This window comes from Terriglobus aquaticus (assembly GCF_025685415.1).
Taxonomy (GTDB): Bacteria; Acidobacteriota; Terriglobia; order Terriglobales; family Acidobacteriaceae; genus Terriglobus; species Terriglobus aquaticus.
Map to the genome: position 1 here is coordinate 230,123 of NZ_JAGSYB010000001.1, position 57,671 is coordinate 287,793.

Annotated in this window: 48 protein-coding genes, 1 tRNA gene, 1 pseudogene and 1 riboswitch (2 of these 51 running past the window's edge); of the genes and pseudogenes, 24 read left to right on the plus strand and 26 right to left on the minus strand. The window is 61.8% G+C overall.

What is annotated here, in order from left to right; all coding sequences use genetic code 11:
* Positions 1-1,696, plus strand: the 3' portion of a protein-coding gene (locus tag OHL12_RS01060; RefSeq protein ID WP_263411989.1) for an ABC transporter ATP-binding protein. 125 nt of this gene lie to the left of the window's left edge; 1,696 of the gene's 1,821 nt are visible here — the last part of the coding sequence; its start codon lies off the left edge, out of view; the stop codon is at positions 1,694-1,696.
* A gap of 77 nt (positions 1,697-1,773) precedes the next feature.
* On the opposite strand, the gene OHL12_RS01065 is transcribed toward OHL12_RS01060, so the two are convergent.
* On the minus strand, positions 1,774-2,862 hold the full coding sequence (locus tag OHL12_RS01065; protein ID WP_263411990.1) for a hypothetical protein: 1,089 nt from the start codon (positions 2,860-2,862) through the stop codon (positions 1,774-1,776).
* A gap of 162 nt (positions 2,863-3,024) precedes the next feature.
* On the opposite strand from OHL12_RS01065, the gene OHL12_RS01070 reads away from it, so the two are divergent.
* Positions 3,025-4,233, plus strand: coding sequence for a phospholipase D-like domain-containing protein (locus OHL12_RS01070; protein WP_263411991.1), 1,209 nt, complete (start codon positions 3,025-3,027; stop codon positions 4,231-4,233).
* Positions 4,234-4,290: 57 nt separating this feature from the next.
* On the opposite strand, the gene glgX (OHL12_RS01075) is transcribed toward OHL12_RS01070, so the two are convergent.
* Positions 4,291-6,444, minus strand: coding sequence for a glycogen debranching protein GlgX (gene glgX, locus OHL12_RS01075; protein WP_263411992.1), 2,154 nt, complete (start codon positions 6,442-6,444; stop codon positions 4,291-4,293).
* A 129-nt stretch (positions 6,445-6,573) separates the two neighbouring features.
* On the opposite strand from glgX (OHL12_RS01075), the gene glgX (OHL12_RS01080) reads away from it, so the two are divergent.
* Genes glgX (OHL12_RS01080) through OHL12_RS01090 form a run of 3 tightly spaced genes read left to right on the plus strand, consistent with a single transcriptional unit; the run spans position 6,574 to position 11,245 of the window.
* Positions 6,574-8,694 carry a glycogen debranching protein GlgX gene (gene glgX / locus OHL12_RS01080; protein WP_263411993.1) on the plus strand — a complete coding sequence of 707 codons (2,121 nt, stop codon included), beginning with the start codon at positions 6,574-6,576 and terminating at the stop codon, positions 8,692-8,694.
* Positions 8,695-8,698: 4 nt separating this feature from the next.
* On the plus strand, positions 8,699-9,547 hold the full coding sequence (locus tag OHL12_RS01085; RefSeq protein WP_263411994.1) for a penicillin-binding transpeptidase domain-containing protein: 849 nt from the start codon (positions 8,699-8,701) through the stop codon (positions 9,545-9,547).
* Between the two features lie 36 nt (positions 9,548-9,583).
* Positions 9,584-11,245, plus strand: a complete 1,662-nt coding sequence (locus tag OHL12_RS01090) for a SpoIID/LytB domain-containing protein (RefSeq protein WP_263411995.1) — start codon at positions 9,584-9,586, stop codon at positions 11,243-11,245.
* Here OHL12_RS01090 and OHL12_RS01095 read toward each other — a convergent pair.
* The 11 genes from OHL12_RS01095 to OHL12_RS01145 form a co-directional block, all read right to left on the minus strand.
* The gene (locus OHL12_RS01095) at positions 11,242-12,027 is read right to left on the minus strand and encodes a hypothetical protein (protein WP_263411996.1); all 786 of its coding nucleotides are present in this window, start codon (positions 12,025-12,027) and stop codon (positions 11,242-11,244) included. The genes OHL12_RS01090 and OHL12_RS01095 overlap by 4 nt on opposite strands.
* A complete protein-coding gene (locus OHL12_RS01100; RefSeq protein WP_263411997.1) occupies positions 12,024-16,715 on the minus strand; it encodes an alpha-2-macroglobulin family protein in 4,692 nt (1,563 codons plus the stop codon). The genes OHL12_RS01095 and OHL12_RS01100 overlap by 4 nt, the downstream gene beginning before the upstream one ends.
* Positions 16,716-16,756: 41 nt before the next feature.
* Positions 16,757-17,782 (minus strand): DUF1175 family protein, encoded by a 1,026-nt coding sequence (locus OHL12_RS01105; protein ID WP_317889789.1) that lies wholly within the window; start codon positions 17,780-17,782, stop codon positions 16,757-16,759.
* 41 nt (positions 17,783-17,823) lie between these two features.
* Positions 17,824-18,453, minus strand: a complete 630-nt coding sequence (gene folE / locus OHL12_RS01110) for a GTP cyclohydrolase I FolE (RefSeq protein WP_263411999.1) — start codon at positions 18,451-18,453, stop codon at positions 17,824-17,826.
* A 23-nt stretch (positions 18,454-18,476) separates the two neighbouring features.
* The gene (locus OHL12_RS01115) at positions 18,477-18,947 is read right to left on the minus strand and encodes a 6-carboxytetrahydropterin synthase (RefSeq protein WP_263412000.1); all 471 of its coding nucleotides are present in this window, start codon (positions 18,945-18,947) and stop codon (positions 18,477-18,479) included.
* Positions 18,944-19,402, minus strand: a complete 459-nt coding sequence (locus OHL12_RS01120) for a 6-pyruvoyl trahydropterin synthase family protein (RefSeq protein WP_263412001.1) — start codon at positions 19,400-19,402, stop codon at positions 18,944-18,946. The genes OHL12_RS01115 and OHL12_RS01120 overlap by 4 nt, the downstream gene beginning before the upstream one ends.
* Before the next feature lie 65 nt (positions 19,403-19,467).
* A tRNA-Gln gene (locus OHL12_RS01125) sits at positions 19,468-19,541 on the minus strand.
* A gap of 150 nt (positions 19,542-19,691) precedes the next feature.
* On the minus strand, positions 19,692-21,272 hold the full coding sequence (locus OHL12_RS01130; protein ID WP_263412002.1) for an ABC transporter substrate-binding protein: 1,581 nt from the start codon (positions 21,270-21,272) through the stop codon (positions 19,692-19,694).
* Positions 21,269-22,510 carry an anhydro-N-acetylmuramic acid kinase gene (locus OHL12_RS01135; protein ID WP_263412003.1) on the minus strand — a complete coding sequence of 414 codons (1,242 nt, stop codon included), beginning with the start codon at positions 22,508-22,510 and terminating at the stop codon, positions 21,269-21,271. Before OHL12_RS01135 ends, OHL12_RS01130 begins: the two co-directional genes overlap by 4 nt.
* A complete protein-coding gene (mutS, locus tag OHL12_RS01140; protein WP_263412004.1) occupies positions 22,507-25,137 on the minus strand; it encodes a DNA mismatch repair protein MutS in 2,631 nt (876 codons plus the stop codon). Before mutS ends, OHL12_RS01135 begins: the two co-directional genes overlap by 4 nt.
* Before the next feature lie 156 nt (positions 25,138-25,293).
* Entirely contained in the window at positions 25,294-25,572 is a 279-nt protein-coding gene (locus OHL12_RS01145; RefSeq protein WP_263412005.1) for a hypothetical protein, read from the minus strand.
* Between the two features lie 201 nt (positions 25,573-25,773).
* On the opposite strand from OHL12_RS01145, the gene OHL12_RS01150 reads away from it, so the two are divergent.
* The 6 genes from OHL12_RS01150 (at position 25,774) to OHL12_RS01175 (ending at position 30,464) form a co-directional block, all read left to right on the plus strand.
* On the plus strand, positions 25,774-26,595 hold the full coding sequence (locus OHL12_RS01150) for a cytochrome c biogenesis protein (RefSeq protein WP_263412006.1): 822 nt from the start codon (positions 25,774-25,776) through the stop codon (positions 26,593-26,595).
* A complete protein-coding gene (hemA, locus tag OHL12_RS01155) occupies positions 26,592-27,842 on the plus strand; it encodes a glutamyl-tRNA reductase (RefSeq protein ID WP_263412007.1) in 1,251 nt (416 codons plus the stop codon). Before OHL12_RS01150 ends, hemA begins: the two co-directional genes overlap by 4 nt.
* 98 nt (positions 27,843-27,940) lie before the next feature.
* A complete protein-coding gene (locus tag OHL12_RS01160; protein ID WP_263412008.1) occupies positions 27,941-28,201 on the plus strand; it encodes a hypothetical protein in 261 nt (86 codons plus the stop codon).
* Positions 28,201-28,446 (plus strand): hypothetical protein, encoded by a 246-nt coding sequence (locus tag OHL12_RS01165; RefSeq protein ID WP_263412009.1) that lies wholly within the window; start codon positions 28,201-28,203, stop codon positions 28,444-28,446. The genes OHL12_RS01160 and OHL12_RS01165 overlap by 1 nt, the downstream gene beginning before the upstream one ends.
* A 158-nt stretch (positions 28,447-28,604) precedes the next feature.
* Complete coding sequence (gene hemC / locus OHL12_RS01170; RefSeq protein WP_263412010.1) at positions 28,605-29,702, plus strand: hydroxymethylbilane synthase; 1,098 nt, start codon at positions 28,605-28,607, stop codon at positions 29,700-29,702.
* Positions 29,703-29,732: 30 nt separating this feature from the next.
* Positions 29,733-30,464 carry a uroporphyrinogen-III synthase gene (locus OHL12_RS01175; protein ID WP_263415044.1) on the plus strand — a complete coding sequence of 244 codons (732 nt, stop codon included), beginning with the start codon at positions 29,733-29,735 and terminating at the stop codon, positions 30,462-30,464.
* Here OHL12_RS01175 and nth read toward each other — a convergent pair.
* Positions 30,461-31,243 (minus strand): endonuclease III, encoded by a 783-nt coding sequence (gene nth / locus OHL12_RS01180; RefSeq protein ID WP_263412011.1) that lies wholly within the window; start codon positions 31,241-31,243, stop codon positions 30,461-30,463. The two genes, OHL12_RS01175 and nth, sit on opposite strands and share 4 nt — an antisense overlap.
* Positions 31,243-32,061 (minus strand): chlorite dismutase family protein, encoded by an 819-nt coding sequence (locus OHL12_RS01185; RefSeq protein ID WP_263412012.1) that lies wholly within the window; start codon positions 32,059-32,061, stop codon positions 31,243-31,245. The genes nth and OHL12_RS01185 overlap by 1 nt, the downstream gene beginning before the upstream one ends.
* A 95-nt stretch (positions 32,062-32,156) precedes the next feature.
* Between OHL12_RS01185 and OHL12_RS01190 the strand changes: the two genes are divergently transcribed.
* Positions 32,157-32,798, plus strand: a complete 642-nt coding sequence (locus OHL12_RS01190) for a DedA family protein (protein ID WP_263412013.1) — start codon at positions 32,157-32,159, stop codon at positions 32,796-32,798.
* A 22-nt stretch (positions 32,799-32,820) separates the two neighbouring features.
* Here OHL12_RS01190 and OHL12_RS01195 read toward each other — a convergent pair whose 3' ends face one another.
* Genes OHL12_RS01195 through OHL12_RS01205 form a run of 3 tightly spaced genes read right to left on the minus strand, consistent with a single transcriptional unit; the run spans position 32,821 to position 34,765 of the window.
* A complete protein-coding gene (locus OHL12_RS01195; RefSeq protein ID WP_263412014.1) occupies positions 32,821-33,711 on the minus strand; it encodes a flagellar motor protein MotB in 891 nt (296 codons plus the stop codon).
* Positions 33,712-33,715: 4 nt separating this feature from the next.
* Positions 33,716-34,480: a flagellar motor protein gene (locus OHL12_RS01200; RefSeq protein ID WP_263412015.1), complete on the minus strand. Its 765-nt coding sequence runs from the start codon at positions 34,478-34,480 to the stop codon at positions 33,716-33,718.
* A 33-nt stretch (positions 34,481-34,513) separates the two neighbouring features.
* The gene (locus OHL12_RS01205) at positions 34,514-34,765 is read right to left on the minus strand and encodes a flagellar FlbD family protein (RefSeq protein WP_263412016.1); all 252 of its coding nucleotides are present in this window, start codon (positions 34,763-34,765) and stop codon (positions 34,514-34,516) included.
* Between the two features lie 180 nt (positions 34,766-34,945).
* Between OHL12_RS01205 and OHL12_RS01210 the strand changes: the two genes are divergently transcribed.
* From OHL12_RS01210 to OHL12_RS01230, 5 genes are all read left to right on the plus strand, one after another.
* Positions 34,946-36,178, plus strand: a complete 1,233-nt coding sequence (locus OHL12_RS01210) for a flagellin N-terminal helical domain-containing protein (protein WP_263412017.1) — start codon at positions 34,946-34,948, stop codon at positions 36,176-36,178.
* A gap of 144 nt (positions 36,179-36,322) precedes the next feature.
* Positions 36,323-37,684 (plus strand): flagellar filament capping protein FliD, encoded by a 1,362-nt coding sequence (gene fliD, locus OHL12_RS01215; RefSeq protein WP_263412018.1) that lies wholly within the window; start codon positions 36,323-36,325, stop codon positions 37,682-37,684.
* Positions 37,685-37,724: 40 nt separating this feature from the next.
* Positions 37,725-38,201 carry a flagellar export chaperone FliS gene (gene fliS, locus OHL12_RS01220; protein WP_263412019.1) on the plus strand — a complete coding sequence of 159 codons (477 nt, stop codon included), beginning with the start codon at positions 37,725-37,727 and terminating at the stop codon, positions 38,199-38,201.
* Positions 38,202-38,597: 396 nt separating this feature from the next.
* Entirely contained in the window at positions 38,598-39,005 is a 408-nt protein-coding gene (locus OHL12_RS01225; RefSeq protein WP_263412020.1) for a hypothetical protein, read from the plus strand.
* 170 nt (positions 39,006-39,175) lie between these two features.
* Positions 39,176-40,762 (plus strand): UbiD family decarboxylase, encoded by a 1,587-nt coding sequence (locus OHL12_RS01230; protein WP_263412021.1) that lies wholly within the window; start codon positions 39,176-39,178, stop codon positions 40,760-40,762.
* Between the two features lie 20 nt (positions 40,763-40,782).
* Here the strand turns inward: OHL12_RS01230 and OHL12_RS01235 are convergent, their stop codons facing one another.
* The gene (locus tag OHL12_RS01235; protein ID WP_263412022.1) at positions 40,783-41,322 is read right to left on the minus strand and encodes a molybdopterin-binding protein; all 540 of its coding nucleotides are present in this window, start codon (positions 41,320-41,322) and stop codon (positions 40,783-40,785) included.
* Between the two features lie 39 nt (positions 41,323-41,361).
* On the opposite strand from OHL12_RS01235, the gene nuoI reads away from it, so the two are divergent.
* Entirely contained in the window at positions 41,362-41,865 is a 504-nt protein-coding gene (nuoI, locus tag OHL12_RS01240; protein ID WP_263412023.1) for an NADH-quinone oxidoreductase subunit NuoI, read from the plus strand.
* A gap of 72 nt (positions 41,866-41,937) precedes the next feature.
* Complete coding sequence (locus tag OHL12_RS01245; protein ID WP_263412024.1) at positions 41,938-44,010, plus strand: M3 family metallopeptidase; 2,073 nt, start codon at positions 41,938-41,940, stop codon at positions 44,008-44,010.
* Here OHL12_RS01245 and metH read toward each other — a convergent pair.
* Together metH and OHL12_RS01255 are read right to left on the minus strand one after the other, a co-directional pair.
* The gene (gene metH / locus OHL12_RS01250; RefSeq protein WP_263412025.1) at positions 44,007-46,727 is read right to left on the minus strand and encodes a methionine synthase; all 2,721 of its coding nucleotides are present in this window, start codon (positions 46,725-46,727) and stop codon (positions 44,007-44,009) included. The two genes, OHL12_RS01245 and metH, sit on opposite strands and share 4 nt — an antisense overlap.
* The gene (locus OHL12_RS01255) at positions 46,724-47,842 is read right to left on the minus strand and encodes a homocysteine S-methyltransferase family protein (protein WP_263412026.1); all 1,119 of its coding nucleotides are present in this window, start codon (positions 47,840-47,842) and stop codon (positions 46,724-46,726) included. Before OHL12_RS01255 ends, metH begins: the two co-directional genes overlap by 4 nt.
* Positions 47,843-48,026: 184 nt before the next feature.
* Here OHL12_RS01255 and OHL12_RS01260 point away from each other — a divergent pair, with 184 nt between their 5' ends.
* From OHL12_RS01260 to OHL12_RS01270, 3 genes are all read left to right on the plus strand, one after another.
* Positions 48,027-48,401, plus strand: coding sequence for a hypothetical protein (locus OHL12_RS01260; protein WP_263412027.1), 375 nt, complete (start codon positions 48,027-48,029; stop codon positions 48,399-48,401).
* A 95-nt stretch (positions 48,402-48,496) separates the two neighbouring features.
* Positions 48,497-48,621: riboswitch (SAM riboswitch) on the plus strand.
* Positions 48,622-48,756: 135 nt separating this feature from the next.
* Positions 48,757-50,052, plus strand: a complete 1,296-nt coding sequence (gene thrC / locus OHL12_RS01265; RefSeq protein WP_263412028.1) for a threonine synthase — start codon at positions 48,757-48,759, stop codon at positions 50,050-50,052.
* 25 nt (positions 50,053-50,077) lie between these two features.
* Positions 50,078-50,359 (plus strand): MoaD/ThiS family protein, encoded by a 282-nt coding sequence (locus OHL12_RS01270; protein ID WP_263412029.1) that lies wholly within the window; start codon positions 50,078-50,080, stop codon positions 50,357-50,359.
* Positions 50,360-50,427: 68 nt separating this feature from the next.
* On the opposite strand, the gene OHL12_RS01275 is transcribed toward OHL12_RS01270, so the two are convergent.
* On the minus strand, positions 50,428-50,586 hold the full coding sequence (locus OHL12_RS01275) for a DUF3309 domain-containing protein (protein ID WP_263412030.1): 159 nt from the start codon (positions 50,584-50,586) through the stop codon (positions 50,428-50,430).
* A gap of 200 nt (positions 50,587-50,786) precedes the next feature.
* On the opposite strand from OHL12_RS01275, the gene OHL12_RS01280 reads away from it, so the two are divergent.
* Positions 50,787-50,930, plus strand: a complete 144-nt coding sequence (locus OHL12_RS01280) for a hypothetical protein (RefSeq protein ID WP_263412031.1) — start codon at positions 50,787-50,789, stop codon at positions 50,928-50,930.
* 99 nt (positions 50,931-51,029) lie between these two features.
* Here OHL12_RS01280 and lon read toward each other — a convergent pair whose 3' ends face one another.
* On the minus strand, positions 51,030-53,486 hold the full coding sequence (lon, locus tag OHL12_RS01285; RefSeq protein WP_263412032.1) for an endopeptidase La: 2,457 nt from the start codon (positions 53,484-53,486) through the stop codon (positions 51,030-51,032).
* A 164-nt stretch (positions 53,487-53,650) separates the two neighbouring features.
* Positions 53,651-54,928: an ATP-dependent Clp protease ATP-binding subunit ClpX gene (gene clpX, locus OHL12_RS01290; RefSeq protein ID WP_263412033.1), complete on the minus strand. Its 1,278-nt coding sequence runs from the start codon at positions 54,926-54,928 to the stop codon at positions 53,651-53,653.
* A gap of 178 nt (positions 54,929-55,106) precedes the next feature.
* Between clpX and OHL12_RS01295 the strand changes: the two genes are divergently transcribed.
* Positions 55,107-55,568 carry a nuclear transport factor 2 family protein gene (locus tag OHL12_RS01295; protein ID WP_263412034.1) on the plus strand — a complete coding sequence of 154 codons (462 nt, stop codon included), beginning with the start codon at positions 55,107-55,109 and terminating at the stop codon, positions 55,566-55,568.
* A gap of 56 nt (positions 55,569-55,624) precedes the next feature.
* On the opposite strand, the pseudogene clpP reads toward OHL12_RS01295, so the two are convergent.
* Positions 55,625-56,227: pseudogene (gene clpP / locus OHL12_RS01300) on the minus strand (ATP-dependent Clp endopeptidase proteolytic subunit ClpP); the annotation flags it as partial.
* Positions 56,228-56,250: 23 nt separating this feature from the next.
* Positions 56,251-57,671 carry the 3' portion of a trigger factor gene (gene tig, locus OHL12_RS01305; protein ID WP_263412035.1) on the minus strand. The gene runs 13 nt beyond the window's last position, so the window shows 1,421 of its 1,434 coding nt (coding positions 14-1,434); its start codon lies off the right edge, out of view — the gene reads right to left on this strand; its stop codon occupies positions 56,251-56,253.

A 57,671-nucleotide genomic window follows, 5' to 3' on the forward strand; every position in this document is an offset into this window, starting at 1 on the left:
GTGGCCTTTGAAGATTGTGATCGACAACGTGATCGGTCACAAGCAGTCGCACGGCTGGTTGTTCAAGCTGATTCGGCACACTGTCGGTCTGGATGCTCACCACATTCTCTTGTTCGCTTGCGCCGCGGTGGGGGTGATCGCAATCCTGGACGCGCTCTGCTCGTATGGCGACAAATACCTGACCACCAGCGTGGGGCAGTGGGTCACGCATGACCTGCGCCGCAGCCTGTACGCGCATGTACAGCGGCTGAGCATGAGCTACCACGATCACAGCAAGACAGGAGACTTGATCAGCCGGGTCACGAGCGATATCGACTCGGTGCAGACCTTCATCGTGCAGGGCTTGCTCGGCATTCTGGTCAACATCCTTACTCTGATCTTCATGATCGCCGTGATGTTTCACATGAACTGGCGATTCACCCTGGTTGCACTATCGGTGGTTCCGGTGCTGTTTGGGATCGTCTTCACCTACACTCGCCGCGCAAAGAAGCTGTCTCGCGAGGTGCGTCAGCACGAAGGCAAGATGCTTTCCGTAGTGCAGGAGGTGCTGGGGTCGATGCGTGTGGTGAAGGCGTTCGCCCGAGAGGACTACGAGGTGCATCGGCTGGAAGGCGAATCACTGGAGACGGTGGAGGCTTCGTTGCGGGCTCGGGCGATGAAAGCCAGACTCGTTCCCATGGTCGACATTGTGGTGGCCGCGGGCACGTGCGCGGTCCTGTATTTCGGCGCCAGCTTTGCGCTGGAGGGTGGCCTCTCGGCTGGGTCCATGGTGGTCTTTCTGACCTACATCGGCAAAATGTACAAGCCGATGCAGGAGCTCTCAAAGACGATGGACACCTACACCAAGGCGGACATCGGGTATGAGCGCATCCAGGAGGTGATCGGCTCTGTTGAGGATATGCGTGACGCTCCGAACGCGAAGAACGCGCCCCCGCTGAAGGGTTTCATCGACGTGGAACATGTTTCGTTCTCCTACAACGAGGACAGGCCCGTGCTTCACGACGTGACGATGCACGTGGAGCCCGGCCACACGGTTGCCCTGGTCGGGCCCACGGGTTCGGGTAAAACGACACTGGTCAACCTGATCGCTCGGTTCTACGACCCGACTTCGGGTGTAGTGAAGATCGATGGGCGCGATGTGCGCGAGTGGAAGCAAAGATCGCTCCGGAGCCAGATCAGCTTTGTCCTGCAGGACACGGTGCTGTTTAGCGGGACCATATGGGAAAACATCGCGTACGGCCGACCAGAGGCGACGAAGGAAGAGATCATCGCGGCGGCGGAAGCTGCCAATGCGGCCGAGTTCATCGACAAGCTGCCGCAGAAATACGCCACTACCGTGGGTGAGCGCGGCGTGATGCTCTCTGGCGGACAGCGCCAGCGCATTGCCATCGCCCGAGCCATCGTACGCAACAGCCCGATCCTGATCCTGGACGAGCCCACGGCAGCCCTCGATTCGCAGTCGGAACACCTGGTGTTTGAGGCGCTTGACCGGCTGATGCAGAAGAAGACGGCCATTGTGATCGCTCACCGGCTTTCGACGGTACGTAATGCGAACTGCATTTACGTGCTCAAGGATGGGCACATCCTCGAGAGCGGGTCGCACGACGACCTGATGGAGCGGGAGCACGGAGTGTACCGGCAGCTGTACGACATACAGTTCCATTCAAGCGAGGCAGAACCGGCTCTATTGGCGTAGGTGGGAGCGAGCCTTCGAGGTCGCACAGCAAGATGCTGTGGAAGCGGCAGCACCTAGTGGCGCTGCCGCTTTCATCTCTAAAGGCCTTTGAGTTCCTGGATGCGGCTCTCTACCACTTGAACGTACTCGTCGATCGCCTCGATAGGGAAGTTGCCGGCGCGGAACGCATCGACTAGCTGCTGGTGCGAAATCTGGCTGAGTTGGCTGCCCATCCAGCGAGCGTCAGCCACGGGAATGTCCCGCCCAATCCACTCCAGCGCCTTGCGCTTGCCGTAGTAGATCGCATTGGTTCCAGCGCTCAACAGCAGCACCGAGGTGGGCGCCTTGGGCGTGCCGAAATCGACCGTATCGCCGTTAACCCGCGTGATGAACTTGGAGTCCTTGAAGTTGCCAACGTTGCCCTTCGCATGAGCCTTGGAGAAGACGAGGCCATTGGAGCCAAACGTCGCCCCGACGTCGTTCACCAGAAAGATCTGCTGCCCCGTCTTCTTGTCCTGGTAAACGGAGTTGTTCTCATCCTTCAGGTCCCAATTGTTCATCACGGCCATCATCACGCGTAGACCGTTGAACTCGCGGGAGCCATAGAACGGGTTCTTCTTCCACTCCCATGTGCCGATCTTTTTCTGACCGCCAGGCTTGCGGGCGAAGCGAACATCCTCGACGCGTCCGTCTTTGACCAGGTTGCCGCCGCGCTTTAGATGGATGTTGCCGATGCTGGCTTCCGGCAGCAGGTAGTCGTCATTCACGTAGTAGCCGACTGCCCAGAGTAGGCGTGAGGCCACCACCTCTGGCCGCGCCTCATCACCGAGCTTGCAGCGCCAGTGAGTGCCATTCGTGTCGGTGACGTCGAACTTGGGATTGGTGCCGTTCTTGCCTTCGGACTCAAAGGTGAAGGGCGGCGCCGGGGCGTGCTTCTGGCCGCCCTGTCCCCAGAGGAGATCGAGGCTCGAGATGTTGTTTCGCTGCTGCCAAAGAACAGGATGCTTCAGGGCGCTGCTGGTAACGGGAGAGTCGTTGTCTTTATCTTTCTTGCTGCCGTCCGCATCTGCCTTCGCGTCTTGCTGTTTGGCGTGGGACCCCGGGGCTGCGAAAGCCGTGGCGCCGCTGGCGGCCAGTGGCGCCAGAACACATGCAAGGACAAGACGGGGCAGGAAAATACGATTCATGGTTTCTCCCAAAGCTCTTCTGTTGTCGTTCAGATGTGTGTTCCCGGCTTCCGGCTTCTCGCGGTGGAAACATCCTGCGAAGAAGCCGACGCATCTTTCCCTGTGATCCCATCGCACGCTCTGTGCTGCGATGCGGCACCCTTGCGCTTAGGCGGACACCACGTGAAATTGTTGATACAACCCGAGAGCGGCATCGAGCCGTTGCTCGAAGGCCTGCGAAGCGCGAAGACGAGCATCCATATCCTGATTTTCCGATTTGACCGCAGCGAGGTGGAACGAGCGCTGGTCGAGGCCGTGCAGCGCGGCGTGCACGTTCAGGCGCTGATTGCCTTCACGAATCGGGGCGAGGAGAAGAATCTGCGCAAGCTGGAGGGCCGGCTGCTGGAGCGTGGTATTACGGTGACCCGGACGGCGGATGACCTGGTGCGGTATCACGGCAAGATGTTCATCATCGACCGCAAGGAGCTGTGGCTGCTCGCGTTCAATTACACGCACATGGACATCACGCTGAGCCGCTCGTTTGCCCTGGTTGTGCGCACGCCGGAAGTGGTTGCGGAAGCCGTGAAGTTGTTTGAAGCCGATGCCAACCGGCAGCCGTACCGCCCCGGGTGCGACGATCTTGTCGTGAGCCCGGCGAATGCCAGGACGCAACTGATGGAGTTCATCCGCGGCGCGAAGAAACAGCTGCTGCTGTACGAGATGAAGATCAGCGATCACGATTTCGTTCAGTTGCTGTCGGAAAAGAGCTCGCAGGGCGTCGACGTTCGCGTCATCGGTCGCTCCAGCGTGAAGGGAAGCGTGTTGAACGTGCGTACGCTGCCGTTTCGCTTGCATGCACGGGCGATCCTGCGTGACGGCAAAGAGGCGTTCCTGGGTAGCCAGAGCCTGCGCAAGCTGGAGTTGGAGGCGCGGCGTGAGATCGGCGTGATCGTGCACGACAGCCGGACCGTACACGAAATGGTGCAGGTGTTTGAGCGGGACTGGCAACAATCTGCACCCGCGATGCACGGAGGGATTGACACCGTTCTGGATGTTCCCGCGCGCCGCGTCGCGAAGGAACTCGCCAAGCACATCCATGTCGCGCCCGTCGTCGAACAGGTGCTGGAACGCGTGATGGACCGCAGCTCCGACGTTCCATTCGAGCCAGCGGAAGTCGCGATGACGGTGCGCGATGCCTTTCGGGAAGAGGTGCACGACGCTGTGATGAACGCCTTGCGCGAGATGGCGAGCGAGGTGGTAGGCGCGCCTCATCCCGCAGGGAACGTGGAGGAGAAGGGGCCGGAGAAGGCGCGGGAGGACGAGGGCGCATCGCGTCACCGGGGCGAGAAGCGGGGCCACAAGTCCGCCAAGAAACACGCCGGGAAACATTAGGCGCTTACCCTTGCTCAGCGCGTGGTGAGCAAGGGTAAGGCGTGCCGGACGGCCGTATCAGGCCTCGCTCTGCTGCAACACAAACACCTGGATCGAACGTGCGCCGATTGTGCGCAGTGACTCGCTCTGCTGTGTTTCTGCTGCTTCGTTCTCTCCTGGCGGCATTTCGCGAGCCGTGTCCAGTACGAGAGTCCAGGTGTCGCCGCCCGAACTGGTCGGGATGCGAAAGTTGCACGCCTCGTAGTGGTCGTTGAAGAGGATAAGAATCGTCGCTTCGTGGCCGCGCTGGCGAATCCCGGTAAACTGTGCGCGGCCGTCCAGCAACATGCCAAAGCAGCGTGTGCGCGAGTCCTTCCAGGCATCCGCATCCATTTCGGAGCCATTCGCGTTCACCCAGGTGAGATCACGGACATCCAGTTCCTCGTCGGTGCGCGAGGTGAGGAAGAGATTCCGGCGCAGAATGGGATACCGCTTGCGCAGCGCGATCAGGTGACGGGTGAAGTCGTGCAGCGGAGCGTTCGCCTCCAGCAGCGACCAGTCCACCCAGCTCAGGGTGTTGTCCTGACAGTACGCATTATTGTTGCCAAGCTGGGTGCGGCCAAACTCGTCGCCGGCCAGTAACATTGGCGTTCCCTGCGCCAGCAGCAGCGTCGCCAGCAGGTTGCGACGCTGCCGGCAGCGCAGAGCGTTGATGGTTTCGTCCGTGGTTGGACCTTCGACGCCGCAGTTCCAACTGTGATTGTGCGCGGAGCCGTCGCGATTGCCTTCCCCGTTTTCCAGGTTGTGCTTCTCGTCATAACTGACTAAATCGTTCAGAGTGAAACCGTCGTGGGCAGTGACGAAGTTGATGGAGGCCCATGGGCGCCGGCCCTGATGATCGAACAGATCGGGCGATGCCATGAGTCGCGTAGAAAGTTCACGCGCGGTGCCTCCGCCTTTCCAGAACTCACGCACCGTATCCCGGAACTTGTCGTTCCATTCGGTCCAGCCCGGCGGGAATCCACCCACCTGGTAGCCGCCCGGACCGATGTCCCATGGCTCCGCAATCAGCTTGGTCATGCTGAGTACGGGGTCCTGGCAGACCGCCTTTAGGAAGCCACTCTTGTTGTCGAAGCCGTTGGGCTCGCGAGCAAGGATAGTCCCAAGGTCGAAGCGGAAGCCGTCGACGTGGGTCTGCTCTACCCAGTAGCGCAGGCTATCGCAAACCATCTGCAGCACACGCGGATGGCTCACGTTGACGGTGTTACCCGTGCCCGTGTCGTTGATGTAATAGCGTGGATTGCTGGGCAGCAGGCGGTAGTAGCTGGGATTGTCGATGCCCTTGAACGAGAGCGTAGGACCGAGCTCATTGCCCTCGGCGGTGTGGTTGTAGACCACGTCCAGGATCACTTCGATGCCCGCGTCGTGGTAGCGCGCGACCATCTCTTTGAATTCCTGCAGAGCGCGTCGCGGTGTGGCGGCGTAACGAGGATCCGGCGCAAAGAAGCCGATGCTGTTGTAACCCCAATAGTTCGTCAGCTTCAGGGCGTGCAGGTGACTATCGGTCACAAAGGTATGGATTGGCAGCAGCTCGATGGAGGTGACGCCAAGCGAACGGACGTAGTCCACGATCTCCGGCCGGCCCAGCCCCTCGTAGGTTCCGCGCAGGTTGTCCGGCAGCGCCGGGTGAGTGCGGGTGAAGCCCTTCACGTGCAGCTCGTAGAGCACCGTCTCATCCCAGCCCACACGCAGACGGTTCAAGTGGCCGGGCTGGCCGCTCCAGTCGAACGCAGGGTCGACCACGAGGCACTTGGGAACAAACTGCGCGCTGTCTCTGGTATCGAAGGTGGTGTCGTCGCCGGTTTCGAGGGTGTAGCCGAAGATTGGTGGCTCCCACTTCAGCCTTCCCAGGTGTGCGGTCGCATAGGGGTCCAGCAACAGCTTGTTGGCATTGAAGCGCAGGCCATTGCGCGGATCGTAAGGTCCGTGCACACGAAAGCCGTACGGCGTTCCGGGCATCACGCCTTCGATATAACCGTGCCAGATTTGATTAGTGTATTCGGGCAATGCGATGCGCTCGATCTCCCGCTTGCCGGTGCTGTCAAACAGGCAGAGTTCAACGCGGGTCGCGTGTTCGGAAAAGAGGGCGAAGTTGGTTCCGCGCCCGTCCCACGCCGCGCCACGGGGCACGGGTATGCCTTCGCAAACCTTGTAGCTGCTTTTGGACGTCACACCGTTTTCGATGCGAAAAGTTGACCGAGTCGCCGCTTGGCGCGAAAGCGCGCCGCGTTTCAGGTGCAGGTGACAGTCCTACCGCGCGGAGCATCTCTCTATCCGAACCCAGATTGAAACGGAGATCCAATGAACCGCACGACCCTCCCCGGAAGACCTTACCCGCTTGGCGCCACGCCACAGCGGCTTGGCACAAACTTTGCTCTCTTTTCCGAAACTGCAACGGCCGTGCGCGTGTGCTTTTTTGACGAAAACGGGGTAGAAACCGATTGCGTTCCCCTGAAGGAGCGTACCGCTTTTGTGTGGCACGGCCTGGTGCGCGACATCAAACCCGGACAGCGGTACGGCTACCGCGTGGAAGGTCCGTGGGATCCGGCAAACGGAATGCGTTTCAACAGCAACAAGCTATTGGTAGACCCGTACGCCAAGGCCATCGAGGGCCAGGTGGACTGGAAGAAGCCAATCTTTGCCTACGACGTGGCAAGTGGCGACGAGATGAAGTTTGACCCGCAGAACTCGGCGGACGGTGTGCCGAAGAGCGTGGTTGTCGATCCCAAGTTTGACTGGAGCGGCGATTGTCCTCCCGATACGCCTCTGGCTGACTCGATCATTTATGAAGTTCACGTTGGCGGGTTCACCAAGCAGAACGAACTTGTTCCCGAGAAGCTGCGCGGAACCTACGCCGGCCTGGCGTCGGACGCGAGCATCGCTTACCTGAAAAAACTTGGCGTGACGGCGGTGGAACTTCTGCCGGTGCACCACTTCATCGACGAAGGCCAGTTGGTCGATAAGGGTCTCCGCGATTACTGGGGTTACAACACGCTCGGCTACTTCGCACCGATGTCTCGCTATAGCTCGTGTGGCGACGACGGCTGCCAGGTGAACGAGTTCAAGCAGATGGTGAAGAAGCTCCACTCCGAGGGCATTGAGGTGATCCTCGACGTGGTCTACAACCACACCTGTGAAGGCAACGGCCTGGGACCGCTGCTGAGCATGAAGGGCATCGACAATGTGAACTACTACCGCCGTGTGCCCGGCAAGCCGCAGTACTACATGGATTTCACCGGGACGGGCAACACGCTGAACCTGGTGCATCCGCAGGTGCTGAAGCTGGTGATGGATTCACTGCGCTACTGGGTCACCGAGATGCATGTGGACGGCTTCCGCTTCGATCTCGCATCGACGCTGGCGCGCGAAGAGTCGGCCGTTTCCAAGCTGTCGGGCTTCTTCGACGTCATCCACCAGGACCCGATTCTGCAGAACGTGAAACTGATTGCAGAGCCGTGGGACGTGGGCGACGGTGGGTACCAGGTGGGCAATTTCCCGGTGTTGTGGGCAGAGTGGAACGGCAAGTACCGCGATACGGTTCGTCGATTCTGGAAGGGCGACGAAGGTCTGCTTTCAGACTTTGCATACCGCTTCACAGGATCGTCTGATCTGTACCAGGGCGATGGCAGAAAGCCGAGTGCGTCGATCAATTTCATCACGGCCCACGATGGATTCACGCTTACCGATCTGGTCAGCTACAACGAGAAGCACAACGAGGCCAATGGCGACGACAACAAGGACGGCGCCGACAACAACGACTCTTGGAACATGGGTGCCGAGGGCCCAACAGACGACCAGGCCATCAACGAACTGCGCGAGCGCCAGGTGCGCAACTTCCTGACCACGCTTGTGCTTTCGCAGGGTGTTCCCATGATCTGCGGCGGCGACGAACTGGGCCGGTCGCAGCGGGGCAACAACAACGGCTATTGCCAGGACAACGAGCTGACCTGGTATGACTGGAAGCTGGATGTTCCGCGGCAGCGGCTGATGGAGTTTGCCTCCAAGCTGATCCACCTGCGGCGCGATCACCCGAACCTACGTCGCCGCAAGTTCTTCCAGGACCGCAAGATTCGCGGGTCAGTGGTGCGCGATATTGCATGGTACGGCGCGGACGGCAATGAGTTCTCGGATGCGAACTGGAATGAAACCTGGGCGAAGTCCATTGCGATTCTGCTGAACGGACAGACGCTGGGCGTGACCGATGAGGACGGCAAGGAAGTGAAGGATGATAGCTTCCTGTTCCTGATCAACGCCGCTCCCGAGGGAGTCGAGTTCAAGCTGCCGGAGTCGCCTTCCAAGTCGCAATGGAGGCAGGTGCTGGATACGCAGAACCTTGACGACCCCTTTGAGTCATGCGAGTTTACCGAGAAGGTGATTTTGGGTGGCCGGTCCATTCGCGTGTTCCGCGACGGAGCTAAATAGGGCGGTGGCAGAACCAGGGCCGGTGCGGCAACTGTCGCGCCGGCCCTTTCTGCTGTTCATGGGTGCAGCCGCGATTGGGCTTGCATCGCCGTCACGCTTTGCGCTGGCCAGTACTCTTCGTCAGCCTACGATGGTCGACATCGATCTTGAAAGTGGAGCGGACCATGTCGTCGGAACAGACGGAAATGTCGCATCGGTCCCGGGATCGGCGCTGAAGCCCATGGTTCTGCTGATTGCGTTGCGGCTCGGTGTAATCACACCGCAGACACGAATCGCATGCACCGGAAGCCTGCGCATAGCGGGCCGCAACCTCGCCTGTTCGCATCCCGTCGGCCTTGGTGTGCTCGATGCGGAAGAGGCGCTGGCGTACTCGTGCAACACTTACTTCGCGCGGGTGGCGCAGCAATTGCCGTCAGCGGCGCTGCATGCGGGCCTGCAGAGGTATGGAGTCTTCGTCGCGGCATCGCTTGGCAGGCCAGAAGACCGTGCCTTGGTTGCGCTCGGCCTGGAAGGCGTGTCGGTCACGCCGCTTCAGCTTGCACGTGCTTACACGCAACTGGCTCGTGACCTGGAGATCGCTTCCACAGAGGACGACACCGTACGGCGTGGGTTGCTCGGTTCTGTCGAATATGGGATGGCCCACGCCGCCAAGACGCCCGGCATGGTGCTGGGCGGAAAGACCGGCACTGCTCACGACCCCGCGCCGTTGCTGCAGCACGGATGGTTTGCCGGCATGACCTTCGCTCCGGGAACGCCGATACGTCCGATGCGTGTGGTTGCCGTCTATGTTCCAGGCGGTACGGGGAATGATGCAGCGGGAGCGGCGCACCGATACCTGGAACGGAAGCGCTAGAGCTCGATGCGAATACTGCGCGGGAGATTGCGTTGTGTGCTTCTGCTGCTGCATGGGATGCTGCTGCGGGTGGCGATTGCCGCTCCACGTGCGGAGAATGTAACGGTCCTGCTGTTCCAAACAGAGCAGGTGGAGCAACTGCACTTGCGATTCTCCGGCGCGACCCTGCGAACCTGCCCCACCTGTACGCAGCAAAGCGGAGCCGTTTCGTTGGATCTGAGACGGCAAGGAAACCTGATGCTGGATGCATCGAACCGTCCTCTCCGCTTCGTGGAGCTACATGGGAAGGTGGCGGTTGACACGAGCGGTCATCATCATGCCGAGGCTGCAGGACGTTGGCGAATCGATGTCGTCCATGATCGGTTGCGCGTGCGGTTAGACGTCTCGAGCGAGCGGTATGTCGAGGCGGTGCTGACCGCCGAGGCGGATCCGCAGGAGCCTGTCGAGTCGCTGAAAGCGCTGGCCGTTGTGACGCGATCGTTCGCCGCGACCGCCTCGGGCAGGCACGAGGGTGATGCGTTATGTGACACGACACATTGCCAGACACTTCGTTTCGAACCCGTGCGGCAGAGCATACGCGATGCTGTGTGGGCGACCAGCGGAGAGACGCTCTGGTACGGCGCGCGGCAGGTGCCGGCGTACTTCTCGCAACACTGCGGTGGCTTCACGGAAGATGCGGCCGCTGCGTGGGGCGGGCAAGTGAGACCGTGGCTCTCCGCCCATGCGGACCCATGGTGCATGCGCGTCCCTGCACAATGGCACGCTTCCTTGCCGGAGGCGGATATCCGACGAGCGGTCCAGTCAGAAGGCATCACCATCCCAGGCGCAATTCAGCAGATTGCACCTCTGTCTCAGGATGCGAGTGGAAGGATCCAGCAGCTTCGTCTTCGATTTGCGGGAGGCACACAAACGGTGCGGGCAGCCACCTTCCGCTTTGCGGTTGACCGCAACCTGGGTTGGAACCAGATTCGAAGCGATCGATACCAGGTGCAGCGCGCGGGCGAGAAGTTCGTTTTCGACGGGTCGGGGTTCGGGCACGGCGTAGGGCTGTGCCAAACCGGCGCAGCAGCGATGGCTCGGGCAGGGAAGAGCTACCGCGACATCCTGCGGACGTATTTTCCCGGGACAGTCGTTCGAATCAGCAGGAGTGATGCCGGATGGGTTGACGTACCGGCGAACGGCTTCACGCTGCGCGTAACTCAGCGTGACGGCGCGTTGGCTGAGGACGCGACCGGCGCGTTTGCCGAGGCCCGAATGCGCTGGGAGCAGCCGGTGACGGTACACCCCACGCTGACCGTGTTCCCAACCACGAAGGCCTTTCGCGAAGCGACAGGCGAGCCGGGCTGGGCGCTGGCCGCAACAACGGGGGACCGCATTGCGACGCAACCGGCGGACGTTCTACGGACGCATGGCGGCGCGCGATCGCTGTTCCGGCACGAGTTCCTCCACAGCTTTGTCGAGACGGAGGCGTCGCACACAGCGCCGCTATGGTTGCGTGAGGGCTTGGTGGCCGCTCTCAATGGCGAGTCTTGCCGGGATGCACCCGCGTGGACAGGCGAGCAGGTGAGCACAGCACTCCGCTCCCCGGGCCCCCAGGAGACATCGCAGCGAGCCCATCGTGCGGCATGCGCGCTGGCATTGCGATACTTGCGGGAGCATGGCTTAGCGGCGACACACAGCTTGCTGCAGCAGCGCTAGAGCGCGCTGCCGGTGCCCTCGCGAGTTGGTTGTGCGCTCGCATGGATTCGGTGGAGCAACTCTGCGTCGACACACAGCAGCGCAATGGCGCTCACCACTATGAGCAGGGCAGCCAGGACCAGCCGGAGCAACGCGCTAATCGTTTCGCCCGTTACGGAGTGAGCGGGGTGCCAGGCAAGGACTCGCGGAACGAGTGGGGCAATGACGCCCAGCGTTACAACTGCGACAGCCCAATGTTGCCATTGGGCAAGGCCGCGGAGACCACGCCGCATTGCACCGCTTCGCAGGCCGAAGGTGCTTGACTCCATGGCGATCGGAAGCAGCACAGCCGGCACGAGCACGCCTTGAATGGTGGAGAGCGTGAACTGCTGTAACTGTATAAGCCGCGCGTAGGTGAAGGCGTGCCTAAGCGCGCTGGACATTTGGGAATTCCAATACCCTGCCCGGGTCTCAACACTCGCATAGGCGAGGTCCACTCCGTACCAAAGCGAGGCTGCAATCAGGAGGAACGCACCGAGCAGCAACGCTCCGTGCCAAAGCGGGATGGTCGGCGCACTTGTCCGCAAGCGTCGCACGGCCAGGGCGTTCCAGAGAAGCAGGGCGGACACCACCCCCAGCGCCAGCGCGAGCGACAGCAGCACCTGCCACGTGTGGGAGTCGGGGATCAGCAATCCCAGCATGGCGCAAAGCAGAAGTAGCGCATTGCCGCCCAGCAAGGGCAGCAGCACCGGCCCGCGAACGCGCTGCATGGCTGCGGTCAGAAGATTCCTGCCTGACGTCATCGCACCACCTCCGGCACATCCAGGTGCAGCGTGTCTGTGGTGGCCTGCACTCCGGGCTGGTACATGGGCATCACGCGCGCGGGGCTGATCTGGAAGCTGCCTGCGTTCACGACTTGGACGAGGTAGAACAAGTCTTGCCGGTGCGCAAAGTTGGTGCTGAAGAAGGCAGCACGATCGTCATGGAACTCCTGTCGCGTGTACCAGTCGGTCCACGAGTCAGGAGCGCCCTCGATGTTGTAGCTGCTGCGGTTGCGAACAAATTCGGTTCCCGCGGCGATCGGGTCTTCAATCAGCAAATACTTCTGTGGCGATCCGCTCACGCCCAGGTGGACCGCAAGGATTTCGCCTTTCTGGGCGGTTCCGCTCAGAGGTTGCAACGTGTACACCATGTGGTCGCCGGTTTGTTTAGGAACCAGCCTGTAGTAATCACGTGCGATGTTCAGTTGCATGGTGCCGGCCTGGTATGCGGCTTTTGCGGTGGAGTAGAACTCACCTTGGGCTGACCAGTACGCACGTCCGTTTCCGCGGGTCGCGATCTCCACCTGGTTTGTCTCGGGGTTCAGCCGCGTGGCGTCCAGGGTCACTTCCAGCGTGGCGCCATGCAGAGCATCGGCACGGTTGAAGTGGCGATGCGCGATGTTGGTGTTGTTCACGCGAATGTCTACATCGAGGTCTGCATTCAGCTCCTGTGTCGCGGCGACATACTCCGTGAGGCCGTAGAGGACGAAGGCGCTGTCGTAAGTCGATCCCCACCATGCGCCTTCATCGCGATGCAGAATGAGCCATTGCGCAGCCTTTGGCAGCAGCGGAGATGCCGGTCGTTCCCCGATCAGAAACTTGAGTGCAAACGCCGTGGCGGCGGCGCTCTCATCGCTGTCTACGTCCAGCAGGTTGTTGCGGTCAGCGGCCCAGCTTGCCAGTTCGCCCTGTACCTTCGCCTTTGACTCCAGCAGGGTCGCGATTTCGCTGCTGCGACCGTCTCCGCTTTGCCGCATCGCCAGGCCGGTGTAGGCGAGAGCTTGTGCTGACAGGTCTGCGCGGCGACGGTACAGCAGGTCCAGATCGACCGCCACGTTCCGTTTGTGCAGCGCGAGGGCATACACCACAAAGGCGCGAAGCTCCGGCAGCATGCGCGGATGTTGCGCAAGCTGCTTCACGAGGTAGTCCGCTCCCGAATCGATGTTAGAGTTCGCCTCGGGATATCCTGCGTCGACCGCCTGCTGCAGACCGCTGACGACGTATGCCGTCATAAACACCTGGCTGTCGTCCTCCTGCCACCAGCCCCATCCGCCATTGCTGTGGTGCGTGTCGTTCAACTTCTGAATGCCCGCGGTCACCTGCGCGTGTAGCCTGGCCGAACTTTCCCTGAGCGGCACTCCCAACCTGCTCAGAGCCTTGGACACGAGCAGGTCCGGCAGAAAGCTCGACATGGTTTGCTCCGTGCAGCCGTACGGAAAGCTGGTCAGGTAATCCAGTGCGCCAAACAGGGTGCCAGCGATCGACGGCGAAGCGTTGAGGCGTAGCCGGTGTGCTGCAGGATCGGTTCCGGCCGGGAATTTGAGAACGGCATTCTGAGAGGTGGTATTCACCGCAATGCCGGCATTCGCAACGTTCTGCTTTACGCCGTCGGGCTCAACCGGGAAGCTGAGTTGCAGGGCGTCGCCCTCGGTGGCGCCGGTTGCCTTTGCGGTGAGGGTGGCTGTGCCGATTGCAGAAGCGCGCAGGCGGAAGTTTGTCGTGTTGTCTGCGCGAGGGAGCAGCGCAACCGCTGTTGGCGGGCTCTGCGGCAGTTCAAGGCCGGTTGCGCCCAACGAAAGCTGAACCTGTTGCGCGGAAGGCAAGTAGTTGTGTGCGATCACGGGCACAGTTACGCTGTCGCCCTTGCGCAGGAATCGGGGTTGTCCCATCCGCACGATGATGTTCTTGCGCACGATCACGCGGTTGACGGCACTGCCCGCCTGGGAGCTTGCAGTGATTGCTCGAACGGAGGTCCGCCAGGTGGTCAACGAATCGGGATAGCTGAAGCTAACGCGCGCGTGCCCGTTCGCGTCCGTTCGCACGGCGGGCTGCCAGAACGCTGTATCGGGGAAGTCCTTGCGAATCCGCGGACCCTTTGCGTCCAGGCCGGGCTTTACCTGGGCCAAATGCGGGCCATACCGCGTGTGCCGCATCGCCAACTGCGGGGAACGCGTGCCCGCCTCGCCGGTGAAGTAGTAGGTAAGCGAACTATCGTATTCCGGATAGATCGCACGATCTGGGTACAACTGCTTCACCATGTCGCCGCTGCTGTCCGGGTAAAGCGAATAGATTGCCTCGTCGACCACATCGAAGCTGAGTTCCGCAGCGGTCGGCCGGCCGGCAGCATCGGTCGTCGTAACGTCGTATGCTGCGGTTTGGCCGGGTTGAAAGACCTGCGACACCGGCGCGATGGCGATCTGCAGCCGTTGCTGAACGGGTGGAACAGAAACGCTGCGACGACCCTGGTATAGCTTGTCGTTCTTGACGAGCACGGCATCCAGGGTCAGGTTGGGTTGCGCCTCTTTGCCCAGCGGCAGATCGACGTTCAGAGTGTTGCCGCGTCCTGCGAGCACCTTGCGCAGGATGGGCGCGTTTGCGGTTGCGGTAAACAGCACATGAACGTCTGCGACAGGACTGACCAGCGTCACGTGTGCGGTGTCGCCGGGTGCGTAGGTCTTCTTGTCGGTGAGGATGCGGATCTTCTGCCCATCTGTATCTTCGTCCTCTTCTGATGCCGTGCCGCTGACCCACACGTAATCGGAGTCTTCCACGGTGCGATGCTCCGGAGTTTCCGCGGTGGCGACCACACGCAGCGATCCGTTCGCGGAGGAGCGCACCGCGAGGCTGGCCGTCGCACTGCCGTTGGCTGCGGTATTCACGTCGGTCTCGGCGAGCGTCTTCGCCGAATCCGAGCTGTCGGCGCCGTTGGCAGGCGGTTGCACAAGCCGAACATGGATGCGCGTTTGCACAGGTCGGTCCTTGTAATCCACCGCGCTCACCTGGACGCTGGCGGTGCCGCCGGAAGCAACGGTGTAGCTTTGCGTTTGCGCATGAATGCGGAAGCTGCCATGCGTGGCGGTGAATCGGTACCGCGCAGTGATCTCTCGCCCTGCCTCGTCCGTCACGCCTGCTTCGACCACGTAGTCCGTGTCGTAGCGCTGGTCGTCGCTGAAGTGGGTTGGGATAGGAACCGTCAGCTTGCCGTCAGCGTCCAGTTGACTTGTATGCTCGCTCTGCTGGTCGCCCTCTTCCACGTCCTGTGAAGAGTCGGAAGCATCGTCTGCACTGCTCTGTTCGCCCGCGGCATCATCATCGGCGTCGGTCGGGTCGCCCCACCAATAATGGCGGCTTCGATACACGCGGTACTTGACCCTGCCGTTGCTGACCGGCTCACCGAAGAAGTACCTTGCCTGGACGGTCGCGCTGTTGCTTTCTCCCTGCAGCAGCATGGGCTTGGCTACCGTGACCTGAACCTGGTACTCCGGCTTGCGATACTCCTCCACACGGAATGCCGTGCCTCCGAGCGAAGTGTCGTTGTCACCGCGCGTCAGCGTGAGGCGGGCAAAGCCAAGCCCGACGTCCGCCGGCAGAGGGATGTCGCCCTGAATGGTGCCCATCGCGGACAGCGGCAGATCTTCCTCAAGCAGCGTCTTGTCCGCATCATCGACGGCCTTTACATGAATCGCCCCTGCCTTTGGAACGGCAAGAGTGTTGCCCGAACGGTCGCGCAGGATGGCCTTGAAGTGCACCGTGTTCCCAGGCCGGTAGACCGGTCGATCGGTGTACACATAGGCGACGGATGTGTCCTGGACCGTTTGCGTGAAGCTGTAGGAGAAAGGTGAGCTCAGCGCGACATCGCTTCCGCTGCGCGCCATAAACCAGAGCTTCTGCGCGGCCTCGCTGTCTGCGGTATCGGCGTCGCCAGCACTTGCGGCGTGTTCAAAGACCGCGGTGCCGTCGGCGGCTGAAGCTTTGCGCACGATGGGCCCGCTGCCCAGTTGCATGCTGACCGAAGCATGCGGTACGGAGGCGCCCGTCGTCCGGTCTGCAACGAAGGTGACCACCTCTCCGCTCACAAGCCGCGTCACCAACGCCGTTTGGCTTACCAGCAGAACGGTGTACGCCTTCAGATGGCCGTCGGTCGCCTCCACCAGGTACATGCCGCGATCCAGGCCGCTGATGGGCAGGATCTGGTTGTCGGACACAAAAGTTGCGGGTACACGCAGGCGCCATCGAGCTACGAGCTGCCTGTCGTTCAGCAAAGGTATCTGGGCAAACTGAGCGGCGTTGACGATGACGCTGCGGCGCGCCAGGCTGGACTGCTTCGTTTTGAAAGCGTCGCGAGTCGCTCGGGAAAACTGGGTTCGAAAGAACTCCTTGATCGCGTGCCAGAGGCTGCTCTTCCAGTCATGGAACCGTTCAATCCACGTTTTCTCGTCGATCTGCTCGGGCACGCTCCACGCATGCGACGGATCGCCGAAGCTATGCATCTCCTGCAGCTTCGCGGCGAACGCTTCGGGATCTTCGACGCGGTACACGCGGAACTCCAGCGCGTCCACATCGTGCGTGTACAGGTGCAGTTTCGGTTGAGTTCCGGGTGCAAAGCTCCTGTTTGTACTGAGGGTGAAGTACGGGTTCGCAGCATAGGAGCGAAGGGGCAGCAGGCACACGCAAACCAGCAGCAGCCACAAACGAACGCTTGTTGGAAAGGCTAATCTTCCCTGAGCAGGTTCCAGCGAAAGACGCCCAGAAAGTTCGGATTGCCGGGAGTGGGCCGCCAACGAAAATCCGGATGTTGCAACAGATCCGTGATGCGCGCGCGTCGCATCTCGCCGTGGCTGTGTACCGCTCCTGATCCATCCGGACCCGTGTGATACACGACCCATTCCGCGCCGTCTCCCGTAACAATCATCGAATGATACTGCTGCTCCGGGCCAAGCTGATGAAAGAACAGCAGGTCGCCCGGTTTTGCGGCGCGAATGTCGCGACTGACGCGGAAGCTGTTCCGACTGTATAGCGTCTTGGCATCGGCGTACTCGGCAAAATCGCTCGCCTGAGGGATGGCTGCGTGAACAGGTACGACGCGGAAGAGACCGGCGCCCAACGGCGTGTTCGGATAGTTCCATTGCGTCACGCTCGGCAGCACAGGCATGGACCCAGGCTGAAACTGCTTGTACCAGCGGTCGCCGTGGTTCATCAGGGCAATGCGATAGCTATAGCGGAGCAGGGCACTGCAATCGGTGATCTCGCGGGGCAGGTCGGCGTCCGGCATCGCAGCAGCGCGATCCGCCACGGTGGTGAACCAATGCCGGAAGCGCAGACGATCGTCGGCATCATGCAGTCGCAGAGCATCGGGCAAACCGTCGCCCACGTGATCGCTCCAGGTTCGTGTGCTGTGCAGCGGCAAAAGCCAGGATTGGCTCGAGGACTTGATCTGCAGCAACGTGGCGCCTCCGCCTACGGGTGCTCGATACAAGATCGCAGTCGCGCCATCCGGTTCCGCCAGAAAGGAAACGCGACCAGCGTTGGTGCCAGTCGCAGTCAGTCCTTCTGGCGAGGGCGCTGCGCCGATGATTCGCCTGAGAAGTCCCACGCGATGCGCCCGGCCGTCAGCGATCACGATGCGTGTCGTCGGTTCGCAGGAGACGGCGCGCATCCTTCTGAACTGGACCGCGCCTAGCCCCAGCACACAAAGGAACGCTGCAACCGCAAACACACGACGCGTACGAAACCGCATGCACTCAGGGTAATGCTGCTACATCTCGCAGGCCGCTGTGATTACAGCGCCTGCGGCCTGCGAATGAGCGATAGGAACTCGTTACGAGTCTGCGGGCTGTTCCGGAACGCTCCCAGCATGGCGGATGTGGTGGTGATCGACTGTTGCTTTTCCACGCCGCGCATCATCATGCACAGGTGCTGTGCCTCCAGGATGACCGCAACGCCCTGAGGATCGATCGCGTCGACGATGGAGTCCGCGATCTGCCGCGTCATCCGCTCCTGCACCTGCAAGCGACGGGCGAACACGTCGACCAGCCGAGCGACCTTGCTCAACCCGATCACCTTTCCCTTGGGGATATACGCCACGTGCGCTTTGCCAAAGAAGGGAAGCATGTGGTGCTCGCAGAGGGAGTAGAACTCGATGTCGCGCACGATGACCATCTCGTCATACTCGACATCAAACAGCGCGCCGCGCAGGATCTCCGTGGCGCTCTGCTTGTATCCGCGGGTCAGAAAAGCCAGTGACTTCTGCATCCGCTCGGGAGTCTTCAACAGGCCGTCGCGGGTGGGGTCTTCGCCGATCCGACGCAGGAGTTCGCCGTAAATCTGTTCGATCGTCGCGTTGCTTAGGCTCGTAGTATCCGGGAGCGATCCATTGTTCTGCGAGGATCCAGCTTGGACAGTCTGCATTGTGCTCTCGTCAGGGGTGGGGCTCAACGTGATGCCTCTCTGTGCATTGACTCAAGATCCGCGCCGGAAAGGTCGAAGGAGTTGTTCCGGGTTTCCTCAATGCGCAGGTTCACCAGGCGAAGATCTTCGTGCGAAGTAAGCCCGGGAATGTCGCGTCGCAGAATCCGCTCCACCTCAAGGGCTAGATTCTCAGTCGAGGGAACGAAGTCGCCCGAGAACGTTGGGTCCTGATTCAGGTGGGTATGGTCGAACCGGTTCAGGACGTCCGCCTGTACCAGAGCGTCCAGCTTTGGCAGGTCCACGACAAAGCCGGTTTGAGGATCGATCGGTCCAGCAACGGTGACCTCAAGCCAGTAGTTGTGCCCGTGCCCGTGTGGGTTGTTGCACTTTCCGTAGGTCTCGCGGTTCTGCTCATCGGACAGAGCAGGAGCATGCAGGCGATGCGAAGCGGAGAAACGGTAGCGGCGTGAGAAGTGCGCGATGGGCTTGCTCACGCGGACAGCCCCATGCTGCTCGCCGACTGGTTGGAGTTCCCTGGCGCTTCTTCGCCGTAGAAGTCCGCAAACAGGTCGTCCATCTCATACACGCGCACGCGGTGCAGCCTGGCGTTAGGAACCTTGCCATCGAGTCGTCGCCAGATCGCCACGGCGATGTTTTCAGTGGTCGGGTTTACGTCCTTAAACTCGGGCACTTCGTGGTTCAGGTGGCGATGGTCATAGACGCTGACCACCTCCGCTTCCAGGATGTCCTTCAGCAGTTTCAGGTCGACAACGAACCCGGTTACCGGATCGACTTCGCCGGCTACAGTGACTTCAAGCGTGTAGTTGTGCCCATGACCGTGCGGGTTGGCGCACTTGCCGAAGGCGGCAGCGTTCTGCTCGTCCGTCCAGTTCGGGTTGCGATAGAAGTGGGACGACGAAAAATCGGCTTTGCGGGTCAGGAAGATCATCGCGATTCAGCTTATTGGATGAGCAAGATGCCGCAACGTTGCGCCGGAGTCGCCGCACAAAGCGATGGTTGCCTCCCAGGGATTCGAACCCCGATTGATCGGTTCAGAGCCGACTGTCCTACCATTGAACGAGGAGGCAACATACTGCGGGCTGCCGCACTGACGTGGCGCCCGGCGAGTAGGATTCCCGCGCTGCAGCAACTCTCGCTACGCCGGAACCAACTCCATGAGTGTACGAAAACGCCTGCCTTCAGTCAACGCGCAGCGCTTCCGTTCGGACCGTGCCGCGCTAGCGCGGGTCTGCCGTCGCGGTGCGCAGCCATTCAAAAGTGCCTGAACCCGTAGCGTTCACGCCGTGCAGCCTGCTGGAGTGCACCACAACATTGTCCAGAGACCACAGCACCACCGTAGGCGCTGCGGTGTGCAGGCGTTGCTGCAACTCCACATAGGTCGGGCGACGCTCCGCCTCTGACGTTTCTGCAGCACCGCGCGCAATCAGCGCGTCGACCGTCGGATCGCTGAAGTGGCCGCGGTTGCCACCTTTCGGCGGCATGCGATCGCTGGCGTAGGCGTAGCGGAAGATCTCAGGATCTTCGTTGGAGCCGACCCACCGCAGAACGTACATCTGGAAGGCTCCCTTGGTCACGTCCGAGTAGAAGGTGCCGAACTCGTTCTGGCGCAGCGTCAACTCGATGCCGGCTTCGCGCACCTGCTGCTGCACGATAGCGGCAAGCAGCCGCATGGTATCGTCCGTGGAACTCTTGAGCGTGAGCCGGATGCGAACTCCGTGCGCGTCCGGCTTGTAACCAGCCGCATCCAGCAGAGCGCGCGCCTTTGGGAGGTCTCGCGTGTACGGCACCACCTCATTGCTGCGCAGCGCCGCCCAGTGCTGCGGTGGCAACAGCGTTTCCGAGATGCGGGCATGATCCCGCCAAAGCGCATGCACCATCGCCGGCCGATCCAGGCTCCATTCAAAGGCCTGCCGCACCCGCTCGTCGGCAAGCAGCGGGTCGCGAACGTTGAAGGTGATGTAGTTCACGATGGAGCCGGGCTGGCTTTCCGTAACCACGCTGGGGTCGTTGCGCAGCGAGTACACGGTGTCCGTCGTCAGGGCGTTGCTCGTCACATCCGCGGACCCTTTGCGCAATTCCAGGGCGCGGGTAATCGCATCCGGAACGATATCGAAGCGGAGCTTGCGAAGATGCGGAGCGCCCGCCCAGTATGCGTCATTGGCGCGCAGCAGAACTTCCTTGTCCTGCACCTGCGACACAAACACGAACGGCCCCGAGCCCATGGGGTGGTCGCCCAGTTCTTTGCCGGCTCCGCGCTCCACCACGGCGAACAGGCCATCGCTCATGTTGAACAGCAGACCACCGTCGTGCTGCTTCAGGTGAACGACGCAGGTGCGATCGTCCGGTGCCTCGGCCCGATCGACGTTGGCAAAGGCGCCAGCCTTGCTGGTCACGATGCTGCCGTTGTGCATGCTGTCAATGGACCAGGCGACGTCGGCCGCGGTGAGAGGTTTTTCGTCGTGAAAGTGCACGCCAGGACGGATGTGCAGGACCAGCGTGCGCGGGTCCGTCCACTCCCAGCGTTCCGCCAGCCACGGCTGCAGCAGTCCGTGCTCGTCCTTTTGCACCACAGCGTCAAATAGAAGAGCCCCGATATGCTCAGCCTGCGCGTCGGATCCGATCCGGATGTCGAGGTTGGTCGGCGAGTTTTCGATATCGATGACGACGGTATCGCGGTCGTGCGGCACCGAGGTGCACGCGATGAGACCGAGTGCGGCAACGCTGAGGACCAGGGCAAGAGCAGCAGAGCCAGCCTGCCGAGCCCAAGGTGCGCGATTGCGGAAAGCTGATCGTGTCAAAGCGTGATCCTGCCCAGCAGCACGGGACCTTTCGCTCCCGTTGCCGACGGAACATTGCCGGGCAGCCCATGCCACCGCAGCCACGCCAGCAGAGCGAACGCGACTGCCTCCTTCGCCTCTGCGGGTATGCCCGTGTCATCACTCGTAGAGACCTCGATGCCGAGCGGCTCCAAACCCTCCCGGAGCATCCGCATGAGGCTTGCATTTCGTGATCCGCCGCCCGCCACGATGTACTCCGCTGCGTCAGCCAGGGGAGCGTGTTGTCCGAGGAACGGCCAGACGAATCTTCGGTACGCCTCCAGGATCGACTCGGCTGTGAGTGCCGTTGCCGTTGCAATCACGTCCGCATCCGCTCCTTCGGCAGTGCGGCACTGCGCGATGAACCGATCTACAAAGGTCCCGCCAAACTCTTCCCGTCCGCAACTCTTTGGCGCGGGCTCAGCGAAGTACAGATGTCGCAGGCTGTCGGCGAGCACAGCTTGCAGGATCTGTCCTTTGGCCGCTGTTCGTCCGTCCCGATCCAGGCGTTTGTTGTAGAGCCGCTGCATCGCTCCATCGATTACTACGTTGGCCGGGCCGGAATCGAAAGCTAGCACCTCGGTCGAACCCGCCGGCAGTGCCGCCATATTCGCAATGCCGCCCAGATTTTGCAGGATGCGGTTGCGCGTGGGGTGCGCGTACAGCACGCGATCCAGCATCGGTACCAGAGGCGCGCCCTGGCCACCCGCTGCCATGTCCGCCGGACGGAAATCACTGACCACCGGCAGGCCGGTACGGGCAGCGATCTCTGCCGCCTCGCCAAGCTGCCACGTACACCGCAGCGTTGTGCCCAGGTATTTCGCAGGTGCGCCTTGGTGGTACACCGTCTGTCCGTGAACGCCGGCCAGCTTGGCTCGTGTGCCAAGCTGTGCTTCCGCTGCCAGAATCGCTTCGGCGTACACCTCACCCAAGCGCCAGTGAAGCCGAGCTAGTTCGGCGGTGGAGATGCTCCGCGCGTCCATGGCTGCCAGCACGGCGGCACGCAGTCTTGACGGGTATGCGGAGTGTGTGTGCCCCAAGAGCTTGATCCGCGGCGTACCGTCAGACCGGCCGGGGCTGATGCGCACCAGCGCAACGTCGACCCCGTCGGCAGACGTTCCACTCATCACACCGGCTACCACTAGGGGCCCCGGCGGAGGATACGGCAGGCTTGCCCTCTGCTGCCGGCGCTTGGCCTCTACTCGGTCAGTGCTGCTCATTGTTCGATCTCCTGCTTCAACTCGGCCAGCAATTGCAGAGCTTCCATGGGCGTCATCCGGTCTACGTCCGTCGAGCGCACACGGTCGACCACACGCTGCGACAGGGGCGTAAACATGGTCATCTGCAGTGCCGGTTCCGCTGCCTGTACGACGGCTGCACCCGCGGCGACGCCGGCGCTTTCCGCCTTCTCATGCAGCTTCAGCACCGCTCGTGCGCGCTCGATCACGACACGCGGAACACCGGCCAGCTTTGCCACTTCGATGCCGTAGCTGCGATCGGCCGCGCCGCTTTCCACCTGGTGCAGGAACACGATGCCCGCGCCGCCTTCGCGGCAGGCCACGCGCAGATTCTTGAGCCGATCGAGCTTGGATTCGAGAAGTGTGAGCTCGTGGTAATGCGTGGCAAACAGCGTGCGGGCACCGATGCGATCGTGCAGATGCTCCACGGTCGCCCACGCCAGCGAAAGGCCGTCGTAGGTCGCCGTTCCCCGGCCCATCTCGTCCAGCAGAACGAGCGAGCGCGACGTTGCCGTGTTCAGGATGGCAGCAGTTTCGGTCATCTCCACCATGAAGGTGGAGCGGCCGCGGCTCACGTTGTCACTCGCGCCGATGCGGGTGAAGATGCGGTCGACCAGGCCAAGCCGCATGTGCGCCGCAGGCACAAAGGAGCCTGCCTGCGCCAGGATCACCAGAAGCGCCGCCATGCGCAGGTAAGTCGATTTGCCGCCCATGTTCGGTCCCGTGATAAGCGCCAGCGAAGGACCGTTCTCTGCGTCCAAGTAACCGCCGTTGGGGACGAAACGGCCGGATCCACTCTCTTCCAACCGCAGTTCGACGACCGGATGTCTCCCCTCCGCGAACTCCAGAACGCCGCCCTCGCCTGCGATCTCTGGCCGGGTCCAGTTGCGCAGCACGGCCAGGTGCGCGAAGTTCAGCAGTACATCGACTTCGGCCACCCTGCGCGCGGTTTCGCGCATGCGCGTGGCGTCGTTCAGTACCAGCCGCCTCAGTTCGCCGAAGATGCGGCGCTCCAGTTCTGCAATGCGCTCCTGTGCAGTGAGCACCTTGTGCTCGTAGTCCTTCAGCTCCGGCGTGGTGAAGCGCTCCGCATTGACCAGCGTTTGCTTGCGTTCGTAGTCGGCGGGCACGTTGGCCAGATTGCTGCGGGTGATTTCCAGGTAGTAGCCGAACACATTGTTGAAGCGCACCTTCAACGAGGCGATGCCGGTGCGGGCACGTTCGCGTTCCTCAATGGCGGCGATTGCCTCGCGACCGCTGCGTGACAGGCCGCGCAAATCGTCCAGTTCGACGTCCACGCCATCCGCGATGGCGTCCCCGTCGCCAAGCTTCAACGGCGGCTCCGGGGATAGAACGCGGGCGATTTGCCCAGCGGTATCCGTGAGCGCGTCGAAGCCATCCCGCAACGAATGCCATCGCCTCGCCGAAAGCTCGGCGAGCCCAGAGGCGATCTCCGGCAGCGCATCCAGGGTCCGGCCCAGTGCCAGCACATCTCGCGGACCGGCCGAGTCCAGCGCAAGGCGACCCAGAAGCCTCTCCAGATCCAGCACGCCCTCGAGCGCGCGCCGCAGCCGTTCGCGCCGGGCCAGCGATGCCGCTGCCTCCGCTACCGCTTCGTGCCGGGCTACGATCTCGTCGGGCTGCAGAGATGGCCGTTGCAGCCATAGCCGCAGCAGGCGTTTGCCCATCGGCGTCCGGCACTGGTCCAGTGCGTAGCAGAGGGTGGTCTGTTGCGACTCGCCGCTGAAGAGAGGCTCCGTGATCTCCAGGTTGCGCAGGCTGACCGCATCCAGTTCTAGCGCGGTCGCACGTTCATAACAGCGAGGCGTGTCCAGGTGTTCCAGATGCTCGTGCCGCGTCGATCGCAGATAATGCAGCACGGCCCCTGCCGCGGTGGCTGCCGCCGCGCGCCCGGCCATGCCGAAGCCGTCCAGCGATGGGATGCGGTAGTGCCCCTGAAGCAATGGGATCGCGTATTCCGAGGTGAACACCCAATCTTCCATCGGCGTCCGCGTGCGCACGCTGCGGAACATCTCGGTCGCGGCATCCTCTTCTTCGCCGTCCAGCGATGTCTGTACCGAGCCCAGGCGCAAGCCCTGCGGAAGCAGCAACTCGCGAGGATGCGTTCGGCTCAGTTCCTCGCAGGCGTCCTGCACGGCAGTCTTGCCGCGGAACTCGGTTGCGCGGAACTCACCCGTGGACAGGTCGAGCAGAGCCACGCCGGCGCGGTCTGCCTTGCTTTCCACCGCGAGCGCCGCCAGGTAGTTGCTCTCGGAAGGTCCGAGCGAAGAGTCCAGCGCCGTTCCCGGCGTGAGAACGCGGGTGACTTCCCGGCGCACCAGCGTTTTGGTGAGCTTGGGGTCTTCCACCTGCTCGCAGATCGCGACGCGAAACCCCCGCCGCAGCAGTTTCTGAAGGTAGCCCTCGGCAGCGTGATAGGGGACGCCGCACATGGGAACGCTGCGTTCCTTGTCGCGCGCTGTCAACGTCAGTTGCAGCTCGCGGGCAGCGACTACGGCGTCTTCATAGAAGAGTTCGTAGAAGTCGCCCATCCGGAAAAAGATGAGCGCATCCGGATGCGCAGCCTTGGCGGCGGCATGCTGCCGCATGGCCGGCGTAACTCCGTCGCCTGCTTTTTTCTCCCGAACTGCCGTTTCCGAGGCCACTGATCCGACTTCAGCATAGCGGTTTCAGTGTGGGCCCGGCACAAACAAGCGAGCCCTGCCAGGGTGGCAGGGCTCGCGCACTTGCAGTGGATCGGGATACTAGCGAGTCTGAACGTTTGCGTCGCTGCCGTGCAGCTTCACTTGTTTGTTGTAGATGCCGAGAATCAGGAACGGCGCCACCCACTGTCCGACGAACAGGGCGGCGTGATCCTTCTTTGCGATCTTGAAGCTGACCGACGCTGCGATCGAAGCAATCGCGGCGGCCAGATAAAAGCCGCTTGGAACTTTGGATGTGTAGCTCTCGATGTAGGCCGTGATCTTGCCTTCTTCTGCCTCGCCTGGCTTCACGCGCGTGTCGCCTTCTAGGTTCCAATCCATAGGTGTCTCCCTGTCCCGGGCGTCTGCCCGTTCTCACTGCGTGGGATGCAGATTTTCGGTCTGGGTTTAGTCTCGTGGCGGCACATTGCGCTGATGAACAGCAGCAAGGGGTTGTTGCCGCGCCACCGAAACCGGCCGGGCAAGGGAATGTCAGACCTATACTGGTTGATGGGGGCGGCCAGTGCTTCTCCCGCCTGGCACATGTCCCTGTTTTGGCTCAGACTCGCGGTGGTGTTGTACGGTGTGGCAGCGCTGGCGGTATTGCCGGCGGCCCTGTACGACCGTCCGCGATGGCGGCTGGTTGCAGTTCCGGCCACAGTAGCCGCTCTGCTGTTCCACTTTGTTTCGCTTGCAGAGGTGCTTGCGGCGGCGCACCGCTGGGTACCCGTGAATGCCAGCGAAGTGCAAGCAGTGCTGGCACTTCTGCTGGCCGCAGCCTTCTTACTGGTCGTGGCGGTGTACGGCAGCCTGACGATCGGTGTGGTTCTGTTGCCGGTGGTCTTCCTGCTGGGGCTGTTGCCGGCGTTTTCACCCGGGTCGCACGAACTTGCGGCACCGCTGCTGCGGTCTGGCTGGATCACGCTGCACATTCTGTTGCTGCTGGCGGCCTACGCGGCGCTGATCGTTTGCATGTTTTCCAGCGTTCTCTATTTGTTGCAGGAGAAGCGGTTGAAGGCGCGCCGCCCCGCCACAGGGCTGCTGGCGCGCATTCCGCCGTTGCAGGACCTGGATCAGATTTCGTTGCGTTCGCTTCTAATCGGCCTGCCCTGCATGACCGGTGGCTTGCTCATCGGTTCGGCACTGGCTGCCAGCGAGTATGGCGCGGTGTACTTTCGCGATCCTAAGGTGCTCCTGAGCTTTGCCATGTGGCTGGCGTATGTGGGCATGATTGCCATTCGCCGATCGGCCGGACTGCGTGGCCGGCGCGCCGTGTGGCTGTCGTCCTTCGTCTTTGTGGTCATGCTCGCGGTGTGGTCGGCGAACCAGGTGTCGACCGTACACCGCTTTGCGGGGCGCCCATGAGCCTGACCCTGCTGGGTGTCAACCACCTGAGCGCGCCGCTTGACGTTCGCGAGCGGCTGGCGATCCCTGCCGGCCGGCTGGCGGATGCGATCCGCTCGCTGGCGCATCGGCCAGGTGTGCGCGAGGCGGTCATCTTGTCCACGTGTAATCGGGTGGAACTGCTGACCGAGCAGGAGCAGGCCGCCGATCTGCGCAGCTTTCTGGGCGAGTACTTCAGCATCGCGCCCCATGAACTCGATCCCCACCTGTATGAGTTTCGCGAACGCGAGGCTGTGCGGCACCTGTTCCGCGTGGCCAGTTCGCTGGACAGCATGGTGGTGGGCGAGCCGCAGATCCTGGGCCAGGTTAAGGACAGCTACGCTGTGGCCCGCGAGGTGGGAGCGGTCTCCAGTTCACTGGAGCGCCTGCTGCAGTCGGCCTTTGCGGTTGCGAAGAAGGTACGCACCGAAACTGAGATTGGCTCGACCTCTGTTTCCATCGCGTCGGTTGCTGTGGACCTGGCAAAGCGCATCTTCGGATCGTTGCAGAGTTCGCAGGTGCTGCTGGTGGGGGCAGGAAAGATGAGCGAACTCGCGGCGCGCCATCTCATCTCCCAAGGCGCTTCTCAGATCCTGGTTGCCAACCGCACACCCGAACGTGCCCAGCGCCTGGCGGCGGAATTCCACGGACTGGCCGTACCTTTTGCCGATCTGCAGGTCCACGCTCCCAAAGCCGACATCATCATCACGTCGACCGGTGCGGGTCGCAACTTGTTCAGCGTTCCGGAGGCGCAGGCGATCCTCCACAAGCGACGGGGCAAACCGGTCTTCTTCATCGATATCGCGGTACCCCGGGACGTGGACCCGGCCGTCAACGGTGTCGATGGAGCGTTTGTGTACTCCATCGATGATCTGCAGGAAGTAGCCGCGCAGAACCTGACGGAACGATCGCGCGAAGCCGCGGCTGCAGAGCAAATCGTTGCGGACGAGGTAGACCGGTATCAGCAGCGGCTCCAGTCGCTGGATGCCGTTCCTGGTATCCGCGCCCTGCAGCAGCAGGCGGAACAACTGCGCCTCGCAGAGCTGGATCGCAACCGGGCACGACTGGCCGATCTTTCGCCGGAGCAGCAGGCCGCCGTGGAGGCGCTGACGCGCTCCCTGACGAACAAGTTCCTGCACGCACCCATGACTGCCATGCGCGAAGCTGCCAACGCCGGGGACGCCGGTTCGCTTTCCGAACTGCACCGCATTTATAAGCTGAAGCGCTAGCCTTTCGTCACCCGGCTCAAGGAACAGAATGGCGCGGTCGCCCGCAAGCCACTCGCCTCGCGCCCCCGTCATCACACTGTTTCGAGTGAGGTGAGCCCATGGCGGAAACAAGCGCGCACGAACCACGCGGATTGGGAGAACATGCCCGCGGGATCGCGAGTGAAAATGCACACCAACAGGGTTGGGGATTGAACGAGGAGCAACGCGCCCGCAGCTCTGCCGACGCCACCAACGCTGTTGGCGGAGACGACTACGACTACGGTGCCCGCGACTTTGGCGACGAGCCGATCAACATGGGCGGCAGCAAGCCGGAAGACGTAGACAAGGCGCGCGAAATGCTGCAGAAGGAGAGCGAGTAATGGCAGAAGGACACGACAGCAAGCAGGCCCGTGAAGCCTTTGAGGCAGCAGAACGAAACAGGAACGAACCCATTCCCGAAGCCGAGCGGGGCGGACACGACAAATCCCACGCCGCGCACCTGCAGACGGAGGGCAAGGCTCACACCATGCCGGAAGGAAACCACCGCCAGGGCAGTGAACCTGGGGCATTGCGCGAGCCGCCGCAAGACCCGGGCAGAATCGGAAAGACGTTCCGACGGCAATAATGCGCTCGAAATCGTCTACTCCGTTTGGAGCTTAGACAGGCCTGACGGAACCAAGTCGAAGGGCATCTCGGTAGAGAATAAGCCGCCAGGCAATAAGGCTGGCAGCTTATCTCTGCACGGCTTTCCCGCCGTCCTGCCGCTGCTTTACCATCAGCCCTATGCACCTCCGTCTCGGAAGCCGCGGATCGAAGCTTGCGCTCTGGCAGAGTCACCACGTTGCCGCTCTGCTGGAAGCGCACGGCCACAGTACGGAAATCCTCCTGATCCGCACCACGGGCGATCGCATGCAAGACCCGGCGTATGCCGCGGCGCACCCGGTCACGCCGGAACTGGATGGCAAAGGGATCTTCATCAAGGAGATCGAAGAAGCGCTTCTGGCCGGCACCATCGACCTGGCCGTGCACTCGCTTAAGGATCTTCCGACCCAGCTCGACGAACGTTTCACGCTCGCTGCCATCCCTGAGCGTGCCGATCCGCGGGATGCCCTGTTGTGCCCCGAGTGGTTGCAGTTGCACACCCTGCCACAAGGTGCCCGTGTCGGGACAACATCTCCGCGGCGGGTTGCGCAACTGCTGGCGCATCGGCCAGACCTGGAATTCATCGGCATCCGTGGCAACATTGATACCCGGATCCGCAAGCTGGCAGCCGGCGAGTGCGACGCACTGGTGTTGGCCTGCGCTGGAATCGATCGCCTCGGCGGCGGCCTTCTCCGGCCGGTGGAACTCGATCCGCAGCATCCGGAGTTCGGGCGCGCGCCGCACATTGAGTGCATCACTCATCCGGACAGCAATCATCTTGCCCACGCCGAGCACGGCGACGATTGGCCGGGCCAGGCAGATTGGATCAGGGAACGGTTCGATCCGGCGGTGCTGTGCCCGGCACCGGGGCAGGGCGCGCTCGCCATTGAAACGCTGGCCCGCGAGGCAGAGGTGATCGCCGCCACGGCAGTGTTGGACGATGCGAGCACGCGCTTCGCAGTGGAAGCGGAGCGTTGGCTGCTTCATGGCCTGGGTGGAGGCTGCAGTTTGCCCGTTGGCGCTCTGTGTACGCTACGTGGTGGGGCCGCTACGCTGCAGGCGAACGTGACTGCGCCGGACGGGGAACGCATGATTACCCTGACCGAGCAGGCCGCCAGCGAGGAATCGGCGGAGGTCTTCGGCACGCGCATCGCGGCACACCTGGTGACTTTGGGCGCAAACGCGCTGCTGAACGGCGAAGACGTGCTCGACGCTGAATTCGCAGACTCACTGCGGTAGCCGGTGCCAGCTCCGGGAAAGCGCGTCTTGGTGACACGGGCGGCGCACCAGGCCTCCTCACTGGGGGACGCACTCGCTGCCCGTGGGCTCACCGTTGTCGCCATTCCAGCAATTGCTTTGGAGCAACCTACGGACGAGTACGGTGCGCTGCACAGCGCGCTGGAGCGCCTGGACGAGTTCGACTGGCTGCTCTTCACCTCCGCCAATGCGGTAGAGGTGTTTGCGCGCGAATGTGACGAGCTCGGCATCGACGATGTGCCACGCCGCATCGGCAGCATTGGCGCGGCGACCTCACGCGCTTTACAGCAGGCCGGTCTGCGCGTGAGCCTGCAGCCTTCTACAGCCGTGAGTGAAACGTTCGCGGCGGAGCTGAAGCCGCATGTGCGTCATCAGCAGGTGCTGCTGGTGCAGGCTGAGTCGGCACGCGATGTTCTTCCGCGCGAACTCCGCTCGGCTGGCGCTGAGGTGCTGGTGGTGCCGGCGTACCGGACTGTCGTTCCGGTGGAGTCGGCCGATGCGCTCCGCCGCGAACTCCCTCGGCTCGATGCGGCCACCTTCACCAGCTCGTCTAGTGTGCGCAACCTGCTGGAATTGTGCGATGCCGCTGGACTGACACTTCCGCGCAACATCGTGCTCGCCAGCATCGGGCCCATCACCTCGCAAACGCTGCGGGCGTGTGGGTACGAGCCACAGGTCGAGGCGCCGGTTGCGGACGTCGAGGTGCTGGCGAGTTTGCTGGCGAAACACCTGAGCCGAACCTAGTGTGAACTCCAGGTTTTGTCGGCGGAGTTACAGCTCGTTTCGAGAGAGCAGTCTGCGCACTTGGGCTTGCGGGCCTCGCAGATCTGTCGGCCGTGATGGATCAGTTGATGGGAGAAGTCGATCCACTTGTCCTGCGGCAGGATCGCCATCAGGTCGCGCTCGACCTTGACTGGGTCGTCGTTGACAGTCAGCTCAAGCCGGCGTGACAGACGCAGCACATGCGTGTCGACCACCACGCCGCTCGCGATGCCGTACCACGACCCCAGCACCACGTTGCTGGTCTTGCGCGCCGCGCCGGGTATGCGCAGCATCTCGTCCATGGTCTGCGGCACCTCGCCGCCGAACTCATTGACCACGACCTTGGCAGCGCCCACCAGCGACTTCGACTTCTGGCGGAAGAAACTAAGAGACTTGATGATCTCCTGAATCGCCTCGGGCTGGGCGTGCGCCATGGCCTGGGGTGTGGGGTAGGCATGGAACAGGGCAGGGGTGACCATGTTGACGCGCGCGTCAGTACACTGCGCGCTCAGGATGGTCGCCACCGTCAGCTCCCATGCGTTCGTGTGGTTGAGCGCACACACCGCATCGGGGTAGGTCTTCTGCAACGCGTCGACAATGGCGGCGACCCGCTCTGGCGCCAACGGCTTCTTTGTCTTGCCGGGCCGCCGCTTTGGCGCTACCGGTTCGGTCGCTGCAATCTGCCGGGCACGCACACCCTTTGCAACGGCAGCCGTCTTGGTTGCCGATCGCCTCGCAGGAACCGCTTTCTTCGCGACCATTAGCCGAGCTGATCCAGCATCTGCAGCGCTGTCATCCGCACGCAGGAGAAGATCGGATAGTCCTTGAGCGTATACATGCTGATCTCTGTTTCGCGCAACTGCTGGACCAGGTCGACGAAGTCTTCTGGGAAGTTCGTCTCAAACGCGACAACGAATTCCTGGTCGTCGATGCCGAAGCTATAGGTCGTATTCAGCTTTACGCGCGGGTAAGCCAGGCCGATGCGGATGTGCTCATCCATGAGGCGGCGGCGTTCTTCAAGCGACAGCAGGTACCACGGACGCGTCTTCCAAAACGGGTAGATGAAGATGTACTTGTGTCCGCCGGGACGGATGGCTCCTCGGCCTTCGCCTTCGCTCTCATCTTCGCGATCGATCTGGTACTGCGACCGCTTGGTCATGGAGAGAAAGTGATGCGGAATGGTGAGATAGCCGCCCAGCGGAGTTGCAAGTAGCTCCGCGCGCATCGTGTTCATCTCGGCAACGGAATAGCAGATGGACCATACGCAGAAGTCGGCGTCACCACGGGTGCCGATGGTGGAGTAAGTGAGCGAAAGGAACTCGCCCGGCCGGTTCCACCGTTGCAGAACGCCCGCGAACGCGGCTTTGTGCTCGGCCTTCACGTGCTCAGGCAGGCGCTTCCATTCCGGCATGATCTTGTAGAACGAGAATGCTACGATCTGGCGCTTTACGGGCGCGCCGCCCCCATGCTGCGGCCGTGCGCCGTATCCCGTTGCAGGCGCCTGCTGCGGGGTGATGGTGTGCGCAGAGGAGGTTGCTGCGGGAGCCTCGGCGGCGGGATGGGTCGCGGTTTCTGCCATTCCTCAAGGATACGAGCCCGGCACAACGGCAGCAAGCGTTCCCCTGCGCCACCGCGCCAACCCATGCGGATCGCTATACTTCAGAAGACCTCCACATGACTGAAAAGATCATTACCTTTCTTTTGCCCTACATCACGGGCATTATCGTCGCGATCGGCTATCCAGGCGTCGCCCTTCTCATGGCGATCGAGTCGGCCTGCATCCCGCTGCCCAGCGAGATCATCATGCCGTTCGCCGGGTACGTGGTGTGGCAGGGCAAGATGAACCTTTTGGCGGCAGCGACGGCGGGCGCCATCGGTTGCAACCTGGGCTCGGTGGTTGCGTACTGGATCGGAGCCTACGGAGGTCGCCCGCTGGTCGAAAGGTATGGGCGATACGTTCTGATGAGCCGCCGCGACCTGGATCGCGTGGACCACTATTTCCAGAAGTACGGCGGAATCACCGTTCTGATCGGTCGCCTGCTTCCCGTCGTCCGCACCTTTATCGCGCTGCCTGCGGGCATCGCGCGCATGCCGCAGCTTCGGTTTCACCTGTACACGTTGATTGGTTCGTGGCCGTGGTGCTTTGCGCTTGCCTACATGGGCATGAAGGCGGGCGCAAGCTGGAACGATCCGAACTCCAAACTGAAGCATGTGCTGCACAAGGCGGATGCGGCCGTGATCGTGCTGGTGCTGGTGGCAGTGGTTTGGTTCGTCTGGTCTCACCTGAAGCACCGGGACGATCTGCAGACCGCTTAGAAGACTTAGCGGGGGTGGCCTGTCACCGGGCCGCTGCGCGGTCGGCTGCGGGCGCCAGTTGCTCGGCAAGTGTGCTGCCGGTTGCGGCGTGCGGCGAAGGCGCGGCGGCTACCGGCACCATCGTGGTGTGTGGCCCGCGAGCATCAGCGCTGGCCGATCGCGGCGTTCCAACGTCTCCCGTTACGACGATGTCCACACGCCGATTCTTCGCACGCCCTTCGACTGTGGAGTTCGAGGCGGCCGGGTGGAACTCACCATAGCCGGCAAGGGTGAAGCGGGAGGGCGCGATTCGGCTCGCCTGCATCAAGGCTTCCGCGACCGCCGCTGCGCGCGCCGTGGACAGCTCAAAGTTGGATCGGAACCGTTCTGAGTGGATGGGCTGATCGTCCGTGTGTCCCTCCACCCGCAGCTCGCGATCGGGCAGTGTTGCAGCGATCTTGCGCAACAGAAGTTTCGCCGCGGGACTCAGGTCGGCCGAGCCCGACGCAAACAGGCCCGCATCGCTCAGTGAAACCGTGGTTCCGCTGCCATCGGAGCGCACGGACGCGGAACCCTGCAGAGCATCTCCGGCAACGGCCTTCTGCACCGCGGCTTCCACCGCCTTCGGAGAAGCGTGCGCTCCACCAACGCCGCTGTCGGGCGCATTTGGCAAAGGCATCATTAGCGGCGCCGGCGCTCCCTGGCTATTACCTGCCCCGGGCTCCAGGGGCGGAGTCTTGGCGTGTGCGTCAAAAGCACCGTTGTCGCTGAACGCGCTCTGCATTGCGGCAGCCATCGCCGCTGTTTTCTTCTTGTCGCTGACGCTGGACGCGAAGAGAACGACGAAAAAGGCGAACAGCAGTGTGAGCAGATCGGCGTAGCTGACCAGCCATCGTTCGTGGTTTACGTGTTCCGCGTGCTTCTTCTTTGCCATGCGACTAGGCCTTTGCTTCCGCGGCGCCGTGCGCCAGGAAGGTGCGCAGCTTCGTCTCGATCATGCGCGGGTTCAGCCCTTCCAGGATGCCGACAACCCCCTCCAGCATCATCTCTTTCACCATCAACTCTTCTTTGTGGCGGATCTTCAGCTTGCCAGCGGCAGGCAGGCAAAACAGGTTGGACAGGGCTACCCCGTAGATCGTGGCGACAAAGGCCACGGCGATGCCCTTGCCAACTTCGTCGATGTTGTCCAGGTGCTGCATGACCTGGATCAACCCCAGCACCGCACCGATGATGCCGACCGTCGGAGCAAAGCCGCCAGCGGACTCGAACACCTGCGGAATCTTCTCTTCAATCTCGCTCTTGTTGTCGATCTCGTGCTGCATGATCTTGCGCACTTCGGCGGGCTCGGTGCCGTCCACCGCAAGCATCAGGCCCTTCTTCAGAAACGGATCGTCGACCTTGCCCAGATCACCATCCAGCGAGACGATGCCGCTCTTGCGAGCCTTGTTCGCGAACTCCACCAACTGTGTGACGAGCTTCTCGCTGTCGGTGCCCTTGTGCAGAAACACGCCCATCACACCTTTGAGCGCGGCGAGAAAGACGTTCAGTGGGAACTGCACCAGCACTGCTCCTGCCGTGCCGCCGACCACGATCATGGCTGCGGTCAACTGAGTCACCTGACCCAGGTTCCCGCCTTCCATCATCATGGCGCCCAGAATGGCGACCAGCGCCAGAACAATGCCGCCGATGCTTGCGATATCCATATATTTCGTTGCGCTCCTGCGTAGAAGAGTGAGTTAGTCCTGCGCTGCCGCGGCTTGGAATGCCGTGTGGGCCAGCAGAGCCGAATCGGCTGTGGGCCAGGCTCCACGCAGCAGCGAGGCTCGCCAGGCGAGGGTGCGTGCCAGCACCTCGCCACACGTTTCCAGCACCACCAGCTTTTCGCCAGTAATCAACGTCAGTGTGGTGTCTGGTATGGCTTCTACGTGTTTGATCAAATCGGCATTCACTAAGAGAGCGTGGCCGTTGAGCCGGGTCATTTCGACCATAGTTGTTGACCTCGTGATCTCTATCGGCACGTCCGAGCAGAGCGTGATGCCGAGTGCCCGCCTCGACAAAGTCGCGCTGTAACTCATGTTTGCCGCCGGCGCTCCGATAAGTGCTGTGAGCGCCAACGGTATCGGCGCAGAACACACATCTCGCCGTAACCAACTCAGGAGCAGAACACAATGTCATTGGGTGTACTCAACAACATCTCCGCGATTTACGCGCAGAACAATCTAAACAGCACGCAGTCCAGCCTCTCCAAGACGCTGCAGCAGTTGTCTTCGGGATCGCGCATCAACTCCGGCGCGGACGACGCCGCTGGCCTCGCCGTTGCGGACGGTCTTGCCGCAAACTCCACGGCGCTGGCACAGTCCTCGCGCAACGCCAGCGATGCCATCGGCTTGCTGCAGACTGCAGACGGCGCCTTGTCCCAGGTAACCACCCTGCTAAACCGCGCCGTTACGCTGGCCACCGAAGCCGGTAACGGGACGCTTAGCACGTCCCAGCTCTCGTCTGCGAACCAGGAGTATCAGGACATCCTGACGCAGGTGAACAACATTGGCAGCACGACCAACTTCAACAACACCTCAGTGTTCTCCAACACGGCCCGAAACTTCTTCGTATCGGACGGCACCTCGAGCGGTTCCACCACGTACACCGATACGATCGGTACGCTGACCACGGCCAGTGTGGGTACGACTGCGGGGACGGCGGCAGCCACCACCTCGCCAACAGTCACCAACGGCACGGCTGCGGCGTACGCCAGCAGCACGGGAACCGCAGGTACCGTGACCATCGCCCTGAACTCGACTCACGCGACCGATACGTTCGGCGGCGCTTTGACTGTCTCCTACGGCGGCAACAACGTCAGCATGAACATCGCAGCGGGAACCACCGGAGCGAACCTGGTTGCGGCGCTGAACGCCAGCGGCGGCGCTTTCGCCACCGCGGGCATTACGGCATCGCTCTCCGGCAGCACGCTGACGCTGACCGGTGCAACTCCCACCGGTTCGGGTTCGGTTGCCTCCAATGCCCTGGTTGCGGCTAGCTCTGGCAATACCTTTGCGGAAACTGTGCCTGCCGGCCCCGCCGGATCAGGTCAGGATCTGTCGGCGATCGCGCTCGACACCTCCGACCACGCGAAGACCGTGCTGACCAATCTGACCACGGCCATCGCGGACGTCGCCTACCAGCGCGGTTCGATCGGCGCCAACATCAACCAGCTCTCCTCTGCGCAGTCGGTTACCTCGGCCGAGCAGACGAACCTGACCAGCGCAGAGAACAACATCACCGCCACGGACTATGGCCAGGCCGCTTCAGACCTGTCGAAATACCAGGTGCTCTCGCAGACAGGCATCAGTGCTCTGGCGCAGGCCAACTCGGTTCAGCAGGAGGTACTCAAGCTGCTGCAATAGTTCTGAGGAGAAGCGGGCCGGCGCGGGAACACCGTGGTCGGCCTTTCTCGTCCGTGTCGGCGTGCCGTTGCTTAGAAGGTTCTTACGGCGCCGCGGATCGGTGGCAGCGTACGTGCAGAGTGCAGGGCAGGAGAGGAGAGCCTGGTGGGATCAGTCGGCATCAACTTTGGATCAGCAACCAGCGGCGCGGGCTTCGACGTGGCGTCTACCGTCAGCAGCATCATGGCGCTGGAACGCACGCCGGAAACGGCCTGGGCGAATCAGACGACTGCTCTGCAGGCGCAGGACACCGCCCTGACCGCACTGGGGTCGAACGCCTCGGCCCTCAGCACCGCGCTCTCTTCGCTGACTAGCTTTGACGGTGTGTTTTCGAAGATGCAGGGCGCCAGCTCTGACCTGTCCGCGGTCGCGCTGACCTCGGTCGGCTCTACGGCGCAGAGCGGTACTCACACCCTTGCGGTGGCCCAACTAGCGACCACAGCGCAGCAGTACTCCAGCCAAATAGCGACGTCGGCCAGGCTTTCGGGGTCACTCTCGCTGCATACTTCGGGCGCAAGCGCAGCGACCACTATCTCCATCGCGCCCGGATCTTCGCTGGGCGACGTAGCGGCGCAGATCAACAGCAGTGGAGCGGGTGTGCAAGCGGCCGTGCTTTCGGACAGCAGCGGGCAATACCTCTCGTTGACCAGCAAACAAAGTGGAGCCGCGGGTGACCTGACCGTCACATCCAGCATGCAGGATGCTGGGGGCAACGCCGTCAGCTTCAGCGTGGCGCAGACCGGCATCGACGCGAAGTACAAGCTGGACGGAGTGAACCTGACCAGCAGCAGCAACACCGTGACGGGTGCGCTGCCAGGTGTGTCCTTCCAACTGACGGGGCTCTCCAGTAACGTCACGGTTCAGGTGGCACCGGACGAGTCCGGCATCGAATCTGCCCTGCAGACATTCATTTCGGCGTACAACACACTGAGCAAGTCGTTGACCGCGCAAGAGGGCAAAGATTCCAGCGGGAACGCGGAACCGTTGTACGGCAGCACGGTCGTCTCGCAGATCCAATCGACATTGAGCTCTGCGTTTGCTACGCAGCCCAGTGGAACCAACGCCGGGCTCTCCTTGACTTCGCTCGGCTTGTCACTGGGCGTCGACGGCACGCTCTCGCTCGACACCGGCGTGCTCGGAGCGGCGCTAGCCAGCAACTTCAGCGGCGTGGCTGACAGCTTCATGGTGGTAGGCGGATTTGGCCAGACATTCAGCGCGGCGCTGAACAGCATCGGCTCGTCGACAACCGGCACCATCTCTATGGCGCTGGCCAATAACAGCAGCGCCGAAGCCACCCTGGCCGACAACAAGACAACGCTTGAGGCGCGGCTGACCGCCTACAGCGCGAACCTGACGACCGAACTGAACACGGCCAACCAAGTGCTGCAGGCGATCCCGCAGCAACTGAATGAGGTCGACCAGATGTTCTACAGCATCAGCGGCTACCAGAGCGGTTCGAGCCACTAACGGTAAGTCGACCCAGAGATTGCAACCAGCAAGGAGATTTATGCGCTATCAGGAACAAGCCTTGGCAGGAGCCACGGGAGTCGATCTGATTGTGAGCCTGTACGACGGTTGGCTCCGCTTTCTGTATCGCGCCGCAAAGGCGGTCGAAGAGGACGACGTGATCGACCGGCGGTACGCAGTCAAGCGCGCTCTCGACATCCTCATGTACCTGCAGGCCCGCCTGCGCATGGATTGCGGAGCACCGGCCGTCGCCCTGAACGACTTCTACGCGGCCATGTTTACGATGACGCTGGAAGCTTCGAGGGCAAACTCCGCCGCGCAGATGCAGGAAGTGATCTCCTGCGTCCGTAACGTTCGCGAGGCCTGGGTTGTGGTTGCACGGGATCCCGAAGCCAACCGGATGCTGCCACGGGAGCTCCGAATCGCTGGCGAACGCTCGCAGCGAGTGCTGCCTGCCGGCGTACATGCACACCGGACCGAGGTGCAGGCCGGACAACCGCTTCGGCTGGCGGTATAGCGTAGGACGGTCCGCGAGCTTCGCGAACGGTCGAGACGAAGGTACGCTGGCCCGCTCCGACTCTCGTGGCGGACCTGATTAAGGTAAGTTCTTCTCCGTACGCGGAGGACCACTTACTCAAACCTTCTGTACAAAATCTACACAGAACAGGGCGGTACCGGCTCATGAGCCACCTGTTTTGCGGGAGAGTGAAAAAATCCTCTGACAAAGACATGCACCGGGAGTGTAGCGACGTTTCCGCGACGGCTTTGGGCAGGGCGGCAAACTTTGTGACGCATCATGCCGTCTCAATAAGTATGGCTCGTTACCCCCAAACTTGCCGGCCGTTCCTCTCAGTCGCGCTTGTCGGCGCACCTGGAAACCCTGTGTTGCCGCATTCGTCTTTTGGAGGACATCGTGAATAAGATGCTAAGTTCCTGGAAAGAAATCGCGCACTTCTTCGGTAAAGGTGTGCGAACTGTACAGCGATGGGAGAAGACGCTGGATCTTCCGATCCGCCGTCCGCCCGGCGCTCCCAGCAATGTTGTTCTTGCCCGCACCAGCGACCTGGAAGAGTGGATGCACCGCTCTGCTGCGGCTCGCGAGGCGGTGTCACAGCAGGATCCGCAGGTCGACGCTCTGCAGTCTGCGATCTCCGAGCTGGAGATCGAAGTGCGTGGGCTGAGCGGCGTAGGACCGCAGCCGGTCGAGGCCTCGGCAGAGAAGTCGACCGCGCAACCTGTAGAGCGCATTCAGCAAATCATCGCAATGGTGCGTGAACTCAAGCAGGATGGCGACCACGGCTCGCTCAAGCGCGTCGCTTAACTCAGCTTCAACCATTCCGCACCAAACATGAGGCGCCGCAAACGCGGCGCCTTTTCATTTCGCAACACCGGAATCGGTCCACTCGCCGACGTCGCATGGAGCCCTGCGTCAAGCCTCGGCCGCTACCATGAAGAGGTGGCGTTCACCGACGCCGCAGGGAGCAGGGAACCGTGGCATATCGGGATTTGCGAGAGTGGATCAAGGCGCTGGACAAGGCGGGCGAGCTGAAGAGAGTACGCGCCGAGGTCGACCCCGTCCTGGAGATGGCGGAGATTGCCGATCGTGCTGCGAAGTCTGGCAAAGGCACGCCGCAGGCAGGCGGACCGGCTCTGCTCTTCGAGAACGTGAAAGGCCATCCGGGCGCTCGCGTTCTGATGAATCAGTTTGGAAGCATGCGGCGCATGCAGCTGGCCATGCAGGTGGACTCGCTGGACGAGATCGCCACGCGGATCGAGTCTCTGCTACAACCGCAAATGCCTTCCAGCCTGGTGGACAAACTGAAGATGCTTCCCATGCTGGCCGACTTGGGCAAGGTTTTCCCCAAGGTGATCAACCGCAACGACGCGCCCTGCAAAGAGGTGATCCGTAAGGGCGCGGACGTAGACCTGACCAAGCTGCCCATTCTGCAGACGTGGCCTGGCGATGGTGGCCGTTTCATCACGCTGCCCTTGGTGATGACGCGCGACAGTAAATCCGGCAAGCGCAACGTGGGCATGTACCGCATGCAGGTCTATGACGAGCGCACAACAGGCATGCATTGGCAGCGGCAGAAAAATGCGGCGGACCACCTGCGTGAGCGCATGCGCGCCGCGGTGGCCAACGGAGCCGACCGCGTAAGCCTGATGGCGGAGACCGCTGGCGGTACCGCCGTAGCAACCACGGTGAACGGCCTGCCCGCTACTGCGCTGCAGAAGATCCGCGGCGAGCGTATGCACGTCGCGGTCGCCATCGGCACCGATCCCGCCACCACCTTCTCCGCGATCGTGCCAGCTCCGCCAGAGATTGAGGAGTTCCTAATCTCCGGGTTCCTTCGCCGCTCGCCTGTGGAACTGGTGAAAGCCGAGACCGTCGACCTGGAGGTACCCGCGCATGCCGAGTACATCCTGGAGGGCTACGTGGACATTGGCGAACTGCGGGTGGAAGGGCCCTTTGGCGACCACACCGGCTTCTACACCATGCCCGAAGAGTATCCCGTTTTTCACCTGACGGCGATCACGCATCGCAAGAACCCGATCTACGCTGCCACCATCGTCGGCAAGCCGCCCATGGAAGATGCCTATCTTGCGAAGGCGGTGGAGCGCATCTTTCTGCCGCTCATGCGGCTCACACTGCCGGAGATCGTCGACGTGAACCTGCCGCCGGAAGGTGTGGCGCACAACCTGATGATTGTCAGCATCCGCAAGAGCTACGCCGGCCACGCGCGCAAGGTGATGAACGGCATCTGGGCACTCGGCCAGGCGATGTTCACCAAGTGCATCGTCGTGGTCGACGAGGACTGCGACGTGCAGGACGTGGGCGAAGTGGCGCTGCGCACCTTCAACAACATCGACCCGGAGCGGGACATTCAGTTCACGCTAGGACCTGTGGACTCGCTCGACCATGCGTCGCGCCTGCCAAACTTTGGCAGCAAGATGGGCGTGGATGCAACGAGGAAGTGGCCTGCCGAGGGCTTCAACCGTCCGTGGCCTCAGATGCTCGAGATGCCCGGCGACGTGAAAGCCCGGGTCGACAAGCTCTGCCAGTCGCTCGGGTTTTAGCGAAGTCGAGGTCGGCGCAGCTACATCGCGCCGACGTTCTTCTCCGTCAACGAGTCCAGGTTGCGCGTCCAACGGCCCGGCATCTTGTCTTCGGTCAAAATCAGCTTGAAGGCTCCATCCGCCGTGAGCGGTTTCCCATCTTCCGCGTCCGCAACGATCGCTTGTCCGCTGCGGCAACCCGGATCGGTGTCGCACATCGTCAGTACCACCTGAAAGTGGTCGGTCGCACCCGCAATCACGACGGTCGTCCGAGGTGACACGTGCGGTCCTGCGCCGGGCTTGCTGGCGACCAATGCCAGCAGGTCCTTCACGGGCACGCCGCTGTATGTCTCCTGCTGATGGGTGTGTCCGTTGGTGACGGCCACGGAAACGTGCGGCAACGCCTTCAGGTCGTCCGCGGAAAGCGTCCGGGTTGAACCGTCCAGCCCGGTCAGCGCCAGCGTCTTCGAGGGCACGCCGGCCTCGTGCTTCATGCCCTCATGGGCCATTTGCGCCGGCAATAAAGTCACGCAAACAGCGGGAAGCAGGGCAGCCGACAGGGCGAACAGAAGTCTTTTCATGCTGAAAAGCCTACGTCGGCCCCGGCGTATACTCAACCTATGTCGATCCTCAAGAATGCCGCCGGCATTGCCAAAGGCATGAGCATCACCTTCAAGGAAATGCTGCAGCCGGCCGAGGTGGAGAACTACCCGGATGGCCCGGGTCCCATGCGCGGTGCGATCTTCCAGGATCGCTTTCGCGGAAAGCACCAGTTGCAGCGTGACGAAAACGGCCTAGAAAAGTGCGTGGCCTGCTTCCTCTGCGCCGCGGCCTGCCCGTCCAACTGCATCTACATCGAAGCGGCTGAGAACACCGAGGAGCAGCGCATCAGCTCGGCCGAGCGCTACGCCAAGGTCTATAACATCGACTACAACCGCTGCATTTTCTGCGGCTACTGCGTCGAAGCTTGCCCGACGGACGCCATCACGCACGGCCATGGATTTGAACTGGCTAGCCTGAACGCGACCACCCTGGTCATGCGCAAGGAAGACCTGCTGGTGCCGGGCTCGCCCAGCCCTCTGGTGGGCGGCAGTAAGGCCGACAAGGTTGAGGTGCTCTCGTAGCTCGATCGCACAGAGACAACCCAGGCGCGGTGCCATTCAGGCAGCGCGCCTTTCTACTTGCAAGGAGAACTGATGTCGATCGCTGAAAACCCTCTGCTGCAGCCAAGCACCCTTCCCTTCGGTGCACCGCACTTCGATCGCATTCAGGACGAGCACTATCCGGAGGCTTTCACCGCCGCCATGGCGGAACAGCGCGCCGAGGTGGAGGCGATCGCGAACGCCCCAGAGCCCGCAACTTTCGAGAACACGCTGGCAGCACTGGAGCGTACGGGCGCGGCCCTCAGCCGCGTCGCGTCGGCGTTCTTCTGTGTCGCTGGCGCGCATACCAACGATCGGCTACAGCAGATTCAGCAGGAGGTTGCGCCACAGCTCTCCGCGCACAGCGACGCGATCTACCTGGACGCAGCCCTGTTTGCGCGTGTTCACTCCGTTTATGAACAACGGCATGCCCTGCAGCTCGACTCCGAGTCGCTGCGGCTGCTGGAAGAAACGCACCAGCATTTTCTGCGGGCCGGAGCTCTGCTGGACGACGAGCAAAAAGAGCGTCTGAAAGCGCTGAATGCAGAGACGGCAACGCTGCAGGCCGCATTCGTCACCAAGGTGCTCACCGCGGCTCGCGAAGCGGCGCTGCATGTCATCGAAGTATCCGAACTGGAGGGGCTTTCCGGGGCGCAGATAGAGGCCGCCGCTGCTGCTGCGGCGTCGCGCGGCCTGGACGGCTACCTGCTGGTCCTGCAAAACACGACTCAGCAGCCGCTGTTGGAAGCGCTGGCAGTGCGGGAAACCCGTCGCAAGCTTTGGGAGAAGTCGCTTACGCGGAACATGCAGGGCGATGCGAACGATACTCGCAACGGCATCGCACGATTGGCGCAACTGCGGGCCGAGCGCGCTGCCTTGCTGGGCCATCCGAATTACGCAACGTGGAAGCTTGCCAACCAGATGGCCCAGACTCCCGCGAACGCCATCGCCTTCCTGGACCGCCTGGTACCTGCTGCGCGCACAGGCGTTACTCGCGAAGCGCAGGGGCTACGCGAGTACATAGCAGAGCAGGGCGCGGAGCATGAGTTGGCGCCCTATGACTGGGCTTTCTATGCGGAACAGGTACGCAAGGCCAAGTACGACTTGAACGAAGACGAGCTGAAGCCTTACTTCGAGCTCAACAATGTCTTCGAGCGTGGAGTTCTCTTTGCTGCTTCCGAGCTCTACGGTCTCCGTTTCGAACCTCGCACCGATCTTCCCGTGTACCACCCTGACGTGAGAACCTACACCGTCTTCGACGCGGACGGTTCCGAACTCGCGCTGCTCTACACCGATTTCTACAAGCGCGATTCCAAGCGTGGTGGCGCGTGGATGAGCACGCTTGTGGACCAGTCGCGGCTGCTTGGCCAGCGGCCAATCATCACCAATACGTGCAATTACACGAAGCCAGCGGAAGGTCAGCCCTGCCTGCTCACCTCCGACGAAGTGGACACGCTCTTCCATGAGTTCGGCCACGCTCTGCACGGCCTGTTGTCTGACGTGACGTATGCCTCGCTCTCCGGCACGTCTGTCGCGCGGGACTTTGTCGAGTTCCCATCACAGTTCAATGAGCACTGGGCTAGTTACCCGACGGTGTTTGCGAATTTTGCGCGTCACCATGCGACGGGCGAGCCGATGCCGGCCGAGCTGGAAGCGAAGCTGCGCAAGGCGAAGCACTTCAACGGCGGCCACGCGCTTGCCGAAGTCCTGGCTGCAGCCGAACTCGATCTGCAGTGGCACACGCTGTCTGCCGAGGCGCCAGTGCAGGATCCTGACGAGTTCGAGCGCAAGGCGCTGGTGACGAAGCAGGTGGATTTCGACGCTGTGCCTCCGCGCTACTCCTCCACGTATTTCTCCCACATCTTCGGTGGTGGCTACTCGGCGGGTTACTACGCCTACCTGTGGGCAGAGATGCTGGACGCCGACGCGTATGCCTGGTTTGAGGAGTACGGTGGCCTGACTCGCGAGAATGGCGACCGGCTGCGGCGCATGGTTCTGTCGCGCGGCAACAGCGCGGATCCGGCGGAGCTGTACCGGGCTTGGCGCGGCGGCGATCCTCAGATCGGGCCCATGCTCGCTGGAAGGGGAATCGAGCTTGAGGTGCACGCAGACACCGCTGCCGTTTAGTTCGTCTCGTCCGGATCGTAGCCCAGGTTGGGGCCGAGCCAGCGCTCGGCCTCAGCCAGCGACATAGCTTTACGCTCGGCGTAATCCTGCACCTGGTCACGACCGATCTTGCCCAACGAGAAGAAGCGCGACTCCGGGTGCGCGAAATAGATGCCGCTCACGCTGGATCCCGGCCACATCGCGAAGGACTCCGTGATCTCCATGCCAGTATTCTGCTGCACGTCCAGCAGGTGCCAGATGGTGCCCTTCTCAGTGTGATCTGGGCAAGCCGGGTAGCCGGGCGCGGGGCGGATGCCGCGATACTCCTCCCGAATCATCTGCTCGTTGGTCAGGTTCTCCGTGCGCCCATAGCCCCACTCATCGCGCACCTGTTTGTGCAGCGCTTCCGCGAACGCCTCAGCAAGTCGATCGGCAATCGCCTCCGCGAGGATGGCGGAGTAGTCGTCGTGCTCGAGTTTGAAGCGGTCGGTGAGCTCCTTCAGCCCGAGACCGCTCGTCACGGCAAATGCGCCGATACTGTCGTGCAGGCCCGTGTCCTTGGGAGCGATGAAGTCGACCAGCGAGCGGCACGGCTCTTTGCCCTCCCGATTCGCCTGCTGCCGCAGAAAGTGGAACCGCGAGCGAACACACGATCGCGTCTCATCGCAATACAGCTCAACGTCGTCGCCGACCGCGCTGGCCGGGAAAAAGCCGTATACACCGCGCGCCGTCAACGAGTTGTTTTCGATGATCTGATCCAGCATTCTCTGCGCGTCGTCGTACAGCTTCCGTGCTTCCGTTCCCTGGCGCTCGTCATCGAGGATGCGCGGATACAAGCCACGCAGACCCCAGGTGTGAAAGAACGGCGACCAGTCGATGAACTTGCGCAGGGTGCTCAGGGGAAAGTCGTGGATCACGCGAACACCGAAGAACTCCGGGGTTGCGACGTCCTCTTGGCGCCACTTTATTGGCGTGCGGCGTGCACGCGCTTCCACGATCGGAGTCAGCGCCTGTTTCGGCGCAAGGTGTGCTTTGCGCAGCGCCTCGTATTCTGCCTGGTGCGTCGCGATGAACTGCGCGCGGTTGTCCTCGCTCAACAGACTCGTTGTTACGGGCACGGCGCGGCTGGCATCGGTAACGTGAACCACGGGCTCGGCGTAGTATGGCGCGATCTTAATGGCGGTGTGTGCGCGGCTCGTCGTTGCGCCGCCGATGAGCAGGGGAATGGAGAACTTCAGTCGCTGCATCTCGCGCGCGACGTGAACCATCTCGTCCAGCGATGGCGTGATCAGGCCGCTCAGACCGATGATGTCGGCGTTCTCTGCTTTAGCGCGCTCCAGGATCTTCTCTGCGGGCACCATCACGCCCATGTCGATCACTTCGTAGTTGTTGCAGGCCAGCACCACGCCGACGATGTTCTTGCCGATGTCGTGGACGTCGCCCTTCACGGTGGCGAGAACGATCTTGCCTTGGGTGCGCACGACCTCTCCGCGCGCGGCCAACTCGGCTTTCTCCGCTTCCATGTACGGCGTCAAGTAGGCGACCGCTTTCTTCATCACGCGCGCGGACTTGACCACCTGCGGTAGGAACATCTTGCCCGCGCCGAACAGGTCGCCCACCACGCTCATGCCCGCCATGAGCGGACCCTCGATCACCAGCAGCGGACGACCGAGCTTTGCGCGCGCCTCTTCGGTGTCCTGGTCGATGTATGTGTCGATGCCCTTGACCAGCGCGTGAGACAACCTCTCCTCCACGGTGCCGTTGCGCCACTCTTCTACGCGCTGTTCGATCACTTTGGCGTTGCCGCTGCCGGCGGCCTTCAACTGCTCACCGAAGTCGACCAGCCGCTCTGTCGCGTCCGGTCGGCGGTTCAGCAGAACATCTTCGACAAGCACCTTCAGCTCGGGATCGATCTCTTCGTACACCTCGAGCATGCCGGCATTGACGATGCCCATGTCCATGCCGGCCGCGATCGCGTGAAAGAGGAACGCCGAATGCATCGCTTCGCGAACCTTGTTGTTGCCGCGAAAGCTGAACGAGATGTTCGACACACCGCCAGAGACCTTGGCATGAGGCAGGTTCTGCTTGATCCAGCGCGTCGCGTTGATGAAGTCGAGAGCGTAATTGTTGTGCTCTTCCATGCCCGTGGCGACGGTCAGGATGTTGGGATCGAAGATGATGTCTTCCGGCGGGAACTGAACGCGGTCCACTAGCAGGCGGTACGCACGTTCGCAGATGCGGATCTTGTCTTCGAAACTCGCGGCTTGGCCTTCCTCGTCGAAGGCCATGACGACCGCGGCTGCACCGTAGCGCCGAACTGTCCGCGCATTCTGCAGGAATTTCTCCTCGCCTTCCTTCAGCGAGATGGAGTTCACGATGCCTTTGCCCTGCAGGCACTTCAAGCCGGCCTCGATGACCTCCCACTTCGAGGAGTCAACCATGAAGGGCACCTTGGCGACCTCGGGCTCGCTGGCCAGCAACTGCAGAAAGCGTGTCATCGCGGCCACGCCGTCGATCATGCCTTCGTCCATGCAGATGTCGATCACGTTGGCGCCGTTCTCTACCTGCTGGCGCGCGATGCTGACGGCGTCTTCGTACTTGCCCTCGACGATCAGGCGAGCGAACTTGGGCGAACCGGCGACGTTGGTGCGTTCGCCGATCATCAGAAAGGTTCCGGGCTGCTGTGTAAACGGCTGCGACCCGGAAAGGCGCAGCGGCTTTATCGTGGGTACGCTCACGCGGCGGCCGTTTCGGCTTCCAGCGCGCGTGGCTCCGCGTGCTCCAGCCGCTTGGCGATCGCGGAAATATGCTCCGGCGTGTTCCCACAGCAGCCGCCCGCGATATTCAGCAAACTTCCCTGCGCAAACTCGCCCAGGTATCGCGCCATGTCCTCGGGCTCCAGGTCGAACCCGGTGGGCGACAGAGGATTCGGTAGACCGGCGTTGGGGTACGCGGATACGGCAACCGTAGCGCGTGACGCAAGGTCGGCCAGAAATGGATACATCAGATCTGGCCCTAACGAGCAGTTCAGCCCCACGCTCAAGGGCCGTACATGCTCGACCGCGGTCCAGAAGGCTTCCACCGTCTGCGCGCTGATCATGGTTTCTCCACCTCGGCCAACGGCGGCGCTGATCATCACGGGGACTTCCGGTAGATTGGGCGCACGCTCGTCCAGAACTTCCCGAATTGCCACCAGCGCGGCTTTCGCATTCAATGAATCGAAGATCGTCTCGACCAGCAGCAGGTCGACTCCACCCGCCAGCAGCGCTCGCACCTGCTGCACATACGCCGCTTTTACCTGGTCGAAGGTGATGACCCGAAAGCCGGGATCGTCCGGGTCGGGAGAGTTCGACAGGGACACCGTCAATGGACCGATCGCCCCGGCCACAAAGCGTTGGCGCCCCGTGTCACTGCCCACCTGGTCGGCCAAGGTGCGGCACTGCTGCGCGCTTGTCTGGTTGATCTCCCACGCGAGGGCTTCCAGTTCCGGATCGCCGACGATGCTCGAGTAGAACTCCGGGTCTTTGCGGCCGCCGTGTTCTCGCGGATCATCGCGGAAGAACTCGCTTTGCGCGATGCTCGTCGCGCCAAAGGTGTTCGTCTCGAGGATGTCGGCACCAGCTTCCAGAAATCGACGGTGAATATCCAGGATCATCGCGGGCTGCGTCAGACTGAACAGGTCGCCGTTATTCAGGAGGTCTTTGGGGGCATTGCGGAAGCGTTCTCCGCGCATGTCTGCCTCCGTCATCCCATATGTCCGGATGGTGGTTCCCATGGCGCCATCCAAAATGGCAATGCGCTGCCGCAGTACATCACGGAGCGGGTGAGACGGAATGGAGGCACGGCCGGACATCGCTTCTATTCGATGATACGGGTCGAGCCGTAGTAGCAGTTTGCTGATCCGGTGGCTTGCATAGACCACGGGTTGCAAACCGGCGTCCTCACCCGTACACTAAGCGCGCCATCAACAACATACAGGACACCGGCCGCCGTTCGATGCGCTGCCTGAACCTGCAGATTGCGATTAAAGAAGGTCGATGTCTACGCTGCTACAGGACCCCGAACAGAAAGTCATTCTCCACATCTGCACGCGCGAAACTTTGCGGCCCCTTCGCGATCAGATTTTGCGTCTCTCCGGCTTCCAGGTAGATTCCACCCTGGATTGGAAAGAAGGTATGGAGATGTTCTGGAGCCGTCACTATGATCTGGTTCTCATTGACGTTGAAGGGGAACAGCAGGTTCCGAACGCCGAGCACCTCTGCTCGGAAATCAAGACAGCGAACCCTGAGCAATTGGTAGCCTTCGTGTGCAACTGGCGCGTCGCCGTCATGACCGACTGCCCGGATGAGATCCTCCGTACGGAGTTCGACCCACGGCGGTTCGTGAGCGGCGTGAAGAAGATGGTGGAGTAGGCGCGCGACCGCCTGCGCCTTGCACCGGCGCACATCGCGTGATACAAACGATAGCAATCAAGCCTGCGACGGTGTAGCGATCGGCGCGGGTCTGAGTTTCATGAAGAGTGGCTGAGGGACGAGCCCTGCGACGCCACGACAACCGGACGAGCCTTGTACCGGTGTCAACTCTCTCCTGGAGTGCCTCGCAATCCATCGCAGGCGACGGGGAACATGAGATTCGGCAACAAGCACCACGCACGTTTGTGGCATAGCGGTTTGTCCGTCTAATCAGGCTTCCTTCAGCAAACTTCTCTTTGCTGGTCCATCCGAGAGGCGTCGCGTCTTGTACCTTCTTCCACTCGGAAGAGGTTTCATGCAGCCTGCGTGTCGCGCTCCGTTTGAGCTCTATTCCAAAGAGTCAGGGAAGAGCTATGGGAATCAACCCCTCTCGATTTGTGACGAGTCCTTCACGCCCCTCGAGGTCCGGTACGACCTGGACGCAGTCAAGGGACAGGTGACGCGCGCCTCGATCGAAGCAGGTCCCGCAAACATGTGGAGGTACACCTCGCTGCTGCCTATTCCTGAGGGTTTTGAGCCTGACCTGCCGGTCGGTTTCACGCCGCTGGTGAAGGCTAAGAACCTGGGAAAGCGCGTTGGCTCCAACAATCTGTATGTGAAGAACGATGCGGTCTGCTTCCCGACGCTTTCCTTCAAGGATCGCGTCGTTGCTGTCGCGCTCGCGAATGCTCGTCACTTCGGCTTCGAAGTCGTTGGCTGCTCTTCCACCGGCAACCTGGCCAACTCGGTGGCTGCGCAGGCGGCGCGGTTGGGGCTGAAGGCGTGCATCCTGGTTCCGGCCGACCTCGAGCCGGCGAAGATCCTGAATACGCAGGTGTATGGTGCTCGCCTTGTTCGCATTGACGGCAACTACGACCATGTGAACCGCCTGTGCTCGCTGATTGCGGATCAGTACAACTGGGGCTTCGTTAACGTGAACCTGCGCCCCTACTATGCGGAGGGTTCGAAGTCCGTCGGCTTTGAGATTGCTGAACAGCTTGGCTGGCGCCTACCGGACAACGTGGTTGTGCCCATGGCAGGCGGCTCGTTGATTCGCAAGATCAAGAAGGCTTTCGACGAGCTCCTTTACCTGGGCCTGGTTGAAGCCAAGCCGGTCCGCTTTTTTGGCGCGCAAGCCACGGGATGCTCACCCATCTCTACTGCGGTGAAACAAGACACTGAAACGATCACCCCGCAGCGGCCGAACACGATTGCGCGGTCTCTTGCCATTGGCAATCCGGCCGACGGACCCTACGCATCGCGCATGATCCGCGAAGTAGGCGGGTATGCCGAAGACGTGTCCGACGTGGAAGTCGTCGCTGGCATCCAGGAACTCGCGGAGACAGAAGGCATCTTCACGGAGACCGCAGGTGGTGTCACCACTGCCGTAACGGCGCGCCTTTTGGCACAGGGACGCATCGGAACGGATGAACTTACGGTATCCGTCATCACCGGCAACGGCCTGAAGACCACTGACGCGCTTGCTGGTCGCTATGAACTCGGCCGCGCCGTCCGGCCGCGCCTCGGTGATTTCGAGGAGTATCTCGCGGAACTCGATGGTCCCACCGCGGTTGCCCCCGAACTCGAACCGGAACTCATTCCGGCTGACTAACCCGAACCCTGTAAGGAGTTGTACTGTGTCAATCCGTGTCATGCTTCCAGCCGCCTTCGCCCGCCACACTGACGGGACAAAGCAGGTGGACTCGCAAGCGGCTACGCTGCCCGCCCTGGTTGAGGATCTGGGAACGAAGTTCCCGCAACTGGGCTCGCACATCAAGGACGAAGATGGACGTCTTCGCAAGTTCATCAACGTGTACGTCAATGACGAAGACATCCGCTTCCTGGGCGGAGACACTTACCAGTTCCAGGACCGTGATGAAGTGATGTTCATCCCCAGCATCGCCGGTGGCCTGCGCTAGATCCTACCCGCAGTCGGTGGCAAAAGAGCATAAGGGCGGCGGTCGCAATGGCCGCCGCCCAATCACCTTTAGAAGTGCAAACCGCCGTTCAGCAGCAGGATCACCAGAACAATGACCGCGATCAGTCCAAGTCCACCGCTGGGATAGTATCCCCATCCACGGCTGTAGGGAAGGATAGGCGACGTGCCGAACGCAAGCAGCACCAGGATAATCAGGAGAATAAGCACGGGATAGACCTCGCGGACTTTGATAGGCGCACGCTAGCGCCACTGCCGCACTAGATGCCTTCAGGCACGTCTGCCGTTGCTGCCGGCGACGGAGGTGTCCTCGCATGCACATACAACGCTGCACCCCTTGCTACTCTCCAATGAGCAACGCAACCGTTCGCCGCAGTTCGCGCCGGTGCTATGCCGTAAGGAGGCAACGTATGTTTCTTGTGATCGCTGGCGTGCTGTTTCTGGTCTGGATCCTGGGTGAGGTCTTCACTCATGGTGCCAGCCTGCTCATCCACATTCTCGCCATTGTCTGGGTGATCTCGCTGATCGGCGGCCTGTTTACCCGCAAGAGCTGAGAGCAGCAGGTTATGAGCGTCGCTTTTGCAGAGTGACGCACTGCGGCACAACGGCGAACGGCCCGGAGATCCTCCGGGCCGTTCGCCGTTTGGCCTTAGCTACTGGTGCGGCTGGGCCGGTGTGCTCGTGGCGGAGGCCGGCGGAGGCATGCCGGGCAGCTTCGATGCGTCCAACGCCGCAGGCTGCTCTTCCGCAAGCTCCGGGAGCTTGCCGTCCAGCGCAATCTGCAGAACCTCGTCCATCTGTTCCACGAAGTGGAGCTTCATGCTTTCCTTGATCAGTTGAGGAAGATCGGCGTAGTCCTTACGGTTTTCTGCTGGGAGCACCGCTTCAAAGATGCCGGCGCGGTGTGCTGCTAGAAGCTTTTCCTTCAGGCCGCCAATCGGCAACACCTTGCCCCGCAGGGTGATCTCGCCTGTCATCGCGATGTCGCGGCGCACCGGGATCTTCGTCAAGGCGCTGGTCAATGCGGTGGCAAGAGTAATGCCTGCCGAGGGCCCGTCCTTCGGAATCGCACCTTCCGGAACGTGAACGTGAATGTCAAGCTTGGAGTAGAACTCCTTCGGCAGACCAAGGTGCTGCGCCCGCGAACGCACGTAGCTCAATGCCGCCTGCGCAGATTCCTGCATTACGTCGCCTAACTGACCGGTGGTGGTCAGCTTGCCTTTCCCGTCCAGCACCTGAACTTCGGTCTGCAAAATGCTGCCGCCGACTTCCGTCCAGGCCAGGCCGGTGACCAGGCCGATCTCGCTCTTTTCCTGCACCGCCGAGTCACGGAACTTCATGACGCCCAGGAAGTCCGGAACGTTCTCCGCCGTCAGCGTCTCCTTGCCATGCACCTCGGGCTTCTTCTTGTTCGTCGCCTTCACCACGCGGCGCACGACCTTGCGACACACGTTGCCGATCTCGCGCTCCAGGTTGCGCACGCCCGCTTCGCGCGTCCAGCCGCGAATGATCGCCTGCAGGCCCTCGTCGCTAAACTCAAGGTTCTCGGCCGTCAGGCCGGTGCCTTCCAACTGCTTCTTGATCAGGTACTGCTTAGCGATTTCGAGCTTCTCCACCTCGGTATACCCGTGTAGCCGCAGGATTTCCATGCGGTCCTGCAGCGGTCCCGGTATGGTGTGCAGCACGTTGGCGGTGGCGACGAAGAGCACCTGGCTCAGGTCGTACTCCACGTCGAGGTAATGGTCGGTGAAGGTGGCATTCTGCTCCGGGTCGAGCACCTCCAGCAGCGCCGCTGCCGGGTCGCCGCGGAAGTCCGCCGCCATCTTATCGATCTCGTCGAGCATGATCACCGGGTTCTTGGTACCAGCCTTCTTCATCGACTGGATGATCTGGCCTGGCAGGGAACCTATGTAGGTGCGGCGATGGCCGCGAATCTCGGCCTCATCGCGCACACCACCCAGGCTCATCCGCACAAACTTGCGGCCGGTCGCCTTCGCGATGCTCATACCCAAGGACGTTTTGCCGACTCCCGGAGGTCCGACGAAGCAGAGGATCGATCCCTTGGGGTTCTTCACCAATTGCCGTACGGCGAGGAATTCAAGAATGCGGTCCTTGATCTTCTCCAGGCCGTAGTGATCTTCGTTCAGGATGCGCTCGGCATGCTCAATCGAGCGGATATCCTTGGACTTCTTCTTCCACGGCACGGCGAGGAGCCAATCGAGGTAGTTGCGGCTGACTGTCGACTCCGCGGACATCGGCGGCATCGCTTCCAGCTTCTTCAGCTCCTGCTGTGCCTTCTCCAGAACGTCCTTCGGCATACCAGCCGCGTCGATCTTCTTCTTCAGATCGTCCCACTCGCTCTTCTCGCCGCGGCCCAACTCCTTCTGGATGGCCTTGATCTTTTCATTCAGGTAGTACTCTTTTTGCGCGCGCTCCATCTGCCGCTTCACGCGCGACTGGACCGTGCGGTCCACGTTCAGTTTCTCGATCGCAATGTCGAGTACGTCAGCCACCTTGTTCAGGCGGGCCACTGGATCGAAGATGTTCAGCAGTTCCTGCTTCTCTTCGATGGAAAGCTGCAGATTGGCGGCGATGGTGTCGGCCAGCTTGGTCGGATCGTCCGTGCGGGCGGAAGCCACGGCGGTCTCGTAGTTCAAGCTTTGCTGCAGCTTAAGGTGCTGCTCAAACAAGCCCTGCACGCGCTGCATCAACTGCTCTACCTGCGGCGTCATGGTCAGGCTGTTGCGGCCTACTTTCACTGTGGCAACGAAGAAGCCGTCGTCGTCGTTCAGTTCCAGCGTCTTGGCGCGTTCCACGCCTTCCACCAGAACCTTCACGTTCCCGTCCGGCATGCGCACGTTCTGGACGATGTTGCCGATCACGCCGACTTCAAAGATGTCGTCTGCGCTCGGTTCGTCCACGCTGGCGTCGTGCTGGGTGGCGAGGAAGATCTTGCGATCGCCGGTCAGCGCCTCCTCAAGTGCACGCACGCTGGATTCGCGGCCAACCACGAACGGCGTCATCATATGAGGAAAGATCACCATCTCGCGGATGGGCATCATGGGGAGCTTGTAGACTTCGCCGTTCGGCTGCTCGGTAGGCTTGGGCATATCTCCTCATTTAGACGCTCGGATCACCGCGAAGATGCGGTTAGTCGGACGCCATCCGTCGTGATTGTAAACCCGTTGTAACCCTTGCACGTTGGCAACGAACAGCAAAAAAGACCCGCTTAGAAGCGGGCCTTTTTGCTGTTATGCACAGAACGTTCAGGCGGTTAGCTTGCTTTTTCCAGCATCACCTGGGGAATGGTGATGTTCCGCTTCCGCACCATTTCCGCTGTTACTTCGAGTTCTTTGATCTTCTTGTTGGTCGGAATGGTGTACATCAGGTCCAGCATCAGCTCTTCCAGGATCATCCGAAGCCCGCGAGCGCCCACTTTGCGCTGCAATGCCTCATGCGCTACCGCCTGAGCTGCCTCTGGCGTGAAGGTGACGCGAACACCCTCGAACTCGAACAGCTTTGCGTACTGCTTCAGGATGGCGTTCCGGGGGCGGGTCAGGATATCGATCAGCGCCGCTTCATCCAGTTCGTCCAGGATTCCCAGAACGGGAAGACGGCCCACAAATTCAGGGATCAAGCCGTACTTCAGAAGATCCTGGGGTTCTGCCTGGCGCAGCAGCTCCGTGTCGCGTTGCGGCCGGATGGGGGTGACTTCTGGTTCGCCCATCCCTGAGGTCTTGAAACCAAGAGCTTTCTTGCCCACGCGCCGGCCGATCACGCGTTCCAAACCTACAAAGGCTCCACCGCAGATGAACAGAATGTTCGTCGTGTCCACCATGGTGAGTTCCTGGTGCGGGTGCTTGCGGCCGCCCTGCGGCGGAACGTTGGCGACGGTGCCTTCCAGGAGCTTGAGCAGTGCCTGCTGAACGCCTTCACCGCTTACATCGCGGGTGATGGAGGGGTTCTCGTCCTTGCGGCCAATCTTGTCGATTTCATCGATGTAGATAATGCCGGTCTGGGCACGCGCCACATCTCCCTCGGCGGCCTGCAACAGCTTCAGCAGAATGTTTTCGACGTCCTCGCCCACGTACCCGGCTTCGGTCAGCGTGGTGGCGTCTACGATGGCGAACGGGACATCCAGCATCTTCGCCAGGGTCTGGGCCATCAGCGTCTTGCCGCTGCCGGTCGGGCCGACCAGCAGAATGTTGGACTTGGCAAGTTCCACGTCGTTGCCGCGCTGGCGGTTCATCTGAATGCGCTTGTAGTGGTTGTAAACCGCAACCGCCAGCTTCTTCTTCGTCGTCTCCTGGCCGATTACGTATTCGTCCAGAAACGCCTTTACTTCGTGCGGCTTGGGCAGGTGTGCCGGCGCGGCGCCGGGGCTCGTCTCACTCCGGTCGTCCTCGAGGATGCTGTTGCACACAGCAACGCACTCGTCGCAGATGTAAGCGCGGGGGTAGTCCGAAGGCGAGGAGATCAGTTTAGCGACGGCCTCCTGCGTCTTATGGCAGAACGAGCAACGCAGCGAGTCGTCAGAACCTTTGGTCTTCATAAAGGAAGAGGCAGCTCCACAAAGCGGGCCAGAGGCGATGCGACCGCTCGCACAAGTCTACAACGGCCGGCAGGGGACTTGGCGCTCGGAAGTAGTCTGACGCGTCTCTGCGTACCCGAGTTTCCACATGTGATCCGAAGCACACCTGCAATACTGCGTGCGGAGGAGTCGATTCATCATGCGAGTTGGTATAGCGGCGTTACTGCTAGTCGCCGCGAGCGTCGCTCCAATGGCGAAGGCACAGGCAAGCCCAGAGGCAGAAGTGAAGACGCTGGTGCAGCGCTTTTTCGCGGCAGAGAAGGCGTATGACGCAGACGCACTAGCGAAACTGGTCGACCCACAATATTTCGAGATCTCGCCCGCAGGGGAACTGGACGAGCACGATCGCTTTCTCGGGTTCTACGCCCCCGAAAAGAAAACTGCATGGCCTCCCATGACTGTGAGCGAAGAAAAGGTCCGCGTGTTCAGCGACGTCGCCGTGGAAACGCTAAAGACCTCCTACGAGATGCCAGACGGGAATGGTGGAACTCGCACCCGCGCCATTCGCGCCCTCTTCGTCGCTCACCGGGAAAGCACCGGCTGGAAGCTGATCAGTGCGCAGTACACCGGAATCCGGCCAGCTCCGTCCTCCGGCAAATAAAAGGAAAACGGATGCGCCAAGCGCATCCGTTTTCCTCTCTTCAGTTTCCGTCGTGCTTAGGCGCGAGGACGGGTGATGATGTCGTCGATTAGGCCGTATTCCTTGGCCTGCTCGGAACCCATGGTGAAGTCGCGGTCGGTGTCCTTCTCAACCTGATCGAACGTCTGGCCGGTGTGCTGCGCCATGATGCGGTTCATCCGTTCACGCAGGCGGAGAATCTCGCGCGCGTGAATGTCGATTTCCGTAGCCTGGCCCTGGATACCTCCGCCCATGATAAGGGGCTGGTGGATCAGGATGCGCGAGTTCGGCAGGGCAAAGCGCTTGCCCTTCTTGCCCGCCATCAGCAGAAAGGCTCCCATGCTGGCCGCCTGGCCGATGCACAGAGTCGACACATCATTCTTGATGTACTGCATCGTGTCATAAATCGCCAGACCGGCCGAGACCGAACCACCCGGAGAGTTAATGTACAGCTGGATGTCCTTCTCCGGATCCTCGCCGGAAAGGAACAGGAGCTGCGCGATGATCAGGTTGGCGACGTTGTCATCAATCGGTGTTCCCAGAAAGATGATGTTGTCGCGCAGCAGACGGCTGTAGATGTCGTAGGAACGCTCACCTCGGCTCGTCTGCTCGAGCACCATTGGAATTAGACCCATACTCTCCTCGTTTTCTTCACGCGTACCGGTTAGGCGATCTTGTCATAGAGCACTGTCGCAGTGGCCTCGCGGCGCATCTGCTCGCGCATGCGCTGGATGCTGCCATCCTGCTGCATACGCTCGCGCAATTGCTCGTACGGCTGCCGGCTCTGGATCGACATCATCATCAGCTCGCGCTGCAGATCCTCTTCCTTCACCTCGATATTTTCCTTCGCTGCGATCGTGTCCAGAAGCAGCGAAGCTTTGACTTCCTTGACAGCCTCATCGCGCTGCGCGTCCCGCAGGCGGACGAAGTCAAGCTGCCGCATCTGGTCTTCCGTCATGCCCTGCTGTGCCAGTGCGCGCAGGCCGCGGTCCAGGCGAACGTCGATCTGCTGCTGGACGAAGCTTTCGGGAACAGGGAAGTTGAAGCGCTCGACAATCGCGTCGACCAGCTTGCTCTTGGCTTCCTGGTCGGCCCCGCTCTGCTTGCGCTTGGTGGCGCGATCGCGCAGGTCGGCTTCGAACGCCTCGAAGCTGTCGAACTCGCCCAACTGCTTGGCGAACTCCGCATCGCGCTCCGGCAGCACCTTTTTCTTGATGGCGCTGACCTTCACTTCGTAGTTCACGGTCTGCCCGGCAAGGCGCAGATCGCCGAAATCCTTGGGATACTCGACTTCGATCTCGAACTCCTGGCCGACCTTCTTGCCACGCAGCGCTTCGTTGAAGGCGGGCAGCGTGTTTGCGCCGCCGATCTCCACCAGCACGTCCTCGCCCTGAACGTCTTCGGTGCGTTCCGCGATGCTGGGATCAGGCGTGCCGCCGTCGGTCTCACGGCGCTTGCCGGTGAACTGGATCTCCGCCCAGTCGCCGTCCTGCAGCTCACGGTCTTCCTCAACGGTCTCAATCGTGGCGTAGGACTCCAGCATGCGGTCCAGCTCAGCCTTGTACTCGGCGTCGTCCAGCGTGGTCGTCGGCTTCTCGACGCGCACGTCCTCGTAGCCCGTCACGTCAATCTGTGGAGCTACTTCGAACTCGGCGCGAAAGCGCAGCGGCTGGCCGTCAAACAGGTTCAGCTCGGTCACCTGGGGCTGGCTGATCGGCTGCAGGTTCTGCTCTTCGACTGCGGCGCGGAAGCGGTCGTTGACCAGCGCTTCCATCACTTCCTGGCGCAGTTCGCGTGCAAAGCGATTGCGCACCGTGATCTCAGGCACCTTGCCGGGACGGAAACCGGGCAAGCGAGCCTGCTTCTGGTAGCGCTTGACGATCTTCGCGTAGGTCTTGCTGACCGCGTCGGCCGGCGCTTCGACAAAGATCTCGCGGCGCAGCTCAGGGTTCAGAGTGGGACCGTGCGAGTGGCCGGCGTGATCGTGGTCGTGCTGGTGCGTAGGCGCTTCGGTTTGCGCAGCGTTCGTTTCAGGGGCATTGTCTTGCGCCTCGGCTACGGCCGGGGTTGCGCTGGTTTCCAGGA

Bases quoted from the DNA above. Each gene is read 5' to 3' on its own strand.
- clpX (WP_263412033.1), bottom strand. From the start codon at position 54,928: ATGAAGACCAAAGGTTCTGACGACTCGCTGCGTTGCTCGTTCTGCCAT.
- OHL12_RS01190 (WP_263412013.1), top strand. From the start codon at position 32,157: ATGACTGAAAAGATCATTACCTTTCTTTTGCCCTACATCACGGGCATT.
- OHL12_RS01245 (WP_263412024.1), top strand. From the start codon at position 41,938: ATGTCGATCGCTGAAAACCCTCTGCTGCAGCCAAGCACCCTTCCCTTC.
- OHL12_RS01210 (WP_263412017.1), top strand. From the start codon at position 34,946: ATGTCATTGGGTGTACTCAACAACATCTCCGCGATTTACGCGCAGAAC.
- OHL12_RS01255 (WP_263412026.1), bottom strand. From the start codon at position 47,842: ATGTCCGGCCGTGCCTCCATTCCGTCTCACCCGCTCCGTGATGTACTG.
- OHL12_RS01095 (WP_263411996.1), bottom strand. From the start codon at position 12,027: ATGACGTCAGGCAGGAATCTTCTGACCGCAGCCATGCAGCGCGTTCGC.
- OHL12_RS01145 (WP_263412005.1), bottom strand. From the start codon at position 25,572: ATGGATTGGAACCTAGAAGGCGACACGCGCGTGAAGCCAGGCGAGGCA.
- lon (WP_263412032.1), bottom strand. From the start codon at position 53,486: ATGCCCAAGCCTACCGAGCAGCCGAACGGCGAAGTCTACAAGCTCCCC.
- folE (WP_263411999.1), bottom strand. From the start codon at position 18,453: ATGCAGACTGTCCAAGCTGGATCCTCGCAGAACAATGGATCGCTCCCG.
- fliS (WP_263412019.1), top strand. From the start codon at position 37,725: ATGCGCTATCAGGAACAAGCCTTGGCAGGAGCCACGGGAGTCGATCTG.
- mutS (WP_263412004.1), bottom strand. From the start codon at position 25,137: ATGCGGCAGCATGCCGCCGCCAAGGCTGCGCATCCGGATGCGCTCATC.
- OHL12_RS01260 (WP_263412027.1), top strand. From the start codon at position 48,027: ATGTCTACGCTGCTACAGGACCCCGAACAGAAAGTCATTCTCCACATC.
- nuoI (WP_263412023.1), top strand. From the start codon at position 41,362: ATGTCGATCCTCAAGAATGCCGCCGGCATTGCCAAAGGCATGAGCATC.
- hemA (WP_263412007.1), top strand. From the start codon at position 26,592: ATGAGCCTGACCCTGCTGGGTGTCAACCACCTGAGCGCGCCGCTTGAC.
- OHL12_RS01185 (WP_263412012.1), bottom strand. From the start codon at position 32,061: ATGGCAGAAACCGCGACCCATCCCGCCGCCGAGGCTCCCGCAGCAACC.
- OHL12_RS01105 (WP_317889789.1), bottom strand. From the start codon at position 17,782: ATGCGGTTTCGTACGCGTCGTGTGTTTGCGGTTGCAGCGTTCCTTTGT.
- OHL12_RS01295 (WP_263412034.1), top strand. From the start codon at position 55,107: ATGCGAGTTGGTATAGCGGCGTTACTGCTAGTCGCCGCGAGCGTCGCT.
- OHL12_RS01160 (WP_263412008.1), top strand. From the start codon at position 27,941: ATGGCGGAAACAAGCGCGCACGAACCACGCGGATTGGGAGAACATGCC.
- hemC (WP_263412010.1), top strand. From the start codon at position 28,605: ATGCACCTCCGTCTCGGAAGCCGCGGATCGAAGCTTGCGCTCTGGCAG.
- OHL12_RS01150 (WP_263412006.1), top strand. From the start codon at position 25,774: ATGTCCCTGTTTTGGCTCAGACTCGCGGTGGTGTTGTACGGTGTGGCA.
- OHL12_RS01205 (WP_263412016.1), bottom strand. From the start codon at position 34,765: ATGGTCGAAATGACCCGGCTCAACGGCCACGCTCTCTTAGTGAATGCC.
- OHL12_RS01235 (WP_263412022.1), bottom strand. From the start codon at position 41,322: ATGAAAAGACTTCTGTTCGCCCTGTCGGCTGCCCTGCTTCCCGCTGTT.
- OHL12_RS01120 (WP_263412001.1), bottom strand. From the start codon at position 19,402: ATGATCTTCCTGACCCGCAAAGCCGATTTTTCGTCGTCCCACTTCTAT.
- OHL12_RS01195 (WP_263412014.1), bottom strand. From the start codon at position 33,711: ATGGCAAAGAAGAAGCACGCGGAACACGTAAACCACGAACGATGGCTG.
- OHL12_RS01135 (WP_263412003.1), bottom strand. From the start codon at position 22,510: ATGAGCAGCACTGACCGAGTAGAGGCCAAGCGCCGGCAGCAGAGGGCA.
- OHL12_RS01065 (WP_263411990.1), bottom strand. From the start codon at position 2,862: ATGAATCGTATTTTCCTGCCCCGTCTTGTCCTTGCATGTGTTCTGGCG.
- nth (WP_263412011.1), bottom strand. From the start codon at position 31,243: ATGGTCGCGAAGAAAGCGGTTCCTGCGAGGCGATCGGCAACCAAGACG.
- thrC (WP_263412028.1), top strand. From the start codon at position 48,757: ATGCAGCCTGCGTGTCGCGCTCCGTTTGAGCTCTATTCCAAAGAGTCA.
- glgX (WP_263411993.1), top strand. From the start codon at position 6,574: ATGAACCGCACGACCCTCCCCGGAAGACCTTACCCGCTTGGCGCCACG.
- OHL12_RS01200 (WP_263412015.1), bottom strand. From the start codon at position 34,480: ATGGATATCGCAAGCATCGGCGGCATTGTTCTGGCGCTGGTCGCCATT.
- OHL12_RS01165 (WP_263412009.1), top strand. From the start codon at position 28,201: ATGGCAGAAGGACACGACAGCAAGCAGGCCCGTGAAGCCTTTGAGGCA.
- OHL12_RS01280 (WP_263412031.1), top strand. From the start codon at position 50,787: ATGTTTCTTGTGATCGCTGGCGTGCTGTTTCTGGTCTGGATCCTGGGT.